This window comes from Roseivirga spongicola, assembly GCF_034376045.1.
Taxonomy (GTDB): domain Bacteria; phylum Bacteroidota; class Bacteroidia; order Cytophagales; family Cyclobacteriaceae; genus Roseivirga; species Roseivirga spongicola.
Genome location: NZ_CP139724.1, coordinates 749728 through 807398, shown reverse-complemented (window position 1 = coordinate 807398; position 57671 = coordinate 749728). Strand labels below are relative to the sequence as shown.

Below are 57671 nucleotides of genomic sequence, written 5' to 3'. Positions count from 1 at the left end.
CTCCGAGCATTATCAGAAAGTCTAGTAAGTACTTCGAAATGGGCTTTGGGCCAACTTTTGAACACGTGAATGTGACAGAAACAGATGGAGTAATTTCTGACCTCATGGGGCCAAATAATACAGTTACTACTGGTTCTACCTCATTTTTAGGAGCTTCTTTCTTTACCAGACTAAGATATTATGACCACCCGAATCACCCTTCTATGGGTATCAAGTGGCAGGCACAAATGGATTATTGGAATGATATAGGTGGAGACAAAGTGAATATGACAAGCCTAAAAACTGATGTGAGCTTGTATTATACTTTCAAACTACCTTTCAGACTTACAGTGGCTACTCGTTTCGGAGTAGAAAATAACTCAGGGCCTTACTTATTCTATCACTCTAACTTCTTGGGAGGACAAACCAACCTAAGAGGTTTCAGAAGAACACGTTTTGCAGGACAAGGTATTTTCTATAATAACACTGAATTTAGGTTGTCTCTCTTCCAGATGAATAATGTAGTGATGACCGGAGACTTCGGGCTTATCGGCTTTGTAGATCATGGTAAAGTTTGGACTGAAGACGGAGAAACTAGCGGTTTCAAAAGAACCTACGGTCCAGGTGCTTTTGCTGCCCTTTACAATTACATGGTTGTATCGCTGCATTATGGAATAACGGAAGAAGAAAGTGGCTCATTTATGCTAAGAGCTGGCTTCTTGTTCTAATGCAGCAGTCTTATTTAAACAAGATTGAAATTGATTAGTATTTAAACTGTAACCCAATCAACTATGCCATTACTCGGGAAAATTATAAAAAGAGCTATAGATCTTGGTGAACAAATCACCGATGACAGTAAAACACCTCAAGAACATCAGGAGGAGGTGCTAAAGAAATTACTAAAGAAGGCTAAAGATACGGCTTTCGGTAAGTTCTATCAGTTTGAGCAATTGCTGGAGAGCGATTCGCCCATAGAAGAATTTAGGAAGAAGGTTCCCGCCTTCGACTATCACAGAATGCACGATGCATGGTGGTTCAAAACGGTAGAAGGAGAGGTAGACATTACTTGGCCAGGCCAGCCAGAGTATTTCGCCTTAAGCTCGGGCACTACGGGTAATAAGAGCAAGCGCATACCAGTTACACAAGAAATGATTGAAGCCATTAGAGAAACTGGTGTAAAGCAAGTGCTTAGCCTTTCTGAACACGATTTGCCAGATAGCTTCTTTGAAAAACAAATATTGATGTTGGGTAGCAGTACCGATTTAGAAGAGGTTAATGGTCACTACGAGGGAGAAATTAGTGGTATTAGCGCTAGCAATATCCCTTTCTGGTTTAAAGGGTATTACAAGCCTGGTGAAGACATTGCCTCTATTGAAGATTGGGACGAAAGAGTATTAGCTATTGCCAAACAAGCGCCCAGTTGGGATATTGGCGCTATCTCTGGAATTCCGTCATGGATTGAATTAATGCTGCAAAAAGTAGTAGAGCACAACAAGGCAGAAACCATTCATGATATATGGCCAAACCTGATGGTCTATAATTCAGGAGGAGTAGCTTTTGAGCCATACAGAGCCAGTTTTGATGCGCTAACTTCTAAGCCAATGCTTTATTTAGATACCTATTTGGCTTCTGAAGGATTCTTGGCTTATCAGGCGAGGCCAAATGATCAAATGGCTATGCAGTTATCTATTGATTCAGGAATCTATTTTGAGTTTATTCCTTTCAAAGAAGAATATTTCGATGAAAATGGAAGTCCTATAGAAGATGCACCCGCCCTATCACTTAGCGAAGTAAATGAAGGAGAAGACTATGCTATGCTCATTAGTACGGTAAGCGGTGCTTGGCGCTATAGTATTGGCGATACCATTGCATTCACTAATCTTGAGAGAGCTGAAATTAAAATAACTGGTAGAACGAAGCACTTCTTAAATGTGGTGGGTTCTCAATTATCAGTTTCAAAAATGAATGAGGCTGTTCAAGAATTGGAAGAAGCTTTCGGTCTGCAGATTCCTGAGTTTACGGTAGGTGCTGTTAAAAAAGATGGTGAATTCATTCACCAATGGTTCCTAGGTTTGGCTGGGGACCAGAAAGTCAGTGAGTCTGAAGTAAGGCTGAAGCTTGATGAAGTGCTTAAATCCAAAAACAAGAACTACAAAGTAGCCAGATCTAAAGCTCTAAAAGGCATTGAAGTAAAGCTAATTAAGGCTGACGATTTCCACGATTGGAATGGAAAGAACAAAAAGAAGGGTGGACAAGTAAAAACTCCCCGAATGATGAATGAAGAAGCACTTCTAGAGTTCGAGGAGTTTGTCAAAACTAAATAGCAGGGCTTACTGTGCCCTGCTGGTCAGTATCTACCATCTGCATAATCTCTTCTGGAGAAAGGTATAACTTCTTCATTTTCTCTTTATAGCTCAATGGTATTTCAGCATGGTTTAGAATGTAATTTTTAGTTTTCACTATATAATCTCCTAAACCGTGCTGAACTGCATATTCATCTGCTTTCCGTTCAGCTCCCTTTACAAAGTTTGGAAAGAGCAGGTAGCCAATTCCAAACTTTATCATACCCCAAGCAGACCTGTCCTTATAATCCATCAGATGACCTAATTCATGGCCTAACCATCCTATCAAAACATCTTTTGGCAAATCTTCAATTTTCATGCTATCAGAACCAAGCTTAATAGTTCTGCTAATGTTTACATAATAGGCTCGTTCGTCTAAAACCCTAAATAGAGTTTTAAAAACAGGCTGAGCACTCATAATAATGTGCTCCTGCGGATTTTTGAACCTAAATGTGATGGGAGTATTTTTTAATTCGGGGTAATAGGAAAGCGTCTCCAGTACCTGAAAATAAATTTCATCAGGAATGGTTTTCCTATACCCGTAAGTTTCAATCTGTTTCATTGAATTATGCTTGAGACTGAACTTCAATTTTACTTGTTCCTGCTTGTTCTGGAGTTTTTAATAAGGCTCTAATCAGCAAGAAGCTAATAACGAACAAAATGGTTTCTACTACTGTCCATCTAATGACAAAAGCGGAAGCTACACCTTCAGCAAAAAAGCTGTAAACTCTACCTATTAAGAAACCAATGGTATATAAGCTAATGAAGCCTAATGCAGTTTTTTGCATTCTGAAACCGGCATAGAATAGAAAGCCAGCAAAGGCTAAGTTTAGACCACCATAATATGAACGGATGGAATTAAATGCACTGTCTGAGACAGGCTGCAGACTCAAATATTGCATTACCTCTCCGGGAGCGAAAAACGCACCCATGGCTACAGCCAAGAATATTGAGCTGACTAATAGTATAAATCCTGTGATAAGTATTCTTAAGAAATTCATTGTATTACTGTTTTAAGTTGAACATTTGTTTCTCGGGTAATGCCTCTGATCATTCCTTTAAAAACAAAGCCATGAAACGGCAATACCGCAAACCAGTACAACCTGCCCCATAAACCCTTAGGCCTAAATGTGGCGGTTTGATGCAGTACTTGGTTTTTGTCAATTTTAAACTCCAACCAGGCATCTCCTGGGAGTTTCATTTCTGCAAAAAGCAGAAGTCTCTTTTTAGATTTGTCGGCAACAATTACTCTCCAAAAGTCTAATGAGTCGCCAGAGCTAATTTCTGAAGGGTGAGTTCTTCCCCTTCTTAGCCCTACTCCACCGGCTACTTTATCCATGTAGCCTCTAATTTTCCACATCCACTTGCCATAGTACCAACCACGCTCTCCACCAATAGACCATATATTATTTAATACATGTTCTTCATTTGTAATCTTGGCTTGCTTGTGGTCTTTGAAACAGCCGAAGTCTGGCACTTCTACCAAATCTTCGAAATGCTTGGTAATAGTTTCACTAGACATGGCGTCTTTCCAGCTAGAGATTAGCTGGTTTTGTTTTATTCTAGAAAAGGCTCTCTTAACGGCATCGGTGTAACTGATTAGCTCTATTTTCAGGTGCTCAATTAACCTATTGTCTCTAGCTATAACCTCCGTTTTCATACTGTCTACCAGGTTAGTAGCTAAGTTGTACGATGTTGAGGTAACAAAATATAGCCAATAAGAACTAAGCCTGGGAGTTAATACCGGAACAGAAATAATCCACCGCTTTAGCCCACGAGCTTCTGCAAATTTCATAAGCATGTCTTTGTAAGACATGGTGTCTGGTCCTGCAATGTCGAATGTTTCATTATAGGTGAATTCATCGAATAGCGACTGACTCAACACCTCTAGAATATTTTTAACTGCTATTGGTTGAGATTTAGTCTTTAGCCATTTGGGCGCTATCATTACAGGGAGCTTTTCTACCAAGTCTCTGATGATTTCGAAAGAGCCACTGCCAGAACCCACAATGATTCCTGCTCTAATGCTGGTAAAATTGTAGTTGCCTTTTTTTAATTCGTTCTCTGTGTTGAGTCTACTTTTTAAGTGAGGGGAAAGCTCTTTGTCATTGGCAATGCCACCGAGATAGATGACATGCTGCAAATTTCTTTCTTCACTTATTTTGGTGAAGTTCTGAGCCATTTGCTCTTCTTTTCTGGCAAAGTCTCCACCAGACATAGACATGGCGTGCATTAAGTAGTAGGCAGCATCTACATCTTCTGGAATTCTCTCGAGCGTTTCCTCCTTCAGAAAGTCTACCTCAATAATAGATACTCGCTCATGATCACTTAAAGCATGATTGAATCTAGAGGCATCTCTAACGCAGCATATCACCTCCAAATCTCTATCTACCAGAAGATAGAGGAGTCGCTTTCCTATGTATCCGTTTGCACCTGTTAATAAGACTTTCACCACTTTTTAAACAATGTTGAGTAGTGATAATGTTTATATAAATGTGAATTCGTTATTCCCCTTTTGTTAGAACTAAACATACTAGAAGAGAAATTCTATGGATTTTAATGTTTCAAAAGCTTTCGAAATAGTTGAAGAAAAGCTTCAGGGTTGGTTAGAAACCCTTACAGAAATGCTACCCAATTTTGTTGTAGCGCTTATTGTGTTAGTCATCTTTTACTTCCTGAGTAAATTAGTAAGGGTAGGTACCAAAAAGTTGATGGGTAGGTTTATTGAGCAACCAGCCATAATTGGGCTCATTTCTACCATCATGTCCATTTTTATTATCGGCTCAGGTTTAGTAATAGCGCTTAACCTGCTCCATTTAAGCAAAGCAGTAACTTCTATTCTGGCGGGTGCTGGTATAGCAGGTTTGGCTATTGGTTTTGCCTTTCAAGACATATCGGCCAATTTTATTTCAGGTATTATCATGGCTTTCAAAAAGCCGCTAAACATTGGAGATATCATTGAAACCAACGGCTATACGGGTTTTGTAAGAGATATTCAACTCAGGGCAACCGTATTAGAAACCTTTCAAGGTCTCCATATTATTATACCAAATAGGCTGGTGTTCCAAAACCCTATCACCAACTTCACTAAAACCTATAAAAGAAGAGTAGATCTAAACGTAGGGGTTTCTTATGCCGAAGACTTAGAGGAGGTGAAGAAAATTACAGAAGATGCACTCAAGAGCTTAGATATGCTCACCGAAGATGACATAAAACTAGTTTTCGAGGAGTTTGGAGACTCATCGATAAATTATAGAATCATGTTCTGGATCAATTATTCACCAACGCAGCCTCAGTTTTTAGAGGCCAGAAGTGAAGCCATTATGGCAATAGACAAAGCATATAAAGAACATGGCATCACTATACCTTTCCCAATCAGAACGCTAGACTTTGGTATCAAAGGAGGAGAGAGATTGGAAGGGCATATTAAGACGCTTAAAGAACAGTCTTAAAGTTTTGGTATGGCCTTTGAATTATTTGGCGCAACGAACAAAACATTTAAGATCATGAAAAAAGCAAACATAACATTAATCGCAGTTTTACTATCCATCATATTCGTTTCATGCAACAATACTAATCAGTCTGATTGGGAGCAGGAAAGAATGGAACTTACCGATAGAATCGACAATACCATCGATGACATTGATGATGAGCTTACAGAAATAAATAACGACTTAAAAGATGCATCTGAAGATGTAGCGGAGTCTTTAGAGGAAGAAAAGGAAGAGCTTTTGGATCAGAAATCGGCTTTAGAAGAGGCTAGAGATAATGTAGCTGATGCCACTGAAGAAGCTTGGGAAGACACAAAAGACTGGGCAGAAGAGACTTATAACGATGTTGAAGACTTTTTAAGCGGTAGAAATGGGTAGATAAAACCTAATGCAAACAAAAAAGCCGGAGCAAATGCCCCGGCTTTTTTTGTGCCTTGTGATTACTAATAACCTACTAGCTGCATCACAATGGATATAATAAATAACACCACAAATATGAAGAATAGAAATCTCGCAATATTTGAAGATACGGATGCCACTCCTCTAAAGCCGAAAAGTGCGGCTATAACGGCTATAATAAAGAATATAATTGCCCACATTAACATAATTTCAAGAGTTTTAGTTGAACATAATTGTGCGCTTTGCACGCTAACTAATCTTCAAATCTGTATCCAATCTGTATATTCTATTCAGGGTTCAAGGGAGGCCTATTTGGTTCGTTTCGACTTGTCAAATTGAGAAATTCAATGTCACAATTAGAAAAAAATGAGCAGACAAAAGAGGTGTACTTGATGCATATCATAAAATATGCTGATATGTGTCACAAAAAAAGTTTGGAATGGAATTTACATTAGATACCATAAACAAGGAGGATATTATGAAAAAGCTAATTGTACCTATAGATTTCTCAGATTGCTCAAAAAATGCCCTCGCCAACGCCATAAAAATTGCCGAGAGAATGAAGCTAGATTTGGTCTTGTATCATTCGGTAATGGTTCCTGTAGGTTTTGCCGAGGGGGCACCTGTTGGTGGCGCAGACTACAGCTTTCAGGAACTGGAGAAACAGTCTAGAGCTAGTTTAAACGAGGTAGTGACCGAATTTCCATTGTTAGAAAAAGTAACCTATGAAACTGCCATTCAATATGGTCCGCTGCATGAAGGAATCAATGAAATGAATGAAGATGGAAGTGTAGCCATGGTAGTTATGGGAACTCACGGAGCATCTGGTTTCGCCAAAGCACTAATTGGTAGCAACGCATATTATGTAATGAAGAATGTTGCCTGCCCAGTGATTGCTCTTCCAGAAGATGCCGATATCACTAAAATGACTCATATAGGAATTGCAGGAGATTTTCTCTCTGTACCTAATCCAGATCTTATACATACCGTAACAGAGCTTGCGCGAGCTTTTTATGCTCAGCTCCATGTAATACATATAGATACTGGCGATGTTGAAGTAAAAGGACAAATAGATGTGGCCAGAAGAATGGAAAAATACCTCAAGAACAACAACCATACATTCCATTTCAGAAAGTTTGATGATGTAGAAGAAGGGCTAGAAGAAACAGCGCAAGAGCTAAATATTGATCTACTGGCTATGATTGCCAAGCATCATGGCTTTTTCGATAGGCTTAGAAACGCTAGTCATACCAAAAAGATGGTGCTAGATATTCCAATGCCACTTATGGTCTTACACGAGTAAAGGAAATCTTAAATAGACAATCTTAAGCAAGAGCGGTAGAATTGTTTTCTGCTGCTCTTTTTTTGTAAATATTCATTATGGTAATTCTTGACTGGCCTAACTATCTGATTAACGGACAAAAGACTTTGGGTTTTGTTGACTATTTTCATGAAGTAAGACTGAAAAGTCGTGCACCTCAACTAAACAGATTTTTACTTTTTTAAGTAAACATGGCCGCCATGACAAAGAAAACATTGGATAGGGCAGCCAAGATAAACCTATTGGTTTCTCTTGTCCTTGTGCTGCTGCTCGCCATTATTCTCGAAACGCTAATTAGAGAAAGGCGAACCGATGCTGCTGTCATAAACCTTTCAGGTAGGCAAAGAATGTTGAGTCAAAAAATTGCAAAAGGCATCTACACTACCTCATTAGGCCTTACTTCTATCCAAGAAATTAAGAATGATGCTGAAACATGGACGCTCGTTCATGATGGCTTAATCTATGGAAATGATTCTCTAGGATTGCCAAGTCTAACAGATCAAGATCTATTGTCTCTTTTTAAGCAAGTAGAGCCATTTAAGAAGGGACTATTAAGAGTGGTTGCCCAGATAAATGAAACCACTCAAATTACCCCATCTATGCTAAATGAGGTAGAGAGAAACGAGCAGGCATTTCTTTCGTTGATGGACGAAATTGTTTTTCAGGCCGAAGAAAATTACAACCGCTCCATTTTTAACCTGAGACTTTGGACCTTGGTTCTGTCTATACTTGTAATCGTTTCTTTAGTAGTGCTCTACTTCAATCTGGTTAAACCCATCATAAGAGAGTTGAGCAGAGCTGAAGGTAGCCTGATGAGGAGCAGGCAATCTTTAGAGTTTTTTGTGAAACACACCCCAGCGGCTGTAGCCATGTTCGACTTGAAGATGGATTACTTGTTCGCCAGCGACCGGTGGTATGTAGACTATGGTTTAGAGGGCAGAAGTATAATCGGAAAAAATCATTACGATATTTTTCCTGAGATCAATGAAATTCCTGAGTGGAAGGAGATTCATCAGAGAATTTTGAAGGGAGAAACCTATAAAACAGATAGAGATAGGTTTGATAGAGCTGATGGAAAAGTAGATTGGCTCAAATATGAGTTGCTACCGTGGAGAGATGATAATGGTGAGATAGGCGGGATGATCATGTTCACCGAGGTAATTACCCAACAGGTAGAAATGCAGTTAGAACTTGAGCGAAAAGCACGTGAGCTTGAAAAAACAAATGAAGAGCTAAAGCACTTTATATACATTGCTTCGCACGATCTTCAAGAACCTTTGCGCACTACTTTGAGTTATTCGGACCTTTTGCTAAATGAAGAGTTTAACTCAGATGAGCAGGTAAAACAGCAGAGTCTAAGGTTTATAGGAGAGAGCGTTGGGCGGATGAGTACCCTCGTGAAGGGGTTGCTAGATTATTCCCTCATCGGTTCGGATAATAATTTTGAACAGGTAGACTGTCAGTTACTCGCTAAGGAAGTTTTTAATGCATTAGAACAAAAAGATAGAATTGATGTTTCTATTGAAGTTGAAAATTTACCAGTTGTATCGGGTTCAAAACTAGAACTGACACAACTTTTTCACAATTTAATTGTCAATTCTATTAAATTTGTAAGACCTAATGTTCCATGTCTAATACAAATATCGGCTGAGCGCACCAACGGGTACTGGATTTTTACGTTTAGCGATAATGGTATTGGTATAGAAGAACAATACTTCAAGCAAATATTTAAGGTTTTTCAGAGATTACACTCAAAGGATCGAGTGGAAGGTTCAGGGATTGGTTTGGCTCTCTCAAAGAAAATCGTTGAACATCATGGAGGTGAGATTTGGGTAGAATCTGAGTTAAACAAAGGGACAACCTTTTATTTTACATTAGTAGGCTAATTGAAAATGAGAAAGATTCTTAAGCGTGTTTTGTTGATTGATGACAACGAAGCAGATAATTTCATCCACAAGATTTTTATTCAGAAACATGGCGGTGTTGAAGAAACTGTTGCTGTAACTAGTGGTCAAAAGGCACTAGACTACCTCAGTTCTAATCAAACAGGTAGTTATCCAAGGCCTGAACTTATTTTTCTAGATATTAACATGCCTAGAATGAATGGCTGGGAGTTTTTGGAAGAATATAAGAAGCTAGATGATGAACAAAAAGGTGGCGTAGTAGTAGTAATGCTCACCACTTCTTTGAATCCCGATGACAAAAAGATGGCTGACGGAGATGGCAATGTAACGGAGTTTATGAACAAGCCTTTGAACATTGAAAAGTTTCAATCAGTACTAGAAAAGTATTTTCCAGATAGGCTTGATTAAGCTAAAATAGCTTGAGCCCCATTTTTAAAGACCAAGACTGTTCTGCGGCAATTTTTTTTATGCCTTGCTGAGTGTTGAAAGCATCTATTCCACAGCTCATAGGTTCTATTGCCATGGCCCGCTCATCGGGCTTATACACTTGAACAAAAGGAAAGTTGTGGTCTTGCCAAATCTCTAAAGTACCTAACTGAGGGTAGTTAAGGAATACACTGTTTCTATCTTCTATTTTTTCCAACCTATAGCAGCTATCTAGCTCTTTTGCGAACACCGATGTAAAGTCTTGAAAGTCTCTATTGTGACTTTCTGCTCCTGTAGGAATAAGGTTTTCGTTGACCTCAATTAGGCTTGTTTTGGGCATTTTTAGCCTACATGGCTCATTAGTTAATTCCAGATCGAAGTAGGGGTGCCAGCCAAAACCACAGGGCATTGTTTGGCTTCCTGTGTTTTGTATATCAACCTGAATTTCTAACTCATTCTTCTTGAGTATATAGTTTACCTCGAAAGTAAATGGGAAGGGGTAGGCTTCCAGTGTGCCATCATATTCGTGCCTGAAACGAATAGAATTATCGAGTTTTTCAACTAAGTCGAAGGCCACATTGTAAATGAAACCATGGAGCGCATTGGGTTTTCCAGGGTCGTTCTCATCAAAATGAAAACTCATACCTTCATAGTTGTATTTGCCTGAGGCCAACCGATTGGGAAAAGGAAACAATAAAGAACTTTCAAATAGATTGAAGTCTCTATTATTGATGAGCGTTACCTCTTCACGCGCTTTAAAGCAAGTCCATTTAGTGATAGAAGCCCCGTTTTGGGGATTTATAATAAGTTTGCTTCCTTCAAAGCTGAGTTGTTCCATGGTGTTTGTAGGTGCTTATTCTGTCAATGATTAACTGTTTCTTGGAGCTTTTACCACCAAGGTAACGGTATGGTCAAGTCTGCAATAGAATCTATGACTAAATCGGGCTTGAACGGATAATCATTGAGGTCTTCTCGCTTAGACATTCCCGAAAGGGTAAGTATAGTGTGGTAACCAACTTGAACACCGCCTTGTATATCGGTAGCCAAAGTATCTCCAATAACAGTCACTTCTTCAGTAGCCAGACCAATGTGCTTTCTAGCCTGGCGCATCATAACGGGGCTAGGTTTGCCAACAGAGAATGCCTGCTTACCTGTTGCAGCTTCAATCATAGCTACTATTCCAGCAATCCCTAAGTTGTTCCAGCCTGGCTTGCGAGGCGATGGATCTAGGTTAGTAGCAATTAATTTTGCTCCGTCTAGTATAAAGTCGATGGCTTTGCGCACCATTTCTAAGGTAAAATTGATGCCTTCACCAACCACAACGAAGTCTGGGTCGTTTTGCACTAGGGTGAACCCGTGTTCATGTAAACTAGAAATAAGGCCTCCTTCTCCCAAAACATAAGCTGTTCCTTCTGGAAATTGCTGACCCATAAAATGTGCAGTGGCCATGGCCGATGTATACACGTTTTCAGGTTCTACATAAATGCCCATTTTTGCCAGTTTTCTAACAGCATCTAGTGGAGTACGCTGGCTATTGTTGGTCATAAAAGTGAACGGTATATTCTCCTTTTGAAGCGTTTTGATAAACTTATCAGCACCCGGAATCATCTTGTTTTCAACATAAATGACACCGTCTTGATCTATTAGAAAACCTTTGGGCATGTGAACTAAAAAACGGTTGATAAAATCTTTTCAACGAGTTTAGCGCTTTGCAAACTCTCTTCTAAGGTAAAAAGGTTTGACTCTTTTTCCCCATTATTAATACATTCTCTAGCTGCGACAATTTCATGGACATAACCTGTGCTTTCAAATGGTATGGCAACCTTTTCTACCTCTTCTCCTTTTACAACCTCAAATTCCTGACACTTCCAGAAAAGAGGCATACGAATGAAGCCATCTTCGCCATAAATACAGGCTTCCTTGTTTGTGGTTACTGTAATGCTCGCAAATAATTGCGCCATCTGCCCCTCTGAATAGTTTAACTGTAGCTGTGTGCTTTGGTCTACTCCTGTTTCACTTATTTGGGCATCGGCTGTAAAAGAGCTCGGGTTCCAACCAAATAAATCTGCTGCTATGGTTAATGGATAAACACCAACATCAAAAAGGGCTCCTCCAGCTAAATCTGGATTTAAAAGCCTTCCATCTTTAGTTAATTTATCAATAGACCTAAAACCAAAACTAGCGGTCATGTATTTGATAGGACCTATTTCGCCCGACTTCGCCCTTTTAATGGCTTCTCTATAGGCAGGCAAAAAACGCATCCACATGGCTTCCATCAAAAACATTCCAGTTTCTTGAGCTACTTGAGTCATCTGCTCTATCTCTTGGCTAGAAACTCCCATCGGCTTTTCACAAACCACATGTTTGCCTGCCCTAAGTGCTGATATGGTGTTTTCGCAATGGAAGTTGTTAGTTGTGCTGATGTAAACAATGTCTATGTTTTCATCTGCCAAAAGTTTATCGTAAGAGTCGTAAACTTTTACTGACGGAAATTCTTTGGCCAGTTCATGAGCATTAGATCTAGATGCAAATGCATATGGAGTTTCTCCTTCTACCGTTTCTAAGCTTGCTAAAAATTTTCGTGCTATTCTTCCGAATCCTATAAATCCCCAGTTCATACTCTAAGTTCACCAAATATGTTGAGAAGCATAAGGGGAAAAGAGATAATTGAAGTCAAGAAGGTGTTTTTTTAATCTAGTATTAAGAGAGAATTGCTTTCTGGCTTTAGAGGGGGTATAACATGTCACTCTTTAGAATCTATGAGTGACATGTTGTAATGCTATCTTTATACAGAAAGCTTTTTCATATACTCAGCATCGTCTTGTACACTCTTGAGAGGAGTGGTGCCGTCATATCTTTCTTGTTCAACGATAAGGTATTCCATGCCAGCCTCTTTAACAGCAGGGGCTATAGATGCATAGTCAATTATTCCAGTGCCTAGTGTACAAGTTGCTTCTCTTTCTTCCGTATTGGCCATGCGGTCTTTAACATGTCCTAGTTTATATCTTCCAGGCTGTTTCTTACACCAAGCTACAGGGTCTTCACCAGCTGTAACCACCCAATACATGTCCATCTCAAAATCAACCAAGTTAGGGTCGGTTTCATTCATGAATATATCTTGAGGGTAGATGCCTTCTAGTTTGGTAAAGCTGTAAGCGTGGTTGTGATAGGCGAAACGAATTCCATTGCTTTTACAGATTTCTCCTTTGGCATTGAAGTCAGCCGCAGCTTGCTTGTAACCATCTAGTGTTTCCTGACTTCTCCATGGACAGATGAGGTAGTTCATTCCAATTTCCGCTGCTTCTGCCGCTTTGCGTTCAAAATCTTTGTCAATATCGCAATGGCTGGCAACCACGTTCATGCCAAGCTCATCTATGTAAGCTTTAAACTCTTTATTAGTCATTCCCCAGAACATACCGTCAGGGCCTTCATAACTTTCAATTTGCTTATAGCCGTATGAAGCAACTTTAGCCAGTACACCTTTAGGGTCTTTTGGAAAATCGTCTCGCAAAGAGTAAAGTTGAAGACCAAATGGTTTAGTAACTACGCTGTCAGTTGAAGCTACTTCAGTTTTGTTGCCCGATGAACAGGCATAAGGAGCAATGGCTAAGCCAGCTGCAAAGCCTCCGGCCGTTTTAAGAAAATTTCTGCGTTTCAATGTCATAGTATTAAGGTTGAATGCTGAATATACAGAATCTTAGGTTTTGATCTAATGAATATATGCCTGAGTGTAGCTTCAAACTACACTCACTAATAATCTCTGCAAATTATTGGTTTGGCCGATCCCTCCGCTTCGGTCGGGATGAAAAAGAGTAAATAGCTTTTACGGGTGCATAAGATCCTTCGTACACTCAGGATGGCTAAGAGATAAAGCATTTTTCAAATGTCTCAGAATTACCTGTTCAGAAGTTCAAGCTCGGAGAAAGGTCTCTTTTATCGATTCCTGCACTGCTCATATCGGTGACCTCACGATTGATCTAAGTCAGGTTATGGTGGAGATACCATGACTGGCTAATTAATGTTTGGCGAATCACGGCATCGGACGTGAGTGTTTTCCATCCTGAGCGAAGTCGAAAGATCTACAAATTACTAGTTTGGCCGATCCCTCCGCTTCGGTCGGGATGGAAAAGAGGGGGGTTGACTTTTCTTGATATATAAGATCCTTCGCACACTCAGGATGACTAAGTGATAAAGTTGAGCCAATTAGTTTAGTAAGCCACGCTGAGGCTCCGAGACATCGGAGAATGGATCTTATCCACACAGGAAACGAGTTCAACAAAAAAAGCCATCCCGAGTGCTCGAGATGGCTTTCAATATTATTGTTGAGATTGATTATCCTCCGAAGTCGTCAAAAGAGACGTTTTCGTCTGGCACACCCCAATCTTCGCACATCTTAATTACCGCTGCGTTCATCATTGGAGGTCCACAGAAATAGAATTCAATTTCTTCTGGCTCTTTATGCTTGCTTAGGTATTGATCAATCACCGCTTGGTGAACGAAGCCTAAGAAACCATCGCCTTCTTTATCGTTAATATCTTTCTTCTCCACCCAGTTGTCTTCAGGTTGTGGCTCAGAAAGCACTAGGAAGAACTGGAAGTTTGGAAACTCTCTTTCGATCTTTCTAAAATCTTCTAGATAGAATAACTCTCTTTTAGATCTACCACCGTACCAGTAAGTTACTTTTCTACCCGTTTTCAACGTGTGGAAAAGGTGGAACAGGTGAGATCTCATTGGAGCCATACCAGCACCACCACCAACATAAAGCATTTCTGCGTCAGTTGGCTTAATAAAGAATTCACCGTAAGGTCCTGAGATAGTTACTTTATCTCCTGGTTTTCTAGTAAATACATAAGAAGAACAGATTCCTGGATTAACATCCATCCACTTGTTGTTCGCTCTATCCCATGGTGGAGTAGCAATACGAATATTCAACATGATAATGTTTCCTTCAGCAGGGTGGTTGGCCATTGAGTAAGCACGGAAGATTTCTTCCTTGTTTACCATTTTCAAATCCCAAAGGCCGAATTTATCCCAGTCACCTTTAAACTTGTCTGGACCAGCCGGATCTTCCGGATGTGGCTCAATGTTCATGTCTTTGAAATCGCAAACTACAGGTGGAACGTCTACCTGAATGTAACCTCCAGCTTCGAATTCAAGGTGCTCTCCTTCAGGGAGTTTTACCACAAATTCTTTAATGAAAGATGCCACATTGTAGTTAGATACTACTTCGCATTCCCACTTCTTAATACCGAAGATTTCTTCAGGAATTTCGATGCGCATGTCTTGCTTCACCTTAACCTGACAAGAAAGTCTTACACCTTCTTTTTGCTCAGAGCGGCTTAAGTGGCCTACCTCGGTAGGTAACACATCTCCTCCTCCTTCTTTCACTGTACATTTACACATGGCACATGTACCTCCTCCTCCACAAGCTGATGGAAGGAAAATTTTCTGTCCTGATAGCGTGCCTAATAGGGTTGAACCTGCCGAAGTAACTACCGGGTTTTTCTCATCACCATTGATGATGATTTTGACATCGCCCGACTGAACTAGCTTTGATTGTGCATAAAGCAAAATGAAAACCAAAAGCAGTATTACAACCGAGAAAGCAACTATTGAAGTAATAATGATAGATGACATCTACTAATAGATTTTAAATCAACATTTTGTATTTGACCCTTGGGTCGTTAGGGCTACAAATATATTGACTTAAAGATTAAATCAGTAAGAGAACTCGAAAAAAGATACCAATGGTAAAATGGGGCTAAATGGTTATTCTTTCCCTGATTTTTTGGCCCTTCTTAAGTTCGGAGATTTCTTCTTTTAAGTCACTCACACAGAGGTTGCCCAAGCCCTTTTGACAGCCTTCGGGTGTTAGAACTATGTTGATATTCTGATTGTTTCGCCATTCTGCTTTTTGCAGCTTGCCTATGCAAATGTTACCTATAATATAGCAATGGTCGAAACTGAAGTACTTTTCTTGAATGCTTTCAAAATCACTTAAGTCTACTTGCTCTGGAGAGTTATAGCTCACATATACCTGAATTGGCGATTGATTGCTAAAGGGCAGTTTGCCCAGATTGTAATGTTTCTTGTATTCGTATTTGTAGTCATAACTCAGTGCAGAGATGTCAGATAAAACCGCAGCTCCCGTAGGTAAGCTCCCAGCTCCTTTGCCAATAAATAATTGTTCGTCACAGAACTCTCCGTTAATAGTTACTGCATTGAATTCATTTTGAATGTTAGCTAATGTCTGGTCTGGCTGTACGAACTGTGGAATAACAAAGCCAAAAACTTTTTCCCCAATTCTCTTAGCTTGAGCCACCAGTTTAATGGTGTGTCCGTTAGCTCTGGCGTATTCCAGGTCTGCTGTTTTTAGTCTATCTATTCCAAGGTTGGTAATGTGGCTAGGGGGAACATGTATGCCGAAGGCATGTGTTAATAAGATACTCAACTTGAATTTTGGGTCGAAGCCTTGAACGTCTAAGGTTGGGTCGGTTTCGGCAAACCCAAGTTCTTGGGCTTCTTTTAACACTTTTGGATAGTCTAGTCGCTCCTCAAAAATCTTGGTCAGAATATAGTTGGTTGAGCCATTGAAGATTCCTTTAATTTCATTGAGAGGTTCATGGCCGAAATACTCTTCAAGAGTCCTGATTATTGGTATGCTTCCGCAAACGGCACCTTCATAAAGAACCGCTTTGCCAGTTTGTTGCTGAAGTTCAACTAAGTATTCAAGGTTTTCGGCAACCATCTTCTTATTTGCAGTGACAACAGACTTACCCGCTTTTAATGCAGCAACAACAATAGATAGTGCTGCATCTGCATCATCTATGAGCTCAACAACAATATCTATAGCCTCATCATTAATTATTTCTTCTTTGCTCGTTGTAAATAGTTGGCTGGGTAGCTTTCTCTTTTTATCTGCATTTTTAATACAGATTTTACTGATTTCACCTGCGAAATTCCTGGAGTTGTTAAGTGTTTCGTAAAGCCCTTGGCCTACGCAGCCGAACCCGAATAATCCGATATTGATGTTTTTCATTTTCGATCGTTTAAGAAGTTTTTAAGAATTGTTGAAATGGTGTTGGCTTCAATTAAAAAGCCATCATGTCCATAGTTAGAGTCTATAAATGTGAGCTGACTTTGTTTTATACCATGTGCTAAAACTTGTTGGTCGTTTTTGGTAAAGAGTAGATCTGAATTGATGCCTATGACCAGTGTGTTGGCTTTTACTCTTTTTAGCGCTTCTTGTAAACCGCCTCTTTTTCTGCCTACATCTTGGGTGTCCATACATTTAGAAAGGCTATAGTATGAATGTGCGTTGAAGCGTTTTTGCAACTTTAATCCTTGATAGCGCTGATAGCTATCTGCATTGAACCCATCGATTTTTTCATTGCCTTCTTTTTGGCTGAAGTTGAAAATAGCATCTGTTCTATAAGAAATCATAGCCATTGCTCTGGCGGCTTCTAGCCCTTTCCAGCCACCTTTCGGTGAGCTGGAGAAGAAGCTAGGATCTGCTTCAATAGCCATTCGCTGAGCTGTTCGAATGCCGATACCCCATGGCGAACTTTTAGCTCCTGAGGCTACTAAACAGATGTTTTTAAAGATTTCTGGTTGTTCTATGGCCCATTCCAACACTTGCTGCCCCCCCATGGAGCCCCCTATGCCCAAATGAATTTTAGAAATACCCAAGTGTGCTCTCAGTAACTCATGCGCTTTAACCATGTCGCGAACTGTGAGGAGTGGGAAACTTCTTAGGTATCTTTCTCCAGTGTTCGGATTGAAGTCTTTTGGGCCTGTGCTTCCATAGCAAGAGCCAATGATATTAGCGCATATGATGAAATGCTCTTTTGGGTTTATCAGGTCATTTTCACCTACCAAACCTGGCCACCACTCTAGTGGATTGGCATTAGCGGTAAGGGCATGACAGACCCAAACTACATTAGAAGCATTTTTATTGAGCTTTCCGAATGTGTGATAAGCAATCACGGGGTCGGTTAGGAAACTGCCGTTTTCTAGGCTGAAATCTCCCTTAATTGAATAATACTGTATAGGAGCTTGAGCTGAATCTATCGATTCATTCAAGCCAAGATGGCTTTTTGTTAACATGTGCTAGTGGTTTAAATGTGAAAAGAAGTGGGCGGAAATTATGCCCTACACATTCGGCTAGATATGTAATAAAATAGCAGTGCTAGTTGGGTTTGATTTACCCAACCCGATAAGGGTCTTGCAATTGGAATTTGAAGCATGTTTAACCAATTTATATTCTCCCGAGAGCCAACTTGACACTCATTTGGGATCAGGATTTAGCACCTTTGCCGATGTGTCGGCATGGTTGCTAGCGCTTCATAGAGCCTGTCTCTCCACGCTTCTTTATAAATCGATTCGTTCCGAAATCCCGATAACTATCGGGAGGGATTGAATGACTTGATGTTACAAACGTAGTAGCCGTTTGCGAGTTTTCAAAAGGGATATTGAAATTATTTCAAGTTGACTGAATGGATAATAAAAAAAGGGTGTCCTTTTGAGACACCCTTTTCAAATTCTTGTAAAGAGATTGATATTAGTCTTTCAACATATTGAGCAACGTAGTGAGTTGCTTTTTCAAATCTCTTCGGTCTACAATAAAATCTAAGAAACCGTGATCCAATACAAACTCAGCACTTTGGAAGCCTTTCGGTAAATCTTTTCCTACTGTATCTCTGATTACTCTTGGGCCAGCAAAACCGATTAATGAACCAGGCTCGGCAATGTTGAAATCACCTAACATGGCATAAGAGGCAGTTACTCCACCTGTAGTTGGGTCGGTTAAAAGCGAGATATATGGAACTTTTGCTTCAGACAATAAGGCCAGCTTGGCAGAAGTTTTGGCCATCTGCATAAGTGAATAACCTGCCTCCATCATTCTCGCACCTCCAGATTTGGAGATCATTAAAAACGGGGTTTTGGTCTTTAATGCATAGTCAATACCTCTAGCAATTTTTTCACCTACTACAGAGCCCATAGAGCCTCCAATAAAAGCAAAGTCCATACATGAGATAACAATATCTACACCGTTCATTTTGCCATAGGCAGTACGAACCGCGTCCTTCAATTTCGTTTTCTCTTGGGTGGCAGCTATTCTTTTTGGGTAAGGCTTGCTATCGTTGAAATTCAATGGGTCTGCTGAGCTCATGTCAGCATCTAACTCAGTGAATTTATTCTGATCAAATAGGATTTCAAAATATTCTCTAGAGCCAATTCTTACGTGAAAACCATCTTCAGGACTCACATAGGCATTATTCTTTAGCTCTCTGGTATGGATTATAGTTCCACCCGGGGTTTTGAACCACAGGCCATCAGGCGCGTCTTTCTTCTCTTCAGTAGGTGTGGTAATTCCCTTTACTTTTCTTTGAAACCAAGACATATAAACTGGTTTAAGTGAGTTTCTTTCTCAAGCGAGTTGGCAAAAATACATCAAAACTCTTCAGCCACCAAAGAGAAGTGCCCTCTAGAAGTTTTTTAACGCCAAGTACTAAAGTAAATGACCTAATCCTTTGATTTCTTCTAATTTACTCTTTTCCTTTGCTCGGAATGAACGTTCATTCCGTATAGAATGATAGAGAGTCAAGCCACAGATAAAAGAAAGCTAATATTGGAAACTACGCTGAATCTGATTACAGATTATGGTTTCCATGCTACTCCTATTTCATTAATTGCTCAGCATGCGGGGGTTGGTGCCGGCACTATTTACCGGTACTTCGATAATAAGGAGCACTTAATCAATGAGCTTTTTACCGCTATTAAAAAGCGTGTAATTAAGGCCATGTTGCAAGATTATAGAGAAGAAGGGTCTTATAAAGAGCGGTTTAAGCACTTATGGAGAAACCTCATTCAATATTGTATTGCTAACCCTAAAGAGTTTCAGTTTGTAGAACAGTATAGGTATGCTCCGTTTGTTAGCAATATGACCCGGGAAGAGACTTTTATAATTCTCGGGCCTATCATGCAGTTCTTTATTGAGTCTAAAAGGGCGAAGGCAATGAAAGACCTGCCTTTGTACACCATTATTGCACTACTCTATGGGCCAATTGTTTCTTTGGCCAAACTGCATTTAGATCATAATCAACAATTGACTGAAGAACGCATCGATCAGGCTTCTGAGGCCTGCTGGGATGCAGTTTCATATAAATCAGAAAGCTAGGATATGCCAAACGTAATTATCAATGGAGTGGGAAGTTGTATTCCCGAACAGGTAGTTAAGAATGAAGATTTTCTCAATCATGAGTTCTATCAAGAGAATGGTGAACCATTTCCATACGAGAATGATGTAATCATTAAAAAGTTTGAGAAAATCACAGGTATACGAGAGAGGCGGTACGCTAAGCCAGATCAGCTTTGCTCAGATTTAGCTTCCATAGCGGCTAAGAATGCTCTAGCCAATAGTACTGTAGATAAAGAAGACTTAGACTATATTATAGTAGCGCAAAATTTTGGTGACATCGATGATCAATCCAATAGGATAGACATAATGCCGAGCCTTGCGGCAAAAGTAAAACATCAGCTAGGAATTGAAAATCCAAAAACCTCCTGCTATGATATTGTCTTTGGGTGCCCTGGTTGGGTTCAAGGAGCTATTCAGGCCAGTCAAATGATACGTTGTGGCGATGCTAAAGCCGTTATGGTAATTGGCGCAGAAACTCTGAGTAAAATTGTAGATAAGCACGATCGAGACTCCATGATTTTTTCTGATGGCGCAGGAGCTGCCATTTTTCAGGCCACCGAAAACCCTACTGGTGGATTTCTGAGCCAAGCTTCGAGAACAGATGCTTCTGCCGAGTTGGCTTATTTAGCTATGGGACCTTCATTTAAGCCAGATCTAGCAGGCAATGGGAATAAGTTCATCAAAATGAAGGGGCGTAAAATCTATGAATATGCCTTGGTAAATGTAGCTGAAGCTATTAAAACGGCCATTGAAAAGGCTAATCTAGATTTAGACGATATTGATAAAGTGCTCATTCATCAGGCTAACGAGAAAATGGATGAAGCCATTTTGCTGAAGCTGTATAAGCTTTATGGCTACGAGCCAGATGTAAAACAGCTAATGCCTATGACTATTGGTAAACTTGGTAATAGCTCTGTAGCCACCATACCAACCATGTTGGATCTAATATTGAGAGGTGAACTTGAGGGGCATGAAATCAAATCTGGAGACCACGTTGTATTTGCTTCGGTTGGTGCTGGTATGCATATCAATGCTATGGTATACCAAGTGCCATAAAAAAAAGATTAATCGAGTGTAAAAATTTTTTAGGGTAAAAAGAAAGGGTGTATCTTCAGAAATGCACATGAAATACCACCCTCTAGCCTTACTGTTTATTTTAATTCTCTCCTGCTCTTCAGAAAAAGAGAATAGTACTTCAGATCAGTCGGCAATATTGCCCCAAGTCATTGATGTTGCTAATGCTGAAGTTTTTGATGGTTACTTTACGGATTTAATTGAGGATGTATATTTTTTGAAGTTAGACACCCAAGACGATGCCTTATTTCAAAGTGTCACCAACCTCTTCATCACTGATGAGTTGGTGATAGTGTTTGACGAGCAGGGGCAAAGTGTGATTATTTTTGATGATGAGGGTGCATTCCAGACTAAAATATATTCACCTGGAGATGGCCCTGGTCAATACCAGTATCTTTGGAAAGTGGCTTATGACGATGTTAAAGGCGAGGTAATCTTATCAGCAGCAGGGAAGATCTTATGGTTCAATACTCAGGGGCAATTTATCAAAGAAAAGAGAGTTGAATTCAGTTTTATCAAAGACATGGCTAGTCTTACAGGCGGAAGACTTGCATTTCATCTAGGAATGAATTCAAGCTATTCGTTTAAGGGGCAGTTGGTTGTAATGGATAGTACCTTCACTGATACTAAGGTTTTCTTCCCTCTGCCTGAAGAGGCCAAATCTCGTAATATAATCAACTTTTATAGCCATTTCAGTAACTCAAAGCAACCTCTATCAGTGAATGTGTTTTCGCATGACATTTCAAGAGTTGATGAAGACACTGTTTACACAGAATATAGGGTGAATTTTGGTGATGATGCATTGCCAGAAGATTTTATCGAGACTTATGTAGATGACCCAAACCTTAATGCTCAAGCTGTCAGAGATATAAAAGAACAAAAAGGGTACTTGGCAATTCAAGGAGGTGCTGTTCAAGAAAGTGGTAATCATTTACTCTTTCTTTACTCTAAAGGGAAAGAATACTTTTATGCATTGTTTGATAAGAATAATGGGAATACTTTGAGCATACCTTATCAATTGAAAGTGCGTAATCGAGAGAGTGGCTATGTGTACTTTCCTGCTACTTATAATGACTATTTTGTTGCTGGAACTGGAGCTACTTTGTTATCTCAAGTGTATTCTAATTTTAAAAACATTGACGAAGCTCCCATCTTAGAAGAGGTACAAGACGAGGTTCCTTTTATATGGTTTATTAAGTTCAAAAGTGATGTAATAAAAAAGCCGATCAATTGATCGGCTTCTATGTTTTTGATTTTAATTAATCTACTTCTTCGTAATCTACGTAGTCTCCACCCTTAAAATTGTCTGAAGACTTTTTGCCTTTCTTCTTACCTGGTGCATAGTCGATCTTAACGTTGCCATCCTTAGGTTGACGTTGCTGTTCGTAGCGCCCTTGTTGGTTGAAGCTCCGTTGTTGCTGCGCTTGACCAAAAAGGTTCACCGTAAAGAATCGAAGAACACTTCTAAGAATCCAAAAGACAAGGAATATGAAGAATAAAAACTTTAACAAACCGCTATTATCTACTTAAATACTGATTACGTTTAGAATAAATGTCTAGGAAGTAGTCGTCCATCAAATCATCTATGAAGTAAATGGCTTCTCCCGTAGATTTCATTTCAGGGCCTAACTCCTTATTTACATTCGGGAATTTGTGGAATGAGAATACAGGTTCCTTAATGGCGTAACCTTTTTTAACCGGCTTAAAGTCGAAATCCTTAAGCTTTTTCTCTCCCAACATAACCTTAGTAGCAAAGTTTACATAAGGCTCCTGATAGGCTTTACCTATGAAAGGAACGGTTCTAGAAGCTCTAGGGTTCGCCTCAATGATATAAACTTTATCGTCTTTTATGGCGAACTGAATATTTATCAGTCCAACGGTTTTTAAAGCCAGCGCAATTTTCTTGGTATGAGCTTCAATCTGTTGAATAACGAAGTCGCCTAAGCTATAAGGAGGTAATACGGCATAAGAATCGCCCGAGTGAATACCTGCAGGCTCAATGTGCTCCATAATGCCTATGATGTACACATCTTCTCCATCGCAAATAGCATCTGCTTCAGCTTCAATGGCGCCATCTAAGAAGTGATCTAACAATACTCTGTTACCAGGAATGTCTCTTAAGATATTTACCACATGCTCTTCTAGCTCTTGCTCGTTGATTACAATCTTCATGCTCTGACCACCCAATACATAGGAAGGTCTAACTAGAAGAGGGAAGCCTAGTTCTTTAGATAACTCCAATGCTTCATCAGCATCTTCAATTACTCCGAATTTCGGGTAAGGGATATTGTTTTCAGCAAGTAGTGTGGAGAATCTACCTCTATCTTCTGCAAGGTCTAGCGCCTCAAAGCTAGTACCGATGATTTTGATGCCATATTTATCTAGTTTTTCAGCTAGTTTAAGTGCTGTTTGACCACCCAACTGAACAATTACACCTTCTGGCTTTTCATGAAGGATGATGTCGTAAATATGCTCCCAGAATACTGGTTCGAAATAAAGCTTATCGGCAGTATCGAAGTCCGTAGAAACCGTTTCAGGGTTACAGTTGATCATGATGGTTTCATAACCACACTCTTTAGCAGCATACAAACCGTGTACACAACAGTAGTCGAACTCAATTCCTTGGCCAATTCGGTTAGGTCCTGATCCAAGTACAATGATTTTCTTGTTGTCAGAAGCTTCTGACTCGTTTTCTTGGTCGAAAGTTGAGTAGTAGTAAGGGGTTTGCGCTTCAAATTCTGCGGCACAAGTGTCTACTAGTTTGTAAACTCTCTTGATACCTAAATCATGGCGCTTCTTAAATACTTCGCTTTCCCAACACTTTAATAAGTGAGCAATTTGTCTATCGGCATAACCTTTCTCTTTGGCTATTCTTAAGAGTCTTTCAGGAAGGGTATCTAAGTTGTATTGTTCAATTTCAGATTCAAGCTCAATAAGCTCTTCAATTTGCTGAAGGAACCACTTATCGATTTTAGTCTTCTTCTGAATAGTTTTGAATGGAATGCCCAATTTGAAGGCATCGTAAATATGGAAGAGTCTGTTCCAGCTTGGGTTCTCGAGGCTATCTAAAATAGCCGCTTGGTCAGTAAGCTCTTTTCCATCGGCTCCTAGTCCGTTTCTTTTTATCTCAAGAGATTGGCAAGCCTTCTGTAGTGCCTCTTGGAAGTTTCTACCAATACCCATGGCCTCGCCAACAGACTTCATTTGTAAGCCTAGTTTTCTGTTAGAACCTTTGAATTTATCGAAGTTCCAACGAGGTATTTTTACAATCACATAGTCTAATGCAGGCTCAAAGAAAGCAGAAGTAGTTTTAGTGATTTGGTTTTTAAGTTCGTCTAGGTTGTAACCAATGGCCAGCTTAGCTGCAATTTTAGCAATTGGATAACCGGTTGCTTTTGATGCTAAAGCTGAAGAACGAGAAACCCTTGGGTTGATCTCAATACCAATAATGTCGTCAGTTTCAGGGTTTACAGAGAACTGAACATTACAACCACCTGCAAATTGACCGATGGCATTCATCATTGTGATGGCCATGTCTCTCATTTTCTGATAGACAGTGTCTGGTAGAGTCATGGCAGGCGCAACGGTAATAGAATCACCTGTGTGAACCCCCATAGGGTCAAAGTTCTCAATAGAACAAATAATGATTACGTTACCAATATTGTCTCTGAGTAGCTCTAGCTCATATTCTTTCCAACCCAAAATACTTTGTTCTACAAGTACTTCGTGAATTGGAGAGGCATCTAAACCTCTTTTTAGTGCTTCGTTGAATTCTTCTTGATTATCTACAAAACCACCTCCGTAGCCCCCAAGGGTGAAGGAAGGTCTAATAACCAATGGGAACCCAATTTCTTGAGCAATTTCTTTTCCTTTTAGAAATGAAGTAGCGGTTTCTCCTTTACAGACACCTACTCCAATTTCAATCATTTTGTGCCTGAATTTCTCACGATCTTCAGTGGTTTCAATGGCGTTAATGTCAACGCCAATGATTCTCACATTGTATTTATCCCAAATTCCTGCTTTGTCGCAGTCTATGGCAAGGTTCAAGGCTGTTTGACCACCCATGGTAGGAAGTACAGCATCAATCTGATGCTTTTCCAAAATCTCAATGATCGACCTTTTAGTTAATGGCTTCAGATAAACGTTATCAGCCATAACCGGGTCGGTCATGATGGTAGCAGGGTTAGAATTGATGAGGGTAACTTCAATGCCCTCTTCTCTTAATGATCTGGCTGCTTGAGAACCAGAATAATCAAACTCACAGGCTTGTCCGATAATGATTGGCCCACTTCCGATAATTAGGATGGACTTGATGCTATTGTCTTTCGGCATTTTTCAGGTAAGGAACGACTTTTTGACTTAGGTACAAATTGGCACAAAGTTAGGCCATAATGCTTACAATCAAAACCGCATTGGGATTATTGGAGAATCTTTCATTTTTTGGCAAAAGATGGGGGCTTTCTGAGCGGGTCATCAGTGAAAAAGTACTATTTTCATAGCTCTTTAATTTCAAAACTAATAATTGCATGAAGACTAGAATGACATTGAAAACTGTATTTGCCTTTTTGTTGATTTCAGCTTTTGTGGTGAGTTGTGCAGCAAGTGGTACAACAACTAACTCCTCTGCCAAGGCCGAAGCAAAGCAAAAAGTATATGACCCAGCTGGCGTTTGGGAATACTCTGTAGATACTCCTGATGGAGGCAGTAGCGGAACACTAAGAATTATGGGTAGCCCTGGAGCCTATAGCGCAACTTTAGAAACCGATCAGTTTGGTACTTTAGATGTAAATGGAGTGACGGTTCAGGGAACTAACATGACGGGTTCTATTGAAGTAATGGGAACTGTAGCTGAACTTGAGTGCCAGTTTGATGGCGATGCTATGAGCGGTGCAGTTTACCTAGGTCAAGATGCCTTCCCAATGACAGGAAAAAGAGTAAGTAAATAAGAATAGTTAAGTATTATAAACTCAAGATAGGGGCTGTAGATCTGTTAAGATCTGTGGCCTTTTTTTATTCTTTTCTGAAAGCAAGACCCATTAAGCGGAGAAGCTTAAAGGCTCCTAGGAAAAATACCTATTCAGTCTAGGAGACTTGCCGAATATGCCCAATCAGGCAATAGTCGGATATGTAGCAGTCGTGGTCATACGACATTTGTGATGTATTCATTTACAAAACAACAAAACCATGAAAAAGCTATTTATCATCGCCCTCTTTTTGGTATCGGCACAAGCAGCCTTTAGTCAATACTATTATAAAAGAAGTTATGACAACCATAGAAATAAGGCTGCAACATTTCAGGTAGTTCCAACTGTTGCCAACTATGACGGAATGAAGTTTGGCTTCGGAATAGGTATGAATTTCAAGCAGGTGCTTTCCCTGAATTATTTTCACACAAGAGATTACGGAGTGAATGAGGAGCAGCCGCATTTAGATAATAGGTTTGCTGGTCTTCATTTGAGCTTGGCTCAGCCTGTAGCCGAAAGTATTGAGCTAGCGGCAGGAGCCAGAAAAGCAACACTCAATGGAGAGCTCCAGAAAACCATTTTTACAGGTGAAGTAAGATTTAAGTTTAGCGATAGCTGGCGTTTAGCATTTGAGTACGGAGGTAACAAAGAAAGAAATATGGCCAGCGCAAGGTTGATGTTCAACCTTTATTGACCGAAGATATCCACCTCTCGGTGGAAAGTTGGTTTTGTTGTGAGGCGAGCTGTGGTGGCTTGCCTCTTCTTTTTGTAAGCAATTTACCTAGTCTTTTTATTCAGGCAATTCACCAATAAATGTGAGCTTACTTCCAATCAACTTTGCATTAACAAAACCACAAAACCATGAAAAAGCTTATTGCATTAATAGTGCTTGCTGCGAGCTTTTACAGTTGCTCCGACCTTTATGATATTAAAGAAACTGTTTATCTCATAAAAGAAGGTAAGCACGAGAGTTCAATAGAAAATAGTGCAAATCCAAAAGGCTTAAGGACACTCAAATCTGAGACATTAAATCTAACTGTTCGTTTTGATGAGTCCGTCAGGTATAATCTGGGAAACAAAAACCAACAAGACATTAATAAGCTTTTCGGTTTTGCCGATTGTAACAGTCTCCACCATGAGAATAGTGCACGTTTTGGATGGAATTATAATCCAGAAACAGATCAGGTAGACATATTCACTTATGTGTATCAGAAGAAAAAGAGATTATATCAGCAGATTGGGTCGATGGAAATTGGAACGGCTGTAGATATGAGTATTTCGCTTGAAGACCATCAGTACCGATTTTTATTCGAAGACCAAAGCGTGGTGGTAGAAAGAGGTGCTGCTTGCGATACAGGGGTTTATTATTTGTTATATCCATATTTTGGAGGTGATGAAGTGGCTCCACAAGATATTCGCCTGTATATCACAGAACATTTGAATTAGATCAGACTAATTATACACATAGCATTCGTGTTATGAATTGAAAGGACTACAGTCGTGTAGTCCTTTCATATTTTAACTCTCTGTTAATTAGGTGATTTACCCACTGCACTTCGGTAATTCTCTGGTTTTTTCGAGTCAGGTGTTTCTCCATCAAAATCACAGGGGCTAATCGTAAACTTTGTGATGTAAACAACAAAAACCAACACCATGAAAACTCTACTTATCACCTTAATTCTAGCGGTCTTCTCAGTGTTTTGTAATCAATTACAGGCACAAAGCTTTAAAGGATATTATAAGTCTAGATCTTATAAAGCTTCTAAGATCAATAATGGTCCAGCTTTAGAAATAGGAGGCCAAACCAATAGGTCTATCAGAGGGTGGAAAACAGGTTGGAATGTAGATGTTGCGTGGTCTAATAAGTTCAGAGTAGGTTACTTCAGAACAGCCGGAAGAACCCAGTCTGAGCAAGCTCAAAGCTCTGAACAAGGGGTAGAGTTTAGTTTTATGTTCAATTCTAACGGCAAAGTAGCATTTGGCCCCCAAATGAGGTTTACAGTTACCGACAAGCGCTTTGTGTCTTTAATACCTATGGTTCAATCTAGGGTATCTATCTCGTCTAAATTGGCGATTAAGGGTGGTGTAGGAATGAGCGATCGATATCCCATTTTCGATATGGGAATGGTAGTGCGACTAAAATAGCTTAGCTTTGCAAATCAATATGTTAGCTTTATTTAGTATAAAGCCGACCCCTTTTTCTTCAATACTGTGAGGTACTCTGTTAGGCTGTTATTTATTCTTTCCCTTTTTGGTAATCTACTCTTTGCTCAAAATGATCCACATCAGATGTGGAGGGAACGTCCCATCAATCAAAATGTCATCAAAAACTGGGAGTTTTCAAACCCACTCGGTAGGGCTACAGTTTGGGACATAGATCAAGATAAGTTTGGCTTTATCTGGTTAGCTACAAGTGAGGGAGTTATCAGGTTCGATGGAAGGCGTTCAACCGTTTTCAACTTAAACAATACTTCTGTTTTTGAAAGTCAAGACTTTGCGCAAGTAGAAGTGGCTCAAGATGGAAAGGTTTGGGTCTGTGGTAGGGATGGGCTCTATTATTACGATGGTGAGAAGTTCAATGAATGGGTTTCTGACGATGTAGAGATTTCATTGGCGTGGAAAATAATTACTAGACAAGACGGTAGTTTAATAGCGTTGGCCAATGGTCAGGCTTTAGAAATTGATGAGACTGGTGTAAAGAAAGCCCCGTTTGGAATTGAAAATGCATACCAATTAAAAAGAGGATTTGACGATAGGATCTGGGTAATGTTAAATACTGGTAAGGTAAAGTATGTGAAAGACAAACAGCTTTATGACTTACCAGAGGTTAATGAATATACCGGTGAAGTAGCCATTAGAATGGTGGTAGATGATGCAGAAGGTAATCTTTACATCTCTCTAGACGATGAAAGGCTACTTTACTATAATCATGAAGAGTTCATTGAAATCAATTCGGAAAAAGCATTTGATATTGGTTTGGTGCGAAATCTATTCCCAGACTCTCATGGGTTTGTATGGGCATCTTCTGTAAATGGCACCTACAGGTTCAGTAAAGACAAGGTAGAAAGTCTTACCACTCACGATGGTTTATCAGACAACGGTGTCCGAACCTTGTTTGAAGATAGAAATGGAGATATATGGATTGGTACCTATCGCGGCCTCAATTATATTCCCAAATCACCAGTAGGCTTGGTACAGCTTAATGAAGGAGGAGTAACAACACCGGTAGAAACAAAGGCTGTTATTGAGGCTTCAGATGGCAATATCTGGGTAGCAACTGGAGGTAAGGGGCTTTATTTGTATCAAAAGGGTGAACTGGTGAAGCCAAAAGCTTCATTTAGAATGCCCAGTAATATTTTCACCATTAATGAACAAAGTAATGGTGATTTACTCATTGGCGGAGAAGAGGGGCTAATTAAGGTTAGATACCAAAATGGAGTACTGCAGTTCCTTCAGAAGATTGTGAGCTCAAATGTTCGTTTTGCATACGCTACTGGAGACGATGTAGTATGGATAAATGAGATAGGAGGCCTTGCAAAGACCAGAACACTACTCTATAGGGATAATGAGCTGGTGGAGGTGCCTGAGTTGAATGGGAAGAATGTAAGGTGGATAAATGAGTTTCAGCCAGATAATTTTATAATAGGCACTCTAAATGGTCTTTTCAGGTATTATAGAGGTGAAGTTACTGAGGTGGGAGGTAGCTATGGCTTTTCCACAGAGGCCTTTACAAGTTACTTCAATGGAGAAGAGAATCTTTGGGCAGTTACAGAAGGGAAGGGCTTAATTAGATATGAAAAGAGTTCGGGTCAGCTAACAACCCATAACTCTAAAAATGGCTTTTCTATCAGTTCCCCAACTGCCATAATGATGGACGCTAATAGTGGCGTTTGGTTTTCTAGCCTAAGTGGACTTTACAGAGTGGCTTTGTCAGAGCTAAAGAGAAATATTATTGAGCAAGACTCCCTGAAAAGTGTAGAATATTATCCAGCTAACGTTACTGTGAGTCCTGCTGGACACCCTATTAATTGGAAAGCAAAAAATGGTGTTATCTACTATAGCAGCCCTAATGGGTTGGTAGTTGTAAATGAGAACTATAGAGCGCCTAGAACTCGGAATTATCAGATTCAATCAATTACTGTAGATGGAGAAGGATATCATCCAGAAGGTATTGTAGAGATACCTCCTTATAGCAATAAAATTAGTATAAGGTTCTCTACCATAGACTTTCAAGAAAGAGGAGATCTATCTTTTGAATATAAGTTAGAGGGGTTTGACAAAGGTTGGTATAATATTAAGGGAGTTAGGGATATCTACTATACTAACCTCCCCGCAGGCAATTATAGCTTTAGATTAAGAGAGGTTAATTCAGATGGCTATTATGAAGAGGCCAACCAGTTATTCAGAATCCATAAATCTAAATATTGGTACAGAACCAGTTGGGCAATAGTATGCTATGTTGTTTTAATCATTTTATTGGTTATTCTCGCTTACAAGGCAAGGACAAGGTCTATTCGAGAGCATAACAATAGGTTGCAAGATCAGGTGGTTAGCAGAACGGCTAGGCTTAAAGAGGTTTTGTCTAGCTTGGAAGAAAAGGTAGAAGAAAGAACATCAAGCCTCTTGAGGGCAAATGAACAGCTCAATTTAGCTATGGATGCAGGAAAGCATGCATCTTACGTTTGGAGCTTGAATAAAAAAGGTGAGCGAGTTGCTGAATACTCAGATAGGTACTTTAAGCTGCTCGGATATGAACCACAGTCTTTTCAAACCACTTGGGATAACTTCATTGAGATCATTCACCCAGATGACAAAGAGTATGTAGTGAATACTATTGAGGAAATGTTGGATAGTCAACGTTCCATAGACCCTATCACAACCTTCGAAGTAGAATACAGGGCTCGAAGAAAAGATGGAACTTATATTTGGATGTCGTCTAATGGGAAACTCTTAGAGTCGAGAATTACGGGTTTAGTTACTGATATTTCCGATAGAAAAGAGGCAGAGTTAGAGCAGAAATCTAGCCATGAGATGTTCCAGAAGCTCTTTGAGCAAAGTACAAGTGCCCACTTACTGGTAGACTCTACTGGTGCCATTGTAATGCAAAATGCTAAAGCCGAAAGCGTATTCGGATACCAAGGAGAAGAGTGGAAAAGCGTAAGGGTTGAAGACTTAATTCCTCATAATTATCGTGGTCATCATGTTGGTTTAAGAGAGGGCTATCATAAAGCTGAGTTTTCGGCACCAATTACCATAGAGAGAGACTTGGAAGGCCTTACAAAAGCTGGAGAAGTTATTCCGCTTCAAATTGGAGTAAGTCCCATCAACTTGCAAGACAAAAAGTATACGCTTGTTTTAGTGATCGATATGTCTGAAAGAGTGAAGATGGAAAACGCACTTAAGAGTAGTAAACAAGAGCTACAAAGACAGCGAGATAGGTATATGACTATTTTCCAGAATATAAGCGATGCGCTATTTATTCTGGATGTAGATGATAATGGAGAGTTCAAGTTTGTTGAATTCAACAAGGCTCAAGAGGCAATAATCAACCTGTCTACAGAACAGGTGGCTAATAAATCTGTTTCCGAGGTCTTTCCAGATTTTGCCGAATATTTAGAATGGAGGTATAGCACTTGTAGAGATAGTTTGCAGACAATTACGTATAGAGAGCAACTCAGTCTAAAAACAGGAAAAAGAGATTTTGATACCAGTTTAGTCCCTATAATTGAAAATGGTAAGGTAGTGAGAATTATAGGGATCGCTCACGAAATAACAGGTCAGTTAGCTCAAGATAAATTGATAAAGGATAAAGAAGAGAAGTTAAGGTATGCTCTTCAGGCATCTCAAGATGCAATCTTTGATTGGAACATGACCAATGGCATTATGGAGTTTAGCGATGCGTTATTCCGAATGCTTGAGTATGATAGAGCTGAGATTGATGAGAACTTAGAAAGTTTGATGAAAATTGCTCACTCAGGTGACATTGATAATATACATAAGGCTGATCTTCTGAGAATTATCAATAAGTTAGAGGTTGGAGAACAGTTTGCCAGTAGCTTTAGAATGAAAAAGAAGTCTGGCGAGTGGCTATGGGTTCTCCTTAAAGGTAAGGTAGTAGAGAGAGATGCTCAAGGTAGGGCACAGCGCTTTGTTGGGATAATTACCGACATTACCGGAGAAAGAGAGAAGACTAAGGAAAAGTTAGAGACAGTTTTACTTACCGAAGATAATGAGCGAAGTAGGATTTCAAGAGAAATCCACGATGGGTTACAACAAACCCTTACTATTACTGCGCTTAACATGGAGTTTGCAAAGAAGGAGGTAGAGAAACTTTCCGAGAAAGGGAAAGAGAAATTCAATACCGCTTGGGAGTATTTGCAAAAATCAATAGCCGAAAGTAGAACAGTGGCACACTCCCTCATGCCTAAGGCAATTGTAGATTTTGGCTTGGTTAGCGCTTGTAAAAGTCTAATCATGCAGTATGATAATAGTATTGAAGAAACGGCATTTAGGTTTGATGAAAACTTAGCCGATGAAAGAATAGCCGATAAGAATGTAGAAGTAACGCTTTACAGAATTCTTCAGGAGTCTATAAATAATATTATTAAGTATGCTAGAGCCTCTGAAGTAAATGTTCAACTGAAAATGTTCGAAGATATTATCTTAATGACTATTGAAGATAATGGTGTAGGCTTTGATGTTGAGGCTGTAAAGGCTAAAGGAAACGGTTATGGTTTAAGAAGTATGCAGAATAGAATTGATGCTATTTCAGCTCATTTAGAAATTGATAGTGCCCCTGGCAAAGGCACAGTAGTTATAGTGGAAATATTGAAAGAGGCTTTAGAATAATTAATTATTGCATCTAGCAAAAAGGCTAGACCCAAGAGCTTACATGGATTATGAGGTTTATTGTTAAATTTTGTTGTTTGTTACTATGTGCAGCAAGTTTATCTGCTCAAGATAGTCCTAAGTATGATGTTTGGCATCAACGCCCACTTGTTCAGAATGATTTAGCCTATTGGCATCAGAAAAGCCCCTTAGGCAGATCTGAGATTACAGATATAGCACAAGATTCTACTGGCTACATTTGGATGACATCTGCAGAAGGCGTGCTTCGATTTGACGGCTATGATGTTGAAGTTTATGACAGAAGTAAGGTTGAGGTATTTAATAGAGACGAATTTCAGCAGGCTGTTTTAAGTCCAGACGATATTTTATGGTTGTCTACCAATGAAAACCTATACTATTATAAAAATCGTAAATTTTCTGTTTGGAAAGATGCTAATAAGCAGCTCAAGAATGATATTGATAGGCTAGAATTTGACCCTGAAGGAAATCTTTGGGCCTTAGCCAGAGGCTTTCTATATAGAGTTGGCGGTGATAGTGCCGTAAAAGATCCGCTCGGGCTTGGTGAAATCAAAAGTCTAATTAAATGTCAACAAAACTTACTGTGGGTGGTAACCAAAGAAGAGGAGGTATTCACCGTAGATGGTGCGCAATCTAAGAAATCATTCCCCTTTCTGAACGAACTTTTTCCAGATGATATTCAACACGCTGTCGGAAATATAGATAGGTCTATCTATGTGGCCTTAGAAAATGGGAGTCTCTACAGAGTAAAAGATGGAGTTAAAACCAAGATAGATTGGAGCGATCAACAAGAAGCTGGGGTTAGAGGCGATATTATTCACTCACTCAAAGCTGACTCTCAAGGCTTTGTTTGGGTTCTAGCGCATGAGAATTTATACAGAGTCAACGGCACAAAAGTAGAGATTGTGAATTACTCACTTGCTAGTAATGACTTTCATGTTAATGCGGTTTTCGAAGATAAGCATGGAGATTTCTGGATAGGTACATATAGTGGGGCAGCTTTTCTATATCAATCAGCTGTTGGGTTTATAGACTATTATAACGAAGGTGGAGTAGTACTTACCACATCTGTTTATGAAGATAGAGAAGGTAATGTTTGGGTTGGGTCGGTCAATAGGGGACTTTTTTCTATTAAAAATGGTGTTTTATCCCCTATACCGAGTGATGACAATCTGCCAGTGTCTATTAAGTCAATTGCTCAATTAAATAATGGGAATTTGCTTTTAGGGGGGCAGTCGGGGCTTTTTGAGGTGCGATATAATAGTGTCAATACATCCTTGGTTCGTCAGATAGATGATAGGCCTACACGTGCGCTGTTTACAGATAAAAGTGAAACGCTTTGGGTTAATCGTCAGGCCACTGATGGGCGATATGAAACTGTAGCTATCAAAAACGGTATTACGAACAAGAAAAAGGAACTAGACGACAAGAGGATTTTCTTCTTTTATGAAACAGATGAGTATGGGCTTTTAATAGGAACAGATTCAGGGCTATATCAACTTAAAGATGACAAGTTAGAAGCTGTTGGATCAGAACTTGGCCTTGAAAGAGAGAACTTCTTTTCAGCCACAGAGGTGAATGAATCAGTTTGGGTTAGTAGCAAATCTAGAGGGTTAATTCAGCTTAAAGGTGATTCAGTGTCGGTTTTAGATAGTAAGCAGAATTTTAAAGTTAAGAATAGTAGTTCCATGATTCCTGATGATAATGGAGGGTTATGGTTCGGAGTCAATTTGGGTGTCTCTTATTTGCCGCTGAAAGAATTTGAAGATTTGATAGAAAATGGGGATCCGCTAAGCAATATTGAATTCTATGCTATTAGCTCTTCAGATAATGCATTAGGGTACCCGCTACAAATCAAAACTACCTCAGGAAAAATACTCATCACCACAGATAGAGGGCTTATTGAGGTTACTCCAGATTTTAAGCCAAAGAGGAGTCCCGTATTAGATATTGAATCTTACATGGTTGAAAATGAGGTTTTTAATATAAAAGATAATCAGATTCAACTTTCAGGTAATGATAATAACCTAGTTATAAATTATTCTGGAATCGACTTTTTGAATTACGGCAGTTTAGAGTATGAGTTTACTTTAGAAGGGTTTGATAATCAGTGGCATAATGTAGGTCAAAGATCGAGCGCTATTTACACCAATTTGCCTAAAGGGAATTACACATTTAAGTTGCGCCTGGCCAACATGGGCAAAGAGAGTCCTGTAGAAACAATATCTGTTAGAAAGCTAGCTAAATGGTATGAAAGCACCCTGTTTACTATTCTTGTTGGCTTGCTTTGCTTTGCATTGCTAGTAATTCTTGTAAAATGGAGGACAAGAATTATAAGGGAGAAGAATAAAAAACTAAAAGTTGAAGTAGACTTAAGAACCACCGAATTGAAGCAAGTTCTTAATAGTCTTGAAGACACCGTAGAAGAAAGGACAGAAACGCTTACCAAGGCTTTAGAGCAGCTAAATTTAGCTATGGAGGCAGGTAAGTTAGCTTCTTACTACGAAATCTATGATAAAGAAGGGCATATAACAGACTATATGTATGCAGAGCAATTCTATAACCTTGCAGGCTACCAGGCAGGCGATTTTGAATTGACAAGAGAAGGGTGGGAGGCCCTTATTCACCCTGAAGATGCCCCTAGAGATCAGGCTCAGTTCGCTAAGATCAGCAAGCCCGGAACAGATAATCAATACATCAATAATTACTGGGTCGAATATAGAATAAAGAGCAAGTCTGGTGATTATGTCTGGATGGAGTCCATGGGGAGAGTGGTAGAGCGCTATCCTAATGGAACTATTAAGAAATTGGTGGGTGTACTGGCAGATATTAACGACAGAAAAAAGAATGAGTTGGCCAGGCTAGAAAGCGAAGCACGGTTTAGGCATGTATTCGAAGCTGGAGCTAACGGCCTTATACTTGTAAATGGCGAGGGAAGCTTAGAGCTGTTCAATAAAAAAGCTGCCCAAATATTCAATTTTGAACTAGAGGAGTTTCAGTACAAAAACATCAGTGAGCTTATACCCATATTTGAGAATATTGATGGGAAGTTTGACGAGGAATTGCTTAAAAACCAAGTTGAGCCTGGAGGGCATTATAGCGGCTGTCATAAAGATGGCACCAGATTCCCAATACGCTTAGAGTTTACAAACCTCAAGATTAAGGAAGAAGAACTTAGTTTGGTGGTGGTCATGGATATGACACATGAGATGGAAATGGAGCAGGCTTTAGAAGATAGCAGGTTGCAGATTAAACTCGACAGGGATAAGTACCACTCAGTTTTCGAGAATATCAATGATGCCATTTTTATTGTCGGGGTTGAGGGAGATAGGTTTAAGTATTTGGAAATAAACTCGGTAGATGCCAAAATAATAGGCTATTCAAATGAAAATGTGATAGACAGGTATATCGAAGATCTCTTCCCTAAGATGGCCGATTACTTGAATTGGAGGTTTGCGAGTTGTAGAGATTCTGGCGAAGTGGTTACCTATCAAGAGAAGGTTAAGTTTCAAGATAAAGAACAAGACTTCGAAACCAGTTTAATACCAATCCTTGAAGACGGTAAAGTCGTTCGAATTATAGGAATCGCTCATGATATTACAGAGCTAATTAAGTCTCAAAAGGTAATTCGAGAGCGAGAAGAGAAGCTCAGGTTTGCCTTAGAAGCCACTCAAGATGCTATTATAGATTGGGACTTTCAGTCGGGCAAAGTAGATGTTAGTCCGGTGCTTTATAGAATGCTTGGTTACAAAATAAGTTCTGTACAGGAACATATTGTAGGGATCACTAAACTTATTAATAAGTCCGATTTCGATTTTGGAACGGTAGATGAATTAAGAAAGCAAATTCAACAGCTTGGAGATAATACCTTTGTTCGAGAGTTTAGGATGAAAATGTTCGATGGCTCTTGGCTTTGGGTGTTAATGAGAGGAAAAGTAGTTAAGTCGGAGTCGGGTGATGCTTTGCGATTTGTTGGTACCATTTCAGATATTTCTAAAGAGAAAAAGAAAACCAAGGATAAGTTAGAGGCTATTCTGCAGACAGAAGACAACGAAAGACGCAGAATTTCTAGAGAAATCCATGATGGTTTACAGCAAACCCTGACCATATCGGCTTTAAATTTGGAGTTCATTCATAGAGAGATTTCTAAATTGAGTGACAGAAGTCAGAAGAAATTTGAACAAGGATGGTCATATTTGCAGCAAGCTATAGCAGAAAGTAGAGGCGTTGCCCATACTCTTATGCCCAAAGCCATTGTAGATTTCGGCTTTATAAGTGCTTGCAAGAGCCTTATTATGGAATTTAATAACTCTGTTGATGGTACTATCTTTCACTTTAACCATAACTTGGCAGATGAAAGTAACATTGACAAGAATATTGAGGTTACTCTCTATAGAATTCTGCAAGAGGCGCTGAATAACGTTATTAAGTATGCAAACGCCAATGAGGTAAATGTACAATTGAGAGATTATAACGATATTTTGATGCTCACTGTAGAAGATGATGGTAGTGGTTTTGATGTAGAAGAAGCAAAATCTTCTGATATTGGGTTCGGATTGAGGAGTATGCAAAACCGAATCGATGCTATTTCAGGAGTTTTAGAAATAGAAAGCGCTCCGGGAAAGGGAACATTTATAGTCGTACAGATTTCAAAGGATATATTAACCGAAGTTTAAAAATGGATACTGTAAGAATCATGTTAGTCGATGATCATAAAATGATCAGAGAGGGTATTAAAACTTACTTAGCAGAAGACGAGAGCTACAAAATTGTAGGTGAAGCAGAAAATGGTATAGACTGCCTAGAGCAGCTCGAGTCTTTGGAAGTAGATTTAGTACTTAGCGATTTGAACATGCCAGAGATGGATGGTTTGGAGTTGGCCAAAGAGTTAAAGTCTAAATTTCCTGATATTAAACTGATTGCACTTACTATGATGGGGGAGAGTCAGCATATTAAACAAATGTTGGCAGAAGGGGCAATGGGCTACTTGCTAAAGAATTGTGGTGAAAGTGAAGTGAAACTCGCTATTCAAAATGTAATGATGGGAGGTACTTATTATAGCCCAGAAGTTACAAGCATTATCATGAATAACATTAGAAAGGTTAAGACCAAATCTAGCAGTAATGTGGCCATGGAAATGCCCCTGACGGATAGAGAGAAGGAAGTTTTGAGGTTAATTCTGAAGGAATATTCGAACCAAGAAATAGCAGATGAGTTGTTCATTTCCGTAAGAACTGTAGACGCACACAAGAGGAATCTTCTTGATAAGACGGGAAGTAAAAATGTAGCTGGTCTCGTAATTTATGCTGTTGACAGACAGCTTTTTGATGATATATAGGAAATAGGTATTTTACCTACTCGATTGAACTAGGTAAATCACCGAGTCTTTCGAGAGGCTCAATTTTGTAATTTTGTTAAAAGCTTCGTAATGCTTATTGGTAAGCAAACGCCACTTAATGATACTCTTCTAGAGGCATTGAAAATTTTCATGCCAAATGCGAGGCTTGTTTCTCCACGTAGCTTCCTTGCGCCAGATTTTATGACTGGCCATTCTAGTGCTGTGGTCTTTGTTAACCTAACAGACCTTACAAACGAGGAGTCAGATATTTTGACCAAGCTGAGAACCCAATTCCCAGGTGTCAAAATAGTAGGAATGCACACGTTTATGGTACCGCAAATGAAAGATCAAATCTTAAATAGAGGGTTTGATGCTTATCTCTCTTTCTTCGACTTTTCTGATGATATCGAAGAAGTTTTAGAGTCTTTTGGTGTTTACTCATAGTAACTCAGTCTTCTTTTTTGGCAGCTTCAGTTCTTGATTCTAGGTTGTCCCATAATGAGAAAGAATCTCAATTATGAACAATTTGTATTTGTTAATCGTCTGATTTTAAAGGTTCTGTGAGTTTGGAGAAGTGTTTGACTTGTTAAGGCAAACAGAGACCAACATGAAAAAGCACTTTCTATTTTGGGGGGCATTAGTGTTCCTATTCAGCGCTTATGGTTGCGCAGACGATGCTTATTTATTTACTGATAAGGAAGAACAAGCTAAGTTAGCTAACCATCAGCAAGCTCTAGTAGGCCAGTGGGTTCTAGAGTCTGAAAATGATACCGAACTTGTCATGGGAATTAAGCCGACTGATTCCGCGCTGACTTTACTTACTCCAACAGGTGAGGCTATTATTGAATCTATCAAACCGCTTGGAGACCTTGGCTTAGTGCTTGAGTTGAGAAATGGTGAAAGTTCAGACAGAATAATGGCCAAGTTTAAGTCTTATCAGAAGACTACACTAGTTTTAATGACTGTTCAGGGAGTAAACTTGGGTATAGAGGCCGAAGTGCCTATGACTTTTAAGAAACTAAAAGAGGAAGCCGTTTTGACAGCTTCCTCTAATGATAAATAATATTATACTGACAGACTATATGTGAAGTGCCCGGTTGTCTGTGGCAGCCAGGCACGCTTCTTTAAACGCCTCTGTGTAAGTTGGGTGAGCGTGAGACATTCTTGCGATATCTTCAGCACTTGCCCTGTATTCCATAGCTACAACAGCTTCAGCAATCATATCTGCTGTTCTTGGGCCAATCATATGTACTCCTAAGATTTCGTCTGTATTCTTGTCAGCTAGCACTTTTACCAAGCCATCGGTATCCATAGAAGCTCTTGCACGTCCTGAAGCTTTGAACGGGAATGAACCTGCTTTGTAGGCTACTCCTTTTTCTTTCAATTGCTCTTCGGTGAATCCTACAGACGCAACTTCTGGCCAAGTATAAACTACTCCCGGTATGAGGTTGTAGTTTATGTGAGGCTTTTGTCCCATAATGGTTTCGGCAACAAATACTCCTTCTTCTTCAGCTTTATGCGCTAGCATGGCGCCTTTGATTACATCACCAATTGCGTAAATGTTATCAGCAGAAGTTTTTAAGTGTTCGTCTACTTCAATTCGGCCTCTATCGTCAGTTTTGATCCCAACGTTTTCAAGTCCTAAACCTTCAGTGTATGGCTTTCTACCAATCGAAACCAAGCAGTAATCGCCCTTAACTTCTACAGTTTCACCTTTCTTGTTTTCAGCCTTAACGGTAACGGTTTTTGCAGTACCTTTTACCTCAGTCACTTTATGGCCTAGGTAGTAGTTGAAACCAAGTTTCTTCAGAGATTTCTTCAACTCCTTGCCCATGGTTTTGTCCATAGAAGGAATTAGGTCGTCCATGAATTCTACCACAGAAACCTCAGCACCTAAACGAGCATAAACTGAACCCAGCTCCATACCGATTACACCGCCACCAATTACGATCATGTGCTTAGGTATTTCTTTAAGTTCTAGTGCTTCAGTAGAAGTGATGATCCTTTTCTTGTCGATTTCAATGAAAGGAAGCGAAGCTGGTTTTGAACCTGTGGCAATAATTACCTTATCAGTTTCAAGTTTAGTCTCCTTACCTTCAGCGTCAGTGACTTTAAGATTGTTTTTGTCGATGAACGAACCAACGCCTGTGTGAACATCGATCTTGTTCTTCTTCATCAAAAAGGCAATACCGTTTACGTTATCTGTAACTACGCCACGCTTTCTTTCAATCATTTGCTCAAGGTTCACTTTTAAATTATCAAGCTGAATACCGTGAGTTTCGAAAGTGTGAGCAGCATTATGGTAATGCTCAGAAGAATCTAATAGAGCCTTTGAAGGGATACATCCAACATTTAAGCATGTTCCTCCAAGTGTATTATATTTTTCAATGATGGCTGTTTTCATGCCTAGCTGAGCGCAACGAATTGCTGCTACATATCCGCCAGGTCCTGAACCAATCACTGTTACATCGTATTTCATTTTGTTGTATTTAGTAGTGAGTACCTAGTATTGAGATTAAATTCCGAGAAGTAGTCTAGTCGGATCTTCAAGTAATTCCTTCACTCTTACCAAGAAGCTGACAGACTCACGGCCATCAATAATTCTGTGGTCGTAAGAAAGGGCTACGTACATGATTGGAAGAATCTTTACCTCTCCATTTACTGCCATTGGTCTTTCCACAATGTTGTGCATTCCTAAAATTGCCGACTGCGGAGCGTTAATGATTGGGGTAGAAAGCATTGAACCGAAGATTCCACCATTGGTGATGGTGAAAGTTCCACCAGTCATTTCCTCGATGGAAAGCTTACCGTCTCTTGCCTTGGTAGCCAATCGGATGATTTCCTTCTCAATTTGATCGAAGCTCATGCTCTCTGCGTTTCTGATTACTGGCACCATCAACCCTTTCGGAGCAGATACAGCAATAGAAACGTCAGTGTAGTCATGGTAAACAATTTCATTACCATCGATCTGAGCGTTTACTGCAGGCCAATCTTTCAATGCCATGGTCACCGCTTTGGTGAAGAATGACATAAAGCCTAAACCAACTTCGTATTTGTCTTTGAACTTCTCTTTGTACTTAGATCTAAGCTCCATGATTGGCTTCATGTTCACTTCATTGAAAGTAGTGAGCATGGCCGTTTCATTCTTCACAGATACTAACCTTCTAGAAACTGTTTTTCTAAGAGAAGACATTTTCTCTCTTCTTTCATCTCTAGCGCCAGCAGCTACAAATGTTGGAGCTGATGCAGGAGCCTCTGACTTAGTTTCTTTCTTAGGAGCTTCTTTGCTCGGGGCTTTAGTATTTTCAGCATCTTCTTTTGTGATTCTGCCGTCTTTGCCTGTTCCTTTAATCTGCGAGGCGTCTAATCCTCTTTCAGCTATAATTTTAGCAGCAGCAGGAGAGGCATGGCCTGTAGCGTAAGTCTCATCTCCGCTTGGAGCAGATGAGCTGGTGCTGGTAGAACCAGTAGCCTCATTTTCAGAAGAGCTTGATGGCGCTCCACCTTCAGTTACTTCAATCTTGCAAATCAAAGCACCAATTTCCAAAGTGCTATCTTCTTCAGCAATAATTCTTAAGATACCATTAGCCTCAGCTGGAAGCTCAAAAGTAGCTTTGTCTGAATCTACTTCAGCAATTACTTCATCGAGTTCCACATAGTCGCCATCAGCTTTCAACCAGCTAGAAATGGTTACTTCTGTGATAGACTCACCAACAGTTGGTACAGTCATTTCCTTCACTTCACCAGTAGACTTAGGCTCGCTTGAACCTTTGTCTTCAGCTGGAGCTGCTTCTTTCTTCTCTTCTTTTAGAGAATCTGAAGAGCCTGAAGCGTCAGTATCAATCAGGCAAACAACATCGCCAATCTCCAAGGTGTCGCCTTCTTCGGCTTTGATGGTTAATTTGCCGGCTGCTTCCGCATTCAACTCGAAAGTAGCTTTGTCTGATTCCAGTTCACAGATTACTTCATCCATCTCAACGAAGTCTCCATCTTTTTTGAACCATTGGGCAATTGTTACTTCGGTAATTGATTCGCCAACGGCAGGAATTTTAATTTCCAAACTCATGATTCTTATGTTTTATGCGAAAGCTTTTTCTATGATTAATTCTTGTTCTTCGGCATGCACTTTGGCAAAACCTGTTGCTGGAGAAGCGCTAGCTTTTCGAGAAATCAGTTTGAGGCTTCTCTCTGGGTATATTCTCTGAATGTAGTTCCAGTAGCCCATGTTTTCTGGCTCTTCTTGCAACCAAACAAAGTCTTCGGCTTTGGTGTACTTGGCCAGAAGATCATTGATTTGTTTCTTAGGGAAAGGATGAAGTTGCTCCAGTCTAATAATGGCAACATCTTTGATTTTATCCTTCTCGCGCTTTTCAATCAGATCGTAATAAACTTTACCCGAGCAAAGCACTACTTTTCTTGCTGAAGCTGGTTTCACTGTATCGTCAGCAATTACCTCTTGGAATCTGCCTGAAGTGAACTCGCTTAAGTCAGAAACTGCCTTAGGGTGTCTCAGTAAAGATTTTGGAGACATTACTACCAATGGCTTTCTAAACTCCCAAGTTAACTGTCTACGCAAAGCATGGAAGAAGTTGGCTGGGGTAGTGATATTAGAAACTACCATATTGTATTCGGCACAAAGCTGAAGATATCTCTCAGGGCGAGCGTTTGAGTGCTCAGGTCCTTGGCCTTCATAGCCGTGAGGTAGCAACAATACAAGGCCGTTCATTCTTTGCCATTTGGTTTCAGAACAAGAAACGAATTGGTCGATCATTACTTGGGCACCATTGGCAAAGTCACCAAACTGCGCTTCCCATATAGTTAACGCGTTAGGGTTAGCCATAGCATAGCCAAATTCAAAGCCCATAACTCCAAATTCAGAGAGAAGAGAGTTGTAGATTTCAAATTTTTGCTCAGCTCCTTCAATATGATTTAAGCTGTTGTATGCTTCGTTAGTATTAGCATCATGTAATACGGCATGTCTATGAGAGAATGTTCCTCTTTGAACGTCTTGACCTGTCAGGCGCACAGGGTTTCCTTCCAAAAGTAAAGTTCCATAAGCAAGGAGTTCACCACCAGCCCAGTTTAGCTGTTTGTCTTTGAAGAACATGTCTTTACGTTGCTTCAATTGTTTCTCAATCTGCTTTATGGGTTTGAAGCCACTTGGAATAGTGGTAAGTGCTTCTGCCACTTTGTTAATTTCTTCCTCTTTAACTCCAGTTTCAGGAGATAGGTCGAAATCTTCTGGTTTAGATCTTCTAAGGTTTCTCCAAGCTTCTTCCAAAGGTTGATATACATACGGTAAAGGTTCTTGTTTTACCATATCTAATCTGTCCTGAAGCATGCTCCTGAACTCTTTGTCCATGTTTTTGGCTAGCTCGCCTTCAACTTCGCCCATTTCAATAAGCTTCTTGTTGTAAACCTCTCTTGGGTTCGGGTGCTTACTGATCTTATTATATAATGATGGCTGTGTGAACTTAGGTTCGTCACTTTCGTTGTGGCCATGCCTTCTATAGCAAACCATGTCAACAAAAATGTCACTACCGAATTTTTGTCTATACTCAGTAGCAAATTGAACACAGAATACCACCGCCTCTGGGTCATCACCATTGACATGAAGTACTGGCGCATCAATCATTTTGGCTACATCGGTACAGTAGACACTTGAGCGAGCATCATCGAAGTCCGTAGTAAATCCAACTTGGTTGTTAATGACAAAGTGAATTGTTCCACCAGTTCTGTAGCCCTCTAACTGGCTCATTTGAACCACTTCGTAAACTACTCCCTGACCAGCAACGGCTGCGTCACCATGAATAAGTACAGGAAGAATTTTAGACCTGTCGTTATCGTATTCGGCATCGCCTTTGGCTCTTACAAAACCTTCAACAACAGGGTTTACCGCTTCTAAGTGTGAAGGGTTCGGAGCTAGTTTAATCTCTACTTTTTCACCAGAAGGAGTATCTACTTGGCTAGAATAGCCCATGTGGTACTTTACATCACCATCACCCATGGTGAGGTCTGGCTTCGCATTGCCTTCAAACTCGTTGAAGATTTGCTCATACGTTTTGCCCATGATGTTGGCTAAAACATTCAGCCTTCCTCGGTGGGCCATGCCAACCATCACTTCTTTTACGCCAAGCTCTGCTCCTTTATTAATTATAGCATCCAAAGCTGGTATAGTAGTTTCGCCACCTTCTAAAGAGAATCTCTTTTGTCCTAAATATTTGGTGTGAAGGAAGTTTTCAAAAACTACGGCCTCATTAAGCTTATTAAGTATGCGCTTTCTTTGTTCCGTAGAAGGTTTGAAGGCTAAAGCCTCCTTTTCAATTTTTTCTCTTAACCACTTGAGCTTTTCAGGGTCTCTTACAGACATATACTCGAAGCCTACCGTGCCTTCATATATGTATTTAAGAGAGTCGATTATCTTTTTAAGTGTAGCTCTACCAATTCCGATTTCGGCACCGCAATTAAACTCAGTGTTTAAATCTGCTTCACTAAGGCCAAAATCTTCAAGTTCAAGAATTGGTTTTCTATCTCGTCTTTCTCTAACAGGGTTAGTTTTAGATCTTAAGTGTGCTCTGGTTCTGTAAGCATGTATCAGGTTTCTTACCTGAACTTCTTTATCAGATACTAGGGCTCCAGAACCACCTTTTTTTGGTTCTTTCTGGTCGCCAGGAAGCATTGGGAAAGACTCTTGTGCGAATTCAAATCCTTCAAAGAACTTTTTCCAGCCTTCTTCAACACTCGAAGGATCTTGAGAATATTGCTGATAGAGCGCCTCTATTGCTTTTGGGTCAGCATTTCCGAGGTAGGAATAATTGCTCATAGGGTGATGTTTTCAATTAATTACGACAAAGGTAAACTGAATGTTTTAAGTAATAAAACCGTGTAAACGATTATACAAATTGAATTTAAATTCAGTTACTTATCTAATCGATTGGTGGTGTAATTGTTTAAGTGTGATAGTTTTTTTATTGCTGATGTGGTTTTAAAGAAAAAGGAGCTATCTTTGCAGTCCTTTTTCGAGACGTGTTCTCAGAAAGAGCGAGGACGTGATCCTCAGAAACCATATAAAAGAAAATGGCAGTAAAAATCAGATTGGCCAGAAGAGGCCGTAAAAGAAGAGCGATGTACGATGTAGTTATCGCTGACGCTAGAGCACCACGTGATGGTCGCTTTATTGAGAAAATTGGAACATACAATCCTAACACCGACCCAGCTACTATCGATATTAATAACGATAGAGCATTCAACTGGTTGATGAATGGAGCTCAGCCTACAGATACTGTAAAGGCTATGCTCTCGTACAGAGGTTTGATGTTGAAAAAACACCTTCAAATTGGTGTTATTAAAGGAGCTTTAACTCAAGAAGAAGCGGATAAGAAATTCGAGGCTTGGGTAGCTGACAAAGAATCTAAGATTCAAGGTAAGGCTGATCAGATTGCTGCAGATAAAGCTGCTGAGAAGAAAGCTAGACTTGAGGCTGAGGCTAAAGTTAGTGCTGCAAGAGCTGAAGCTCTAGCTGCTAAGAAAGCAGAGGCAGAAGCTGCTGCTGCTCCGGCTGAGGAAGCAGAAGAAGGTGCTGAAGAAGCAACTGCTGAGGCTGAAAATACTGAAGCTGAAGGCGAGACTAAAGAATAAGTCAAGTCATGAATATTGATGATTGTTATCAATTAGGTTACATCATCAAACCACATGGTTTAAAGGGTGAGTTACAATTGTTATTAGATGTAGACTCACCTGAAGACTATCAAAATTTGGAATCAGTTTTTGTTCGACAAGGGCAACAGCTGGTTCCTTTTTTTATTGAGTATATCAATGTCAGGTCTGAAAAGGCTATTGTGGCCTTTGATGAAATTCAGGATTTTGAGCAAGCCAAAACCCTAAAAGGGGCAGAGCTTTACTTGCCGCTTTCGGCTTTGCCAGAACCTTCTGGAGATCAATTTTACTTGCATGAGATTGATAGCTTCCAAGTGATTAGCCAGTCCGGTCAGTCTGTGGGGTGTATCAAAAATGTAATAGAGAGTGGTCCTCAGCTTATTCTTGTGGTAGAGAATGTTGGGGGTATAGAAATTCTACTTCCTTACACGGAGTCACTACTAATCAAATTAGACAGAGAAGCCAAAGAGATGCATATCAATATAGCTGATGGTCTGATTGATGTATATACCAACCCAGAAAATGAGGATTGATATCATTACTTGTTTGCCAAAATTGCTTGAGAGCCCTTTCTCTCATTCGATTCTTCAGCGTGCTCAAGATAAAGGTTTGGTAGAAGTTGTGGTGCATGACTTGCGTCAATGGGCTACTAATAAGCAAAAGCAGCTCGATGATTATGCTTATGGTGGTGGTGCTGGTATGGTGATGATGATCGAGCCAATCGACCGATGTATTTCTGAACTAAAAAAAGATAGGGAATACGATGAGGTGATTTACATGACGCCTGATGGAGAGCGATTAGAGCAAGGAATTGCCAATCAGCTATCTCTTAAAAAGAACATCATTATCCTTTGTGGTCATTATAAAGGGGTAGATGAAAGGGTGCGCGAAGCTTTTGTTACTAGAGAAATAAGTATAGGAGATTATGTCTTATCTGGAGGAGAGCTTGCCGCAGCAGTTTTGTCTGATGCTATAATTCGGCTTATCCCTGGGGTGCTTTCGGATGAAACTTCAGCATTGACTGACTCTTTTCAGGATAATTTGCTTGCACCACCAGTTTACACTAGGCCTGCAGAATACAAAGGAATGAAGGTTCCAGAAGTGCTTTTATCTGGCCATCAACAAAAAATTGAAGACTGGCGAGCTCAAAAATCAATTGAGAGAACAAAAGATAGAAGGCCTGATTTACTTGAAGAATAAATTTTCACACAAAACACAGATAATCAAAAACTAATCTCTATATTTGCAGTCCGTTTTGCGGGAAGTGCTTTTAGACGAAGAAATCATGAGCGATCTTATTAAACTAGTAGAGGAAGAAAATAGCGAAAGAAGAGCAGCAATGCCAGCTTTCAATGCCGGTGATACAGTTAACGTACACGTTAAAATCACAGAGGGTAATAAAGAAAGAATTCAGCAGTTCCAAGGAACTGTAATCCAGAGAAAACATGAAGGCACCAATGGTGAGACTTTCACTGTAAGAAAAGTATCTGGTGGTGTTGGGGTTGAAAGAATCTTCCCGATCCTTTCACCAAGCATCGACAAAATTGATGTAGTAAGAAGAGGTAAAGTTAGAAGAGCTAGATTGTTCTACTTAAGAGGGCGTCAGGGTAAAGCTGCTCGTATCAAAGAGAAGCTTTCTAAATAAGCCTTACTATCGCATAAGATATAAAAGCCCCTTTTGGGGCTTTTTTTGTTTTCAGTCAGTCATTTTGTCACAATTCTAAAAAAGGCTCGTTAATTGCACCATCGAGTCAAATTCAAGAAATGGCCACTATTTCATTCTATAAATATCAAGGTACTGGTAACGATTTTGTCATGATAGATAATCGTGACCAGCGCTTCGATAAGTCTAACCTTTCATTAATCTCCCATCTTTGTGACAGACGTTTTGGTATTGGAGCCGATGGCGTAATCCTCATCGAAGAGTCCGCTTCCTCAGACTTCGAGATGATTTATTTTAATCCAGATGGTTCTCAATCTCTCTGTGGCAATGGTAGTCGTTGTGCGGTAATGTTCGCGTGCTTCCTTCAGATTATCGAAGATGAAACTGCCTTCATGGCAATAGATGGCGAGCATACTGCCCGCATAGATGGTGATTTAGTCCATCTCAAAATGCACGATGTGGAGAGTTATGAAGAGATTGGCGAAGATTACCTAATTGATACTGGTTCCCCCCATTATATTAAGTATGTGGAAAGTATAGATACAATAGACCCGATTGCTGAGGGTAGGTCGATTAGATATTCTGAGAGATTTTCAGAGAAGGGTGTTAATGTTAATTTCTTAGAGAAAGTAAACACCAATACCTTGAATATTAGAACCTATGAAAGAGGGGTGGAAGGAGAAACCCTCAGTTGTGGTACTGGATGTACCGCTGCGGCACTTTCATTAGGGCTTCAACAAGAGCTGGCTTCAGTGAATTTACAGGCACAAGGCGGTTTGTTAAGAGTAGACTTTAAAAAGGAGAATGGTAGATTTTCCAATATATATTTAATTGGGCCGGCAAAGGCAGTTTTTCAAGGTCAGATAGAAGTTTAAAGAATTGCTTTAGACCTTCAATAATTAACATCAAGAGACTAACTTTAGCACATAATTTTAAGATATGAGTGTTTTCACTAAAGGGTTGGCAAAGCTTTTCGGAAGCAAGTCAGATAGGGATATTAAAGAAGTGACCCCTTATGTTGAACAGATCAACAAGATTTTCTCCTCATTTGCCAGTTTATCGGACGATGAGTTAAGAAATAAAACAACCGAACTGAAGGAAATTATTGCTTCAGATTTAAAAGAAATTGATGACCAAATTGCTGGGCTTCAGCAGAAAATAGAAGATAATCCTGAGCTAGATATTCAGGAGAAGGAGTCTACTTTTGAAGCTATAGACAAGCTAGAAGAAGAGAGAAACGAGGCGCTTGAAAAAACCTTGATGAACATTCTTCCTCAGGCTTTTGCTGTAGTAAAGGAAACTGCAAGAAGGCTCAAGGAGAATGGTGAACTTAAAGTAACCGCTACCTTGTGGGATAAGCAATTGGCAGCTAAAGGAGATCACATCAAAATAGATGGAGATGTGGCTACTTGGAAGAATGAGTGGATGGCTGCTGGTACGTTAGTAAAGTGGGAAATGCTCCACTATGACGTACAGCTAATTGGTGGCATAGTGCTGCACCAAGGTAAAATTGCCGAGATGGCTACTGGTGAAGGTAAAACCCTAGTGGCCACCTTGCCAGCATACCTCAATGCCTTGGCAGATAGAGGAGTGCATGTGGTAACTGTGAACGACTACCTAGCCAAGCGTGACTCTGAGTGGATGGCGCCTTTATTCCAGTTCCATGGAATGAGCATTGACTGTATTGATAAGCACGCTCCGAACTCAGAAGAAAGAAGACAAGCATACGGTTGTGATATTACTTATGGTACCAACAACGAATTCGGCTTCGATTATTTAAGAGATAACATGTCTCGCGAGGCGAAGGAGTTGGTTCAAAAGAAACACCATTTTGCTATGGTCGATGAGGTGGATTCAGTACTCATTGATGAAGCTAGAACTCCATTGATTATTTCTGGCCCTGTACCAAAAGGTGACGAGCATGAATTCTATGAGCTTAAGCCGAGAATTCAGAAGTTGGTAGATGCGCAAAGAAAACTTTGTAGCCAGTATTTGAACGATGCCAAAAGACTAATCAAAGAAGGTAATGAGCAAGACGGTGGTTTAGCACTTTTTAGAGCATACAGAGGCCTGCCAAAGTATAAGCCTTTGATTAAGTTTTTAAGTGAAACCGGGGTTAAAATCACCTTGCAAAAAACTGAGAACTTTTACTTGCAGGATAATCAGAAAAACATGCCTTTGGCCGATGAGCCACTTTACTTCACTATCGATGAGAAGAGTAATGCGGTAAACTTGACTGAAAAAGGGACAGAACTGATTACTGGCGAAGGAGAAGATCCTAACTTTTTCATCTTAACAGATATTGGAGATATAGTAGCTCAGCTAGAAAAAGAAGAGGGTGTCTCTGATGAAGAAAAGCTGAAAAAGAAGGATGAAGCCATTAAGGATTATAGTGTAAAGGCTCAGCGAATTCATACTGTCAATCAGTTGTTGAAAGCTTATGCTATGTTCGAGAAAGACACTGAGTATATTGTTGTAGACAACAAAGTGAAAATTGTTGACGAACAAACAGGTCGTGTAATGGATGGCCGAAGGTATTCAGATGGTCTGCACCAAGCGATAGAAGCTAAGGAGAATGTAAAAGTGGAAGATGCCACTCAGACATACGCAACTATCACCTTGCAGAATTACTTCAGAATGTACCACAAATTAGCTGGTATGACTGGTACTGCAGAAACTGAAGCTGGTGAGTTCTGGGAGATCTATGAGTTAGATACCGTAGTTATTCCTACCAACAGAAATATTCAGAGAGACGATAGGCAAGACAAGGTTTTCAAAACAGTTAGGGAGAAATTCAATGCTGTGGTAGATGAAATTGTTGAGTTGACCGAGCAAGGAAGACCTGTGCTAGTGGGTACAACTTCTGTAGAAATATCTGAGGTTCTGAGTAGAATGCTCCACCTAAAGAAGATTAATCACCAAGTACTGAATGCCAAGCAACATGCTAGAGAAGCAGATGTTGTAGCAGAGGCAGGTAAGCCAGGAACGGTAACTATTGCTACCAATATGGCGGGTCGAGGTACAGATATTAAGCTGCACCCAGACTCAAAAGCTGCTGGTGGTTTGGCTATTATTGGTACTGAAAGACATGAATCTAGAAGGGTAGACAGGCAGCTGAGAGGTCGTGCAGGTCGTCAGGGAGATCCTGGTTCTTCGCAATTCTTTGTTTCGTTAGAAGATAACTTAATGAGACTTTTCGGTTCGGATAGAGTAGCCAAATTGATGGACAGAATGGGACTTCAAGAGGGCGAAATGATTCAACACTCTATGATCACCAAGTCCATTGAAAGAGCTCAGAAAAAAGTGGAAGAGAACAACTTCGGAATCCGTAAGAGACTTCTTGAGTATGATGATGTAATGAACCAGCAGCGTACTGTTATTTACGACAGGCGTAAAAATGCTCTCCTTGGTGAAAGGCTTCAGTTAGACATCATGAATATGATGTACGACACTTGTGAGGATATTATCAATAACTCGAAGGGTGGAGAAGATTATGACGCCTTCAAGCTAAGCTCAATTAGTGTTCTAGGCTTAGATACTAAGATCTCTGAAGATCAATTTAGAACCACGGATGCAAATACGTTGACCAACGACTTGTACGAAGAGGCTTATGCTGCATATCAGACCAAGAATAGGATGATTGCTGAGCGTACCCTTCCATTCCTTCAGCATATTCAGAAAGAAAGAGGCGCAACTGTACAGAATATTCTTTTACCATTTGCCGATGGGAAAAGACAAATTGGTGTAGCTGTTAATCTGGAGAAAGCGATTGAAACGGATAATCGTGAGACCATCGAAGCCATGGAAAAGGCAATTACGCTTGGCGTTATTGACCTGACTTGGAAAGAGCACCTTCGCGATATGGATGACTTGAAGCAGTCTGTTCAGAATGCGGTGTATGAACAGAAAGATCCGCTTTTGATCTATAAATTCGAAGCTTTCGAAATGTTCAAAGTGTTCCTGAGCAAGGTGAATGAAGACACTATTTCATTCTTGACTAAGGCCTTTATTCCTAGTGAAGATCCGAACAAGGTACAAGAAGCTCGTTCTGCTAGAAAGCAAAGCTATAACGAGTCTAAGGAAGAAAGTAGAAGTGCTTTAGCCGGAAGACAGGATACCAGAAATAGGCCGCCAGTTGAAAAAACAGCGCCTATCAAGTCTGAGAAAGTATATGGAAGAAACGATAAAGTTTCTGTCCAATACACAGATGGAAAGGTGATAAAAGACGTTAAGTTCAAGACGGTTGAAGAAGATATCAAAAACAATAAATGCATTGTATTGGATGAGTAAATCCATAGGAAATATATTATTACTTACACTGATAGTGGCTATGGCTGTATGGAGCTGTAGCCCAACTTCTGTACCCCAGAAGAAAGAAGTGATAGACTATTCTTATGAAGATGACCTGAGTAAGTACAGGCCCATCTTTGAGCAACAAGAACAATCTGATCAACAAGAGCAGAAGGTGATAGCCAATGAGCCTCTAAAGGTGTCTTACGACATCTCCTCTGAGCTTAATGCTGTCATAGATTCTATGCTTGTGAAGAATGATAGTATCCGTTTGGCTGATGGTTACACTATCCTCGTTTATTCAGGGAATGACGAGCTTCAGGCAGGAAGGGTAAGGAATAGACTCTTTGATTTGGTTCCGGAGTGGGAAGCCAGGTTTAGCTATAAACTTCCGACTTACTTTGTGAAAGTGGGTCAGTTTTATCAGCAAATAGAAGCTCAGTCGCTTTACAGAAAAATTAGGAATTACTACCCAACGGCATCTATCGTTCCAGATAAATTCCCAATTGAGAATGATTGATCAGCAGCGCGTTAAAGATTTAGCCAAACAGTTTGCCTCCAATACCATAGATATTAGGAGGCATATTCATGCAAACCCAGAATTGTCTTATGAAGAGTATAAGACCGCTAAGTTTGTTGCAGAACAATTAAGGACTATGGGAATTGAGCCACAAGAAGGCGTGGCTGGTACTGGTTTGGTGGCCATTATTGAAGGTAAGAATCCTGAAAAATACACCGTAGCTCTTCGGGCAGATATGGATGCGCTGCCAATAACAGAGCAGAATGACATACCCTATAAGTCGACTAATGAGGGTGTGATGCATGCTTGCGGGCACGATGTTCATACTTCTTGCGTACTTGGAGCCGCACGAATCCTCAGTGAGTTAAAAGACTCTTTTGAAGGGTCCATTAAATTGATTTTTCAACCTGGGGAGGAGAAGAATCCTGGTGGGGCGTCTTTGATGATTAAAGATGGAGCGTTAGAAAACCCTAAGCCTGGAGCAATGTTAGGGCAACATGTAATGCCATTTATTGAGACTGGTAAGGTTGGTTTCAGGGAAGGTATGTATATGGCCAGTGCCGATGAAATATATCTTACGGTAAAAGGTAAGGGAGGTCATGCCGCTTTGCCAGATAGGTCGGTAGACCCAATTGTAATAGCTGCTCAAATTATTACCGCACTCCAGCAGGTAATCAGTAGAAATGCAGACCCGAAGTCACCAACTGTTCTTACATTCGGTACAATACATGGAGGTCATGCACAGAATATTATTCCAGATGAAGTCAAAATTTCGGGTACCTTCCGAGCACTGGACGAGAACTGGAGGTTCAAGGCTCACGAGCTAATAACACGCGCAGCAACAGGAATAGCTGAAGGTTTAGGTGGAAGCTGTGAGGTTTTTATAGATGTTGGTTACCCTTTCCTTAGCAATGATGTAGATACTACCCGCTTAGCGAGAAAGGCTGCAGAAGACTATTTAGGTAAAGAAAATGTTCAAGACCTTGATTTATGGCTAGGGGCAGAAGACTTTGCTTATTACAGCCACGTGGTTCCTTCTTGTTTCTATAGATTAGGTACGGGTAATGAAGAAAAAGGTACTACCAATGGTGTCCATACTCCAAATTTCAACATTGATGAAGATGCTATTGAAGTAGGTATTGGACTAATGGCATGGATTGCGCTTCAGCAATTAGAAGCTCATAGGAACTCCCGTTAAGAAGCTAATTAAGAACACTAATCCGATACTAATAGCCAGCCCGAAAAACACTTTGCCTAAGTCCTTTCCAAGGTCTTTCAAAGTATTATTTGGTACGTTGCCGTAAGCAAAATATTTAACTGCAATTTCTCTACCTGCTAGTAAGCCTAAGAATACCCAGGTTGTACTCATAGGTACATTGTTCAATTCTTTGAAGAACAATAGTATAATAGCGAAACAGAAATCAATAATAGTTGCAGACCTTAAGTCCATAGTGTTTGACTTTGCCTTTACAATGCCCTGTATAGCCCCGCCTTTTGAATAAAAGATATAGCCTAGCAGAACCAAAAAGACCACTAAAGTAAAGGCCATTGTTGTTGGAGAAACTTCTCTCGGCAGATAAACATATATATTGGCAAAGTCTTGAATTAGCCATTGAGACCATAAAAAACCAGTAGAAAACCATTGCAATACTGTCCATACCCGTTTTTGCTTGGCACTCGGTGGATTTTCTATAAATCGTTTTTCAAATTTCTTCGCAATGAAAAGATAAACAACAATGGCAGCACCAAAGGCTACTAAATAGCCAGACATTGACTTTACAACCATGTCGTAAAGTCCTTTAGGATGAAAAAATGTTAGAATCAAGAAGGAGGTACTAACAGGAATTCCAAACCTAGTAATAATTAACAGTACTATAGGCGGTAGTAAGTAAGCCCAGCCGAACCCCTCTTTATCGACCGGATTGGCATATTTCGGGTTGTCTAAGCTGTGAACAGGGGGGTCGCCAATTAGACGGCCGTATGTAGGATCTCCTCCGTTTACGTACCATCCATAAAGTAGCACTATAGTCAAAAGGGAGGCAGCGAAGATCCATAGAACCCACCACTTTCTGTGCTCATTAGAAGAGAGAAAAGTTCCAAGGGTTTGGATAACATCGTTACCGATAACAGAATATGCTGATAGAATAAAACCAACATACATTACGATCTCTAGCTGGGACATTTTCGGATGAGCTACTGGACAGGTTTAGTTAATCGCTTTAATCGAAGCACAAATCTAAAATTTCTTTTCAGATATCTTATTATAACACCCTTTTGCTACTGGTTGATTGTCAAGCAATTATGACACTTATATTTCATAACACTCACAAAATCAACAAGATAGATGGTTAACAATTTTTTCAATAATACCCCAAATGTTAACATAGGCTTTACATTACTAGGTATACAGCGCAAAAGCATTGGTCTATTTTTGCACAATATTTTAGGGCAGGTGTATCTGCTCATTAAGAAATGGTAGAAGTATTAAACAAAAAGTCAATGGAAAAGCCGTTGGGCTGGCTGAGAACAACCTTGTTGTTTCTCATTGCTATCTTTTTGTTTTTACTGGCCATAGACCTTGTAGGTGAGTCGGTTACAATGCTGGGCCAAGATACGGTTCGGTCCATTCTTTTGGCTACATCTAATCCATTTATTGGGTTGTTTATTGGGTTGTTGGCTACTGCATTAGTTCAAAGTAGCTCAACCGTTACGGCTATGACTGTTGCAGTTGTGGCTTCCGGTTATCTAACCTTAGGCAATGCTATTCCCGTTGTGATGGGGGCCAATGTGGGTACTACGCTCACGAGTACATTGGTTTCATTGGGTTTTATTACGAATAGAAACCAGTTTAGGAAAGCCATATCTGCTGGTACCATTCACGACTTCTTTAATATCATTACTGTACTGATTGTATTTCCGTTGGAGTACTACTACGGAACTATGAGTTATTTTTCACAAGAGCTTACAGGGCTTGTGAACGATTCTGAAGTAGCGTCTAATATCATGCATAATTCTTATGGCATAGGTATAGATAAGATCAGTACTTGGCTAGTGAGTGTGCTGCCTCAGAATTTCATTACCGTTTTTCTGTCTCTTATATTACTCTTTGTCTCTATTAAGTTTTTGTCAAACATCATCTACAAAAGGCTTATTGGTAGCTCTAAAGAGAATCTCAAGAAATACATCTTTGCGAACCCGTTTAAGTCGTTTGGTTGGGGAATAGTGATTACTGGAGGGGTGCAGTCTAGCTCAATTACAACTTCTCTCGTAGTGCCTCTGGTTGCTTCAGGTAAGGTAATGCTACATAACGTATTTCCATTTATTATGGGAGCAAACATAGGAACAACTATTACTGCCTTGTTGGCAGCTTTTAATAAATCGGAGGCCGCATTAAGCTTAGCTTTTGTTCACCTGTTATTTAACTTAGTTGGGGTTCTAGTTTTTCTTCCATTTCCAGCCATCAGAAGGTTCCCGATATTCTTGGCAGGTAAATTTGGAGAACTGACACTGGACTCAAGATTAGTAGGTTTCTCCTATATATTATTTACTTTCTTTTTAATGCCATTCGCCCTTATATACTTTAACCAAGGGTACGTTACGGAGAGAACCTATCGGTATGAGAGCTATGCAGGCTCTGAAGTAAGTCACTCTACCATTAAAGTAAGACGGGAAGTTTCTGATCATAGGCTTGACTATTTGTTATATGAGCAGTCTAGCCCGAGAGAAAATGCTCCGCCTGATACTATGTTTATGATAAGCGATAAACAACAAAGCTTTGCTGCGCTAGAGAGGGTTTACTCGTATGAAGACAAAGGGCTCAGTTTTGAAAAGAAATATCAAATATTAAGTCATAATGATACCTCAACCTATAAGTTAGATGAGGTTAAGTTAGAGCATCTGAACTACATAGAGGTTAAGATGGATGAGTCTATCGCACATTTCTGGTTCGATGCTGATCAGAAAATTATAATCAGATCTGAGCATTATGATGGCCAAGGAAGATTGTTAAAATCTTCTAAGCTACTCTCTATTCAATAATTCGCTCCCTTATTATTATCTTGCCGGAAACATTGAGGCTTGAAAATCTTTGATTTCAATAAACTTGCGGATACAGTTTCTGCTTATGTGGAAACTAAAATAGAATTGTTAAAGCTAGACTTAAAGGAGCAGCTTGTACAAGTATTGGCTAGGTTACTCACTTGGAGTGTGCTAATATTCTCTATGCTTACGGCTTTACTGTTCCTCTCTATAGCGCTTTCGGCCTTTTTGAATGAGGTTCTAGAAAGTAGCTTTTGGGGCTATGTAATTGTGGCCGGAACATATATTTTAGTTGGTATTGGCGCCTTCTTATCTAAAGAGAGTATAGAAAGGGTTCTACATTCCCAAGTAGAAAAATCTGGAATTTTACAGGAGAAAACTGATGACGAAGATGAGCAGTAAAGAAGAGTTAGAAGCAACTAGTAAAGAGTTAAAAGACTCGATCGAAGATCAGTTTGATGAAATGAAGGAAAAGGTTCAGAAGGCTGGAAAAATTGGCCTAGCTGTTGGTGGAGGACTTTTGGCGGTGTTACTCGTTTCTCAGCTTTTCTCTAGTGATGAAAAAGAGGAAGAGCAAGCTGAAGAAACTACCAAAAAGAAGAAAAAGAAAAAGAGCAAGGTGGTTCGTCAGATAGCTCGGTCAAACTTTCTAGGCAATTCACTAAAAGAGCAAGCCATACTTTTTGCTCTTGGTTTAGCGGCAAAGCAGCTCAAGACATTTATTACCGACCTGAATAACAGCAATGACAAAGAGGGTTCTGAATAAAATCCAAGAGAATACAAAAGGTGCACGAAAGAGCTTAGCGGTATTGATAGATCCGGACGATCTAGATGAGTCGGGGCTTGTGCAGTGTCTTAACCGATGTATTGAGAATAAGGTAGACTACATTTTTGTAGGGGGAAGTCATGTTACTTCTAACTTCATTCATGAAGCGGTAAGTTTCATTAAGTCTTACACTAACATTCCTTGCGTTCTTTTCCCTGGCAATGCCATACAGATTTCGGCTGAAGCAGATGCTATTTTGTTTATTTCATTAATATCTGGCAGAAACCCTGAGTTGCTTATTGGGCAGCATGTTGTGGCGGCTCCAGTTATAAAGAAGAGTAATCTTGAAGTTATTCCTACGGGGTATATGCTAGTTAATTCTGGTAGGCCAACGAGCGCCTCTTACATGAGTAACTCTCAACCATTACCCAA

Annotated in this window: 49 protein-coding genes and 1 riboswitch (2 of these 50 only partly in view); of the genes, 31 read left to right on the top strand and 18 right to left on the bottom strand. The window is 39.9% G+C overall.

Annotated features, from left to right (window positions below):
- Positions 1 to 707: the 3' portion of a BamA/TamA family outer membrane protein gene (locus tag T7867_RS03610; protein WP_322299839.1), read on the top strand. 1837 nt of this gene lie to the left of the window's left edge; 707 of the gene's 2544 nt are visible here — the last part of the coding sequence; the start codon falls outside the window, past its left edge; it ends in the stop codon at positions 705 to 707.
- A gap of 63 nt (positions 708 to 770) precedes the next feature.
- Complete coding sequence (locus T7867_RS03605; protein ID WP_322299838.1) at positions 771 to 2303, top strand: GH3 family domain-containing protein; 1533 nt, start codon at positions 771 to 773, stop codon at positions 2301 to 2303.
- Here the strand turns inward: T7867_RS03605 and T7867_RS03600 are convergent.
- From T7867_RS03600 to T7867_RS03590, 3 genes are read right to left on the bottom strand one after another with little or no spacing between them, the layout of a single operon-like run.
- Positions 2296 to 2883 carry a M48 family metalloprotease gene (locus tag T7867_RS03600; protein ID WP_068215851.1) on the bottom strand — a complete coding sequence of 196 codons (588 nt, stop codon included), beginning with the start codon at positions 2881 to 2883 and terminating at the stop codon, positions 2296 to 2298. The two genes, T7867_RS03605 and T7867_RS03600, sit on opposite strands and share 8 nt — an antisense overlap.
- A gap of 4 nt (positions 2884 to 2887) precedes the next feature.
- On the bottom strand, positions 2888 to 3322 hold the full coding sequence (locus T7867_RS03595) for a DUF4345 domain-containing protein (protein WP_288339695.1): 435 nt from the start codon (positions 3320 to 3322) through the stop codon (positions 2888 to 2890).
- Positions 3319 to 4773, bottom strand: a complete 1455-nt coding sequence (locus T7867_RS03590; protein ID WP_322299837.1) for an SDR family oxidoreductase — start codon at positions 4771 to 4773, stop codon at positions 3319 to 3321. The genes T7867_RS03595 and T7867_RS03590 overlap by 4 nt, the downstream gene beginning before the upstream one ends.
- A 97-nt stretch (positions 4774 to 4870) precedes the next feature.
- Here T7867_RS03590 and T7867_RS03585 point away from each other — a divergent pair, with 97 nt between their 5' ends.
- Positions 4871 to 5773, top strand: coding sequence for a mechanosensitive ion channel family protein (locus T7867_RS03585; protein ID WP_068215843.1), 903 nt, complete (start codon positions 4871 to 4873; stop codon positions 5771 to 5773).
- 54 nt (positions 5774 to 5827) lie between these two features.
- Complete coding sequence (locus T7867_RS03580) at positions 5828 to 6190, top strand: hypothetical protein (protein WP_157717478.1); 363 nt, start codon at positions 5828 to 5830, stop codon at positions 6188 to 6190.
- 65 nt (positions 6191 to 6255) lie between these two features.
- On the opposite strand, the gene T7867_RS03575 is transcribed toward T7867_RS03580, so the two are convergent.
- Positions 6256 to 6411 (bottom strand): DUF1328 family protein, encoded by a 156-nt coding sequence (locus T7867_RS03575; RefSeq protein ID WP_262501391.1) that lies wholly within the window; start codon positions 6409 to 6411, stop codon positions 6256 to 6258.
- 239 nt (positions 6412 to 6650) lie between these two features.
- Here T7867_RS03575 and T7867_RS03570 point away from each other — a divergent pair, with 239 nt between their 5' ends.
- The 3 genes from T7867_RS03570 to T7867_RS03560 all read left to right on the top strand — a co-directional run bounded on the left by T7867_RS03570 (position 6651) and on the right by T7867_RS03560 (position 9844).
- The gene (locus T7867_RS03570; protein ID WP_322299836.1) at positions 6651 to 7514 is read left to right on the top strand and encodes a universal stress protein; all 864 of its coding nucleotides are present in this window, start codon (positions 6651 to 6653) and stop codon (positions 7512 to 7514) included.
- Between the two features lie 218 nt (positions 7515 to 7732).
- Positions 7733 to 9418, top strand: coding sequence for an ATP-binding protein (locus T7867_RS03565; protein ID WP_185101174.1), 1686 nt, complete (start codon positions 7733 to 7735; stop codon positions 9416 to 9418).
- Positions 9419 to 9424: 6 nt separating this feature from the next.
- Positions 9425 to 9844: a response regulator gene (locus T7867_RS03560; protein WP_185101172.1), complete on the top strand. Its 420-nt coding sequence runs from the start codon at positions 9425 to 9427 to the stop codon at positions 9842 to 9844.
- Between the two features lies 1 nt (position 9845).
- On the opposite strand, the gene T7867_RS03555 is transcribed toward T7867_RS03560, so the two are convergent.
- The 8 genes from T7867_RS03555 to accD all read right to left on the bottom strand — a co-directional run bounded on the left by T7867_RS03555 (position 9846) and on the right by accD (position 19265).
- Positions 9846 to 10700 (bottom strand): aldose 1-epimerase, encoded by an 855-nt coding sequence (locus tag T7867_RS03555; protein WP_068215831.1) that lies wholly within the window; start codon positions 10698 to 10700, stop codon positions 9846 to 9848.
- 50 nt (positions 10701 to 10750) lie between these two features.
- Complete coding sequence (locus T7867_RS03550; RefSeq protein ID WP_068215829.1) at positions 10751 to 11524, bottom strand: HAD-IIA family hydrolase; 774 nt, start codon at positions 11522 to 11524, stop codon at positions 10751 to 10753.
- Between the two features lie 5 nt (positions 11525 to 11529).
- On the bottom strand, positions 11530 to 12480 hold the full coding sequence (locus T7867_RS03545; RefSeq protein WP_273514864.1) for a Gfo/Idh/MocA family protein: 951 nt from the start codon (positions 12478 to 12480) through the stop codon (positions 11530 to 11532).
- 167 nt (positions 12481 to 12647) lie between these two features.
- Entirely contained in the window at positions 12648 to 13526 is an 879-nt protein-coding gene (locus tag T7867_RS03540; RefSeq protein ID WP_322299835.1) for a sugar phosphate isomerase/epimerase family protein, read from the bottom strand.
- Between the two features lie 668 nt (positions 13527 to 14194).
- Positions 14195 to 15499 carry an NADH:ubiquinone reductase (Na(+)-transporting) subunit F gene (gene nqrF / locus T7867_RS03535; protein WP_068215821.1) on the bottom strand — a complete coding sequence of 435 codons (1305 nt, stop codon included), beginning with the start codon at positions 15497 to 15499 and terminating at the stop codon, positions 14195 to 14197.
- A gap of 124 nt (positions 15500 to 15623) precedes the next feature.
- Complete coding sequence (locus T7867_RS03530; RefSeq protein WP_084375535.1) at positions 15624 to 16901, bottom strand: homoserine dehydrogenase; 1278 nt, start codon at positions 16899 to 16901, stop codon at positions 15624 to 15626.
- Positions 16898 to 17968 carry a homoserine O-acetyltransferase family protein gene (locus T7867_RS03525; RefSeq protein ID WP_084375534.1) on the bottom strand — a complete coding sequence of 357 codons (1071 nt, stop codon included), beginning with the start codon at positions 17966 to 17968 and terminating at the stop codon, positions 16898 to 16900. Before T7867_RS03525 ends, T7867_RS03530 begins: the two co-directional genes overlap by 4 nt.
- A 148-nt stretch (positions 17969 to 18116) precedes the next feature.
- Positions 18117 to 18241: riboswitch (SAM riboswitch) on the bottom strand.
- Between the two features lie 181 nt (positions 18242 to 18422).
- A complete protein-coding gene (gene accD, locus T7867_RS03520; protein ID WP_068215820.1) occupies positions 18423 to 19265 on the bottom strand; it encodes an acetyl-CoA carboxylase, carboxyltransferase subunit beta in 843 nt (280 codons plus the stop codon).
- A 189-nt stretch (positions 19266 to 19454) separates the two neighbouring features.
- Between accD and T7867_RS03515 the strand changes: the two genes are divergently transcribed.
- The 3 genes from T7867_RS03515 (at position 19455) to T7867_RS03505 (ending at position 22371) form a co-directional block, all read left to right on the top strand.
- Positions 19455 to 20042 (top strand): TetR/AcrR family transcriptional regulator, encoded by a 588-nt coding sequence (locus tag T7867_RS03515; protein WP_068215818.1) that lies wholly within the window; start codon positions 19455 to 19457, stop codon positions 20040 to 20042.
- Positions 20043 to 20045: 3 nt separating this feature from the next.
- Entirely contained in the window at positions 20046 to 21119 is a 1074-nt protein-coding gene (locus tag T7867_RS03510; protein WP_068215816.1) for a 3-oxoacyl-ACP synthase III family protein, read from the top strand.
- A 67-nt stretch (positions 21120 to 21186) separates the two neighbouring features.
- Positions 21187 to 22371, top strand: coding sequence for a 6-bladed beta-propeller (locus T7867_RS03505; protein WP_157717477.1), 1185 nt, complete (start codon positions 21187 to 21189; stop codon positions 22369 to 22371).
- 25 nt (positions 22372 to 22396) lie between these two features.
- On the opposite strand, the gene T7867_RS03500 is transcribed toward T7867_RS03505, so the two are convergent.
- Entirely contained in the window at positions 22397 to 22648 is a 252-nt protein-coding gene (locus T7867_RS03500; protein WP_084375533.1) for a DUF4834 family protein, read from the bottom strand.
- 7 nt (positions 22649 to 22655) lie between these two features.
- On the bottom strand, positions 22656 to 25469 hold the full coding sequence (gene carB / locus T7867_RS03495) for a carbamoyl-phosphate synthase large subunit (protein WP_068215809.1): 2814 nt from the start codon (positions 25467 to 25469) through the stop codon (positions 22656 to 22658).
- Between the two features lie 194 nt (positions 25470 to 25663).
- Between carB and T7867_RS03490 the strand changes: the two genes are divergently transcribed.
- The 9 genes from T7867_RS03490 to T7867_RS03450 all read left to right on the top strand — a co-directional run bounded on the left by T7867_RS03490 (position 25664) and on the right by T7867_RS03450 (position 39369).
- The gene (locus T7867_RS03490) at positions 25664 to 26083 is read left to right on the top strand and encodes a hypothetical protein (RefSeq protein ID WP_068215807.1); all 420 of its coding nucleotides are present in this window, start codon (positions 25664 to 25666) and stop codon (positions 26081 to 26083) included.
- Positions 26084 to 26321: 238 nt separating this feature from the next.
- The gene (locus tag T7867_RS03485; protein WP_068215805.1) at positions 26322 to 26795 is read left to right on the top strand and encodes a hypothetical protein; all 474 of its coding nucleotides are present in this window, start codon (positions 26322 to 26324) and stop codon (positions 26793 to 26795) included.
- A 167-nt stretch (positions 26796 to 26962) separates the two neighbouring features.
- On the top strand, positions 26963 to 27547 hold the full coding sequence (locus T7867_RS03480) for a hypothetical protein (RefSeq protein WP_068215802.1): 585 nt from the start codon (positions 26963 to 26965) through the stop codon (positions 27545 to 27547).
- 207 nt (positions 27548 to 27754) lie between these two features.
- Entirely contained in the window at positions 27755 to 28246 is a 492-nt protein-coding gene (locus T7867_RS03475; protein ID WP_068215800.1) for a hypothetical protein, read from the top strand.
- A 66-nt stretch (positions 28247 to 28312) separates the two neighbouring features.
- Positions 28313 to 32950, top strand: coding sequence for a PAS domain S-box protein (locus T7867_RS03470; RefSeq protein ID WP_322299834.1), 4638 nt, complete (start codon positions 28313 to 28315; stop codon positions 32948 to 32950).
- Positions 32951 to 33027: 77 nt separating this feature from the next.
- A complete protein-coding gene (locus T7867_RS03465; RefSeq protein ID WP_322299833.1) occupies positions 33028 to 37644 on the top strand; it encodes a PAS domain S-box protein in 4617 nt (1538 codons plus the stop codon).
- 2 nt (positions 37645 to 37646) lie between these two features.
- Complete coding sequence (locus T7867_RS03460) at positions 37647 to 38306, top strand: response regulator (RefSeq protein ID WP_068215794.1); 660 nt, start codon at positions 37647 to 37649, stop codon at positions 38304 to 38306.
- Positions 38307 to 38396: 90 nt separating this feature from the next.
- Positions 38397 to 38750: a hypothetical protein gene (locus T7867_RS03455; protein ID WP_068215793.1), complete on the top strand. Its 354-nt coding sequence runs from the start codon at positions 38397 to 38399 to the stop codon at positions 38748 to 38750.
- A gap of 163 nt (positions 38751 to 38913) precedes the next feature.
- On the top strand, positions 38914 to 39369 hold the full coding sequence (locus T7867_RS03450; protein ID WP_157717475.1) for a hypothetical protein: 456 nt from the start codon (positions 38914 to 38916) through the stop codon (positions 39367 to 39369).
- 15 nt (positions 39370 to 39384) lie between these two features.
- On the opposite strand, the gene lpdA is transcribed toward T7867_RS03450, so the two are convergent.
- The 3 genes from lpdA to T7867_RS03435 are packed head-to-tail and all read right to left on the bottom strand — an operon-like array spanning position 39385 to position 45129.
- Positions 39385 to 40785 (bottom strand): dihydrolipoyl dehydrogenase, encoded by a 1401-nt coding sequence (gene lpdA / locus T7867_RS03445; RefSeq protein ID WP_068215789.1) that lies wholly within the window; start codon positions 40783 to 40785, stop codon positions 39385 to 39387.
- A gap of 36 nt (positions 40786 to 40821) precedes the next feature.
- Positions 40822 to 42372: a 2-oxoglutarate dehydrogenase complex dihydrolipoyllysine-residue succinyltransferase gene (gene odhB, locus T7867_RS03440; protein ID WP_068215787.1), complete on the bottom strand. Its 1551-nt coding sequence runs from the start codon at positions 42370 to 42372 to the stop codon at positions 40822 to 40824.
- Positions 42373 to 42384: 12 nt separating this feature from the next.
- A complete protein-coding gene (locus T7867_RS03435; protein ID WP_068215785.1) occupies positions 42385 to 45129 on the bottom strand; it encodes a 2-oxoglutarate dehydrogenase E1 component in 2745 nt (914 codons plus the stop codon).
- Between the two features lie 254 nt (positions 45130 to 45383).
- Between T7867_RS03435 and T7867_RS03430 the strand changes: the two genes are divergently transcribed.
- The 8 genes from T7867_RS03430 (at position 45384) to T7867_RS03395 (ending at position 53633) form a co-directional block, all read left to right on the top strand.
- Positions 45384 to 45944, top strand: coding sequence for a 30S ribosomal protein S16 (locus T7867_RS03430; RefSeq protein WP_068215783.1), 561 nt, complete (start codon positions 45384 to 45386; stop codon positions 45942 to 45944).
- 8 nt (positions 45945 to 45952) lie between these two features.
- A complete protein-coding gene (rimM, locus tag T7867_RS03425; protein WP_068215781.1) occupies positions 45953 to 46495 on the top strand; it encodes a ribosome maturation factor RimM in 543 nt (180 codons plus the stop codon).
- The gene (gene trmD, locus T7867_RS03420) at positions 46485 to 47162 is read left to right on the top strand and encodes a tRNA (guanosine(37)-N1)-methyltransferase TrmD (RefSeq protein ID WP_068215779.1); all 678 of its coding nucleotides are present in this window, start codon (positions 46485 to 46487) and stop codon (positions 47160 to 47162) included. The genes rimM and trmD overlap by 11 nt, the downstream gene beginning before the upstream one ends.
- Positions 47163 to 47247: 85 nt before the next feature.
- A complete protein-coding gene (gene rplS, locus T7867_RS03415) occupies positions 47248 to 47607 on the top strand; it encodes a 50S ribosomal protein L19 (RefSeq protein WP_068218386.1) in 360 nt (119 codons plus the stop codon).
- A gap of 119 nt (positions 47608 to 47726) precedes the next feature.
- Positions 47727 to 48500: a diaminopimelate epimerase gene (gene dapF, locus T7867_RS03410; protein ID WP_068215777.1), complete on the top strand. Its 774-nt coding sequence runs from the start codon at positions 47727 to 47729 to the stop codon at positions 48498 to 48500.
- A 64-nt stretch (positions 48501 to 48564) separates the two neighbouring features.
- Positions 48565 to 51915: a preprotein translocase subunit SecA gene (secA, locus tag T7867_RS03405; RefSeq protein WP_068215775.1), complete on the top strand. Its 3351-nt coding sequence runs from the start codon at positions 48565 to 48567 to the stop codon at positions 51913 to 51915.
- Entirely contained in the window at positions 51908 to 52435 is a 528-nt protein-coding gene (locus T7867_RS03400) for a hypothetical protein (protein ID WP_068215773.1), read from the top strand. The genes secA and T7867_RS03400 overlap by 8 nt, the downstream gene beginning before the upstream one ends.
- Positions 52428 to 53633, top strand: a complete 1206-nt coding sequence (locus T7867_RS03395; protein ID WP_068215771.1) for a M20 metallopeptidase family protein — start codon at positions 52428 to 52430, stop codon at positions 53631 to 53633. Before T7867_RS03400 ends, T7867_RS03395 begins: the two co-directional genes overlap by 8 nt.
- Here the strand turns inward: T7867_RS03395 and T7867_RS03390 are convergent.
- The gene (locus T7867_RS03390; protein ID WP_068215769.1) at positions 53607 to 54617 is read right to left on the bottom strand and encodes a hypothetical protein; all 1011 of its coding nucleotides are present in this window, start codon (positions 54615 to 54617) and stop codon (positions 53607 to 53609) included. The genes T7867_RS03395 and T7867_RS03390 overlap by 27 nt on opposite strands.
- Before the next feature lie 317 nt (positions 54618 to 54934).
- Here T7867_RS03390 and T7867_RS03385 point away from each other — a divergent pair, with 317 nt between their 5' ends.
- The 4 genes in view from T7867_RS03385 to T7867_RS03370 are tightly spaced (at most 39 nt apart) and all read left to right on the top strand, a layout consistent with a single transcriptional unit that may run on beyond the window.
- Complete coding sequence (locus tag T7867_RS03385) at positions 54935 to 56473, top strand: Na/Pi symporter (RefSeq protein WP_089082268.1); 1539 nt, start codon at positions 54935 to 54937, stop codon at positions 56471 to 56473.
- Between the two features lie 39 nt (positions 56474 to 56512).
- Positions 56513 to 56875 (top strand): phage holin family protein, encoded by a 363-nt coding sequence (locus T7867_RS03380; RefSeq protein ID WP_068215767.1) that lies wholly within the window; start codon positions 56513 to 56515, stop codon positions 56873 to 56875.
- Complete coding sequence (locus T7867_RS03375) at positions 56865 to 57239, top strand: hypothetical protein (protein ID WP_068215765.1); 375 nt, start codon at positions 56865 to 56867, stop codon at positions 57237 to 57239. Before T7867_RS03380 ends, T7867_RS03375 begins: the two co-directional genes overlap by 11 nt.
- Positions 57217 to 57671 carry the 5' portion of a phosphoglycerol geranylgeranyltransferase gene (locus T7867_RS03370; protein WP_068215764.1) on the top strand. Its footprint extends 310 nt past the window's final position, so the window shows 455 of its 765 coding nt (coding positions 1–455); the start codon lies at positions 57217 to 57219; its stop codon lies beyond the right edge, outside the window. The genes T7867_RS03375 and T7867_RS03370 overlap by 23 nt, the downstream gene beginning before the upstream one ends.

Excerpts from the sequence above, each read along its gene's own strand:
- T7867_RS03460 (WP_068215794.1), top strand. The coding sequence starts at position 37,647 with ATGGATACTGTAAGAATCATGTTAGTCGATGATCATAAAATGATCAGA.
- T7867_RS03600 (WP_068215851.1), bottom strand. The coding sequence starts at position 2,883 with ATGAAACAGATTGAAACTTACGGGTATAGGAAAACCATTCCTGATGAA.
- T7867_RS03390 (WP_068215769.1), bottom strand. The coding sequence starts at position 54,617 with ATGTCCCAGCTAGAGATCGTAATGTATGTTGGTTTTATTCTATCAGCA.
- rplS (WP_068218386.1), top strand. The coding sequence starts at position 47,248 with ATGAGCGATCTTATTAAACTAGTAGAGGAAGAAAATAGCGAAAGAAGA.
- odhB (WP_068215787.1), bottom strand. The coding sequence starts at position 42,372 with ATGAGTTTGGAAATTAAAATTCCTGCCGTTGGCGAATCAATTACCGAA.
- T7867_RS03450 (WP_157717475.1), top strand. The coding sequence starts at position 38,914 with ATGAAAAAGCACTTTCTATTTTGGGGGGCATTAGTGTTCCTATTCAGC.
- T7867_RS03480 (WP_068215802.1), top strand. The coding sequence starts at position 26,963 with ATGAAAAAGCTTATTGCATTAATAGTGCTTGCTGCGAGCTTTTACAGT.
- T7867_RS03545 (WP_273514864.1), bottom strand. The coding sequence starts at position 12,480 with ATGAACTGGGGATTTATAGGATTCGGAAGAATAGCACGAAAATTTTTA.
- T7867_RS03595 (WP_288339695.1), bottom strand. The coding sequence starts at position 3,322 with ATGAATTTCTTAAGAATACTTATCACAGGATTTATACTATTAGTCAGC.
- T7867_RS03490 (WP_068215807.1), top strand. The coding sequence starts at position 25,664 with ATGAAGACTAGAATGACATTGAAAACTGTATTTGCCTTTTTGTTGATT.
- dapF (WP_068215777.1), top strand. The coding sequence starts at position 47,727 with ATGGCCACTATTTCATTCTATAAATATCAAGGTACTGGTAACGATTTT.
- T7867_RS03555 (WP_068215831.1), bottom strand. The coding sequence starts at position 10,700 with ATGGAACAACTCAGCTTTGAAGGAAGCAAACTTATTATAAATCCCCAA.
- secA (WP_068215775.1), top strand. The coding sequence starts at position 48,565 with ATGAGTGTTTTCACTAAAGGGTTGGCAAAGCTTTTCGGAAGCAAGTCA.
- T7867_RS03550 (WP_068215829.1), bottom strand. The coding sequence starts at position 11,524 with ATGCCCAAAGGTTTTCTAATAGATCAAGACGGTGTCATTTATGTTGAA.
- T7867_RS03525 (WP_084375534.1), bottom strand. The coding sequence starts at position 17,968 with ATGTTAACAAAAAGCCATCTTGGCTTGAATGAATCGATAGATTCAGCT.
- T7867_RS03560 (WP_185101172.1), top strand. The coding sequence starts at position 9,425 with ATGAGAAAGATTCTTAAGCGTGTTTTGTTGATTGATGACAACGAAGCA.
- carB (WP_068215809.1), bottom strand. The coding sequence starts at position 25,469 with ATGCCGAAAGACAATAGCATCAAGTCCATCCTAATTATCGGAAGTGGG.
- T7867_RS03385 (WP_089082268.1), top strand. The coding sequence starts at position 54,935 with ATGGAAAAGCCGTTGGGCTGGCTGAGAACAACCTTGTTGTTTCTCATT.
- T7867_RS03515 (WP_068215818.1), top strand. The coding sequence starts at position 19,455 with ATGATAGAGAGTCAAGCCACAGATAAAAGAAAGCTAATATTGGAAACT.
- T7867_RS03435 (WP_068215785.1), bottom strand. The coding sequence starts at position 45,129 with ATGAGCAATTATTCCTACCTCGGAAATGCTGACCCAAAAGCAATAGAG.
- T7867_RS03530 (WP_084375535.1), bottom strand. The coding sequence starts at position 16,901 with ATGAAAAACATCAATATCGGATTATTCGGGTTCGGCTGCGTAGGCCAA.
- trmD (WP_068215779.1), top strand. The coding sequence starts at position 46,485 with ATGAGGATTGATATCATTACTTGTTTGCCAAAATTGCTTGAGAGCCCT.
- nqrF (WP_068215821.1), bottom strand. The coding sequence starts at position 15,499 with ATGTCATCTATCATTATTACTTCAATAGTTGCTTTCTCGGTTGTAATA.
- T7867_RS03485 (WP_068215805.1), top strand. The coding sequence starts at position 26,322 with ATGAAAAAGCTATTTATCATCGCCCTCTTTTTGGTATCGGCACAAGCA.
- T7867_RS03375 (WP_068215765.1), top strand. The coding sequence starts at position 56,865 with ATGAGCAGTAAAGAAGAGTTAGAAGCAACTAGTAAAGAGTTAAAAGAC.
- T7867_RS03455 (WP_068215793.1), top strand. The coding sequence starts at position 38,397 with ATGCTTATTGGTAAGCAAACGCCACTTAATGATACTCTTCTAGAGGCA.
- T7867_RS03505 (WP_157717477.1), top strand. The coding sequence starts at position 21,187 with ATGAAATACCACCCTCTAGCCTTACTGTTTATTTTAATTCTCTCCTGC.
- T7867_RS03605 (WP_322299838.1), top strand. The coding sequence starts at position 771 with ATGCCATTACTCGGGAAAATTATAAAAAGAGCTATAGATCTTGGTGAA.
- T7867_RS03510 (WP_068215816.1), top strand. The coding sequence starts at position 20,046 with ATGCCAAACGTAATTATCAATGGAGTGGGAAGTTGTATTCCCGAACAG.
- T7867_RS03430 (WP_068215783.1), top strand. The coding sequence starts at position 45,384 with ATGGCAGTAAAAATCAGATTGGCCAGAAGAGGCCGTAAAAGAAGAGCG.
- T7867_RS03400 (WP_068215773.1), top strand. The coding sequence starts at position 51,908 with ATGAGTAAATCCATAGGAAATATATTATTACTTACACTGATAGTGGCT.
- T7867_RS03575 (WP_262501391.1), bottom strand. The coding sequence starts at position 6,411 with ATGTGGGCAATTATATTCTTTATTATAGCCGTTATAGCCGCACTTTTC.
- accD (WP_068215820.1), bottom strand. The coding sequence starts at position 19,265 with ATGTCTTGGTTTCAAAGAAAAGTAAAGGGAATTACCACACCTACTGAA.
- rimM (WP_068215781.1), top strand. The coding sequence starts at position 45,953 with ATGAATATTGATGATTGTTATCAATTAGGTTACATCATCAAACCACAT.
- T7867_RS03580 (WP_157717478.1), top strand. The coding sequence starts at position 5,828 with ATGAAAAAAGCAAACATAACATTAATCGCAGTTTTACTATCCATCATA.
- lpdA (WP_068215789.1), bottom strand. The coding sequence starts at position 40,785 with ATGAAATACGATGTAACAGTGATTGGTTCAGGACCTGGCGGATATGTA.
- T7867_RS03585 (WP_068215843.1), top strand. The coding sequence starts at position 4,871 with ATGGATTTTAATGTTTCAAAAGCTTTCGAAATAGTTGAAGAAAAGCTT.
- T7867_RS03565 (WP_185101174.1), top strand. The coding sequence starts at position 7,733 with ATGACAAAGAAAACATTGGATAGGGCAGCCAAGATAAACCTATTGGTT.
- T7867_RS03395 (WP_068215771.1), top strand. The coding sequence starts at position 52,428 with ATGATTGATCAGCAGCGCGTTAAAGATTTAGCCAAACAGTTTGCCTCC.
- T7867_RS03540 (WP_322299835.1), bottom strand. The coding sequence starts at position 13,526 with ATGACATTGAAACGCAGAAATTTTCTTAAAACGGCCGGAGGCTTTGCA.
- T7867_RS03570 (WP_322299836.1), top strand. The coding sequence starts at position 6,651 with ATGGAATTTACATTAGATACCATAAACAAGGAGGATATTATGAAAAAG.
- T7867_RS03475 (WP_068215800.1), top strand. The coding sequence starts at position 27,755 with ATGAAAACTCTACTTATCACCTTAATTCTAGCGGTCTTCTCAGTGTTT.